We start from the raw sequence: 57,671 nt of genomic DNA, 5'->3' as shown, positions 1-57,671 counted from the left end.
TTTCCCGTTTCGCCAATCGCAATCAGCATGCCGATACGACGTAAGCGACGTAGAGAAGTACGCACTTTTTCAAACAGCTTTTCTTTGTCTAGGTCAGAACCAGACGCACGGTTGGTTGCTAGCTTCATGAGTTTTTTCTCATCCGCTAACGACATCAACTCATCAAACAGCTCTTGGTTGGTGAAGATACCTTCATGAGCAAGGCGTTCTGGGCTTAGGTATAAGAAACACAACACTTTACCAACCAACATGTCTAGCTCAGACAATACACTACGACCAATCAGAGACGTAGAACGCGGACGCAGGTAAAAGAAGCCTTCTGGCGCTTTCACAAGCTCGGTGTTGTAGCGTTGGTAGAAATGCTGAAGCTCAACTTCAAAATCAGACAGCAACGCGTGGTTATCTAGGTCTTCGGTTGAAACATGCTTGCCTGAACGCAGCATGCTGTCTAGCGCAGGGAACAGTGGGTTCGCTATCGCTTTTACCAGTTTCTCTGGCATGTAATCATCAGTACTTGTTAATGACATTTGCTTGTACCTTTGCACCGAAATCGTTGATTGCCTGCCAATCTGGCTGAATAGCCTGATAGTCAGACTCTGAGTAACCTAAGCGCACGGCTTGGTCGACAACAATTCTGGCTAAATCAAAATGGTGTGTGCGAGGGTGTGCTGCGAGGTAATCGCGTAACACAAGGCCAAGGTCAATTGGCGCGCCTTGCTGTTTGTGAGCTTTTAACATCTCTGCAATTCGTTCTGAAAGCAGATCATTCACTTGCTCAAATTCTTCGTACTCTACGTCGATCGGCGCTTGTCCCATCACTTCGTCATCACGAAGCACAAGCGCTTCATCACGAAGATCAGTCAGTTTATCAGCATCGGCGTAGGTCAATAACCATGGCGCATCAAAGTAGTCGGTAACCGACTGGCGCAAGCGTTGGCTAAAGGCACGGTTTTTATCCATATCAATCGCGGTACGGATAAACTTGTGAACGTGGCGGTCGTAGCCGATCCATAAGTCGATCGCTTGTTGGCCCCAACTTGTGATTCGGTCGAGCTTCATCTGCAAGCCAAACAGAGTTTCGCCAACGAACTCGAGTTCATCATCACCGTAAACAATTTCTTGAATATCGAGGATCTGTGTTTGCAGTTCATCACCCGCCGCTTGCAAGGTGTCTTGCAATTCTTTTAGCGTGGACGAGGTTTCTGATAGCAAGGTTTCACAGTTGTTAATCGCCTCTCGCCAATCTTTGTTTAAAAGGTCGGCAATTTGCTGCTTAACGGTTTGCTGCTGCTCATCCATAACACGTTGGTTAAGATCGATCTGATCGAAAATCTCACCAACAGAATACTTGAGCACACCGTAAACGTTCTTTCTCCAATGTCCTGGAGTTCCACCTTTTTGCGCTGCTTCAATAGCTTTTGCCATCTCATCTGCAACCATCGAAAGTTGAATCGACAGTTTTAACTTAGAGAATTGACGGTGACGTAAGTAATAATCTGAAATTCCGATCGCAAGTGGAGAAAGACGATAAATACTTGCACCGTCGGTGATCTCACTAGTAAACCGGCTAATCAACTTCTGTTTAACCAACTCATTGATGGCGTTGTTGGCACGAAACGCAGACGCTTCGCCAGTATCTTCAAACAGTCGAGTGACGATAGTAAATGCATCGTGCAATTCACCCTCGCCCAACTCTTCATCGAACCTTTCATTGCTTAGTACTGCGATAGCAATCAAAAATGCTAAGCGCTCTGGTGGCAAGTTTAATGAAAAATCATGCTGCTTGACCCAGCCCACCAACTCATCAATTGGCTGCTCTTCGGCAGTTTGAGTCATTTCACTCATTGTGGTTCCTGTTACTGTTCTTCGTCATATCGAACGTGTTAGATATGACGCCTATTTCTTTATGACGCGGGCTTGTTACGATTGCATAGCGCATGTTGTGGCTTCTTTTACCACATTCACCGCTGTTATTGCGCAGGTTTTTGAGCCCAAACGTGAATATAACGGCCTAGCGACAGATATGGCTCTTGGCGACATAGCTGTTTTTCTAGTTCCAATACATCTTCAAATTGGTAATCGCCCATGTATTCCATATTACCTATGTAGTCACTGAAAGAACGAATGCCTGATTTACCACAGATGTCTAGACCAGCGTCTTCTATCCATTGATAAACCTCTTCAGGCTTTAAGCCTTTCTGTGGTTGCAGCTTAAACCGTTTTCGATGTGGCATCCCATTCAATACATGAGGAATGTTGCCACAAATCACATTTTTCAGGACTAATCCGTGGTGGTTGTAAAACATTATCGAAGCAACACCACCCGGCTTTACTTGTTCAAGTAATAAATCAAGCGCCTCTCTCGGATTCGCTAACCACTCCATCACAGCATGAAACATCACAACATCGACTTTCCCATCGAGATGTTCTGCCACATTCTGAATGGGAGAGTGGATAAAACGATACCGCTCTAGCAAACCTGCTTCGCTGATACTTTCTTCTGCTAGTTTCAGCATTTCAGAAGAGAGGTCACACAGAGAAACATTATGCCCAAGCGACGCAATTTTTTGCGACATTTGTGCAAGCCCACCGCCAGCATCGAGTATATGCAACGGAGATATGGAACCATCAAATTTGCTCAAAGCTTGTTCTAAATCTTCCCATACGATGATCTGACGGATCTCTCCTTTGTCAGAGCCGTAAATATTTTTTGCAAATTTGTGGGCAATATCGTCGAAATTACGGTCTTCAGTCACGGCTACTTGAGTTATTATGTCCTATCGTGCCTGCTATTCTGTCACAGGAATTTCAGGAATAAAGAGGCGATGTCTCTTTTTACTACCAAGTGATGTTTTTTCGGACTATTCGGATATGTTTGAGCTGAAAAAAGTAGTGTCTTCATTATTGATGCCACTGCCAGCAATGTTAATTCTCGCTTTTCTGGGTTTAGCCCTAGTGATGTTTACTACCAAAAGGAAGACTGGTTGCCTAATTACCCTTTCAGCCCTCTGTGGTATTTTCCTCATCGCTTTCCAGCCAGTTTCTAGTCAACTTTTAATGCCAATGGAAAGGCAACACACCGCTTTTTTACCCGTCGATGACACCATCGATTACGTTATGGTTCTCGGCAGTGGTCACGTCGTAGACGACCAAATCCCACCTACATCTGAGCTTAGTCGCACAGGATTGATGCGTTTAAGTGAAGGCATTCGTATTTTACGCCTTTATCCTGGTGCCAAACTCATTTTGTCTGGCTATGGTGCGGGGACTGAAGTGAGTAATGCAAGAATGATGGCTAAAGTGGCTTTAGCGCTTGGGGTTTCAAAACCTGACATCATTTTGCTTGAAACAGCAAAAGACACGTGGGAAGAAGCCCGCCAAGCCGCCGCGTTTGTTAAAAATAAAAAGATGGTATTAGTTACATCGGCTAGCCATATGACTCGCGCCTTGAATGAATTCCATGCTGCGGGTATGAAACCATTAGCGGCACCAACCAACTACCTTGCACAAGAAGGCATTGTAGAGCCTTGGGATAAGTACATGCCTAAAGCGCTATACCTTGAGCAGACCGAACGTTATTGGCACGAAACCATGGGGTTAGTTTGGCAAAGCCTGCGCGATTGGCTAGACACGAGTAATGATAATGTTGAAGAGCCTATCGTTGTCCCTGAGCCTTCTATTTTAGAAGAAGATAATGGCGTCGTTTCTGCGGCCTAGTCTCAAATCGATATCTATTAATTTTCGGATGGTTAGCAATAACCAATAGTATGGCAAGAAATAAAAAGCCGAACCATCAATGATGTCTCGGCTTTTTTACGCTAGTTGTCTTTTTTTACTGATTAAAACGCCCGAAGGGTTTAGTCACCAGCGAACATGTAACCTTCACCGTGAACCGTCACAAAAATCTGTGGGTTCTTGGGATCAAACTCCATTTTTGCGCGCATACGACGAATTAACACATCGATAGTGCGATCATTAGGCGCATCCACTCGGTGGCTAATCATGTTCAAAATACGTTCGCGACTTAATACTTGGTTAGGGTAAGAAGAGAGTGCGACTAGCAACTCATACTCAGCCTTAGTCAGTTTAACCGGCTCACCATTTTTGCTTAGCGCTCGGCGAGGAATATCAAACGTCCACTCACCAAAACGAACAACAGACTCATCTTCTGCTTGTTCCACCACTCCCGTCGCTGTTCTACGAGCAGCAGCAATACGCCAAAGTAAGTTTTTAACTCGAACCAATAATTCGCGAAGTTCGAAGGGTTTAGTAACATAATCGTCTGCGCCCATTTCAAGGCCTACGATTTTGTCGATGCTATCCGTGCGTCCAGTAACTAAAATAATTCCAATGTCTGATTGACTGCGTAATTCGCGAGTTAGCATCAATCCATCTTCGCCTGGTAAGTTGATGTCCAGCATAATGAGATCAACGTTGTTTTCTTCCAACACGTTTCTCATCTGAGCGCCGCTCTCAGCTTCACTCACTGTGTAACCTTCGTTCTGGAAATATCCAACCAGTTTACTGCGGGTTACCACATCATCTTCTACGACCAATACGTGATAGCTCATCTACACCACTTTTCTTATTTAATAGTTTCAATGACTATTCTATTCATAACTAGTAACAATTCTAGTGGTACTGAAGATAAAAGCCAGAAACATGGATTTTTTTTGATACAAGACAATCTTAAACCTTGCTATTTATCGTCCATCGCAATTCAATATAGGCATTACTACGAACGAGTCACTTTGCGCTTAGCAAATAACCTTGTTATTCAGCCTTGGTGTGCTTGTACCCAAATGACTTAACGGCGCTGGGTATATAAACATCACAAGACTAAATCAGGATCTATGAAATGAAAGATACGAAAGCATTCAACGAGCAAAGAGCAGAAATTTACTGGTGGTTATCAAGCTTATTCGCCAAAGAGCTCACTCAAGAAGAACTCGATCACTACCACTCTGTTGAAATTCGTTCTTTCCTTTCTGGTTTAGGTTCGAATGAAGCTCTAAAGCCTTCGATTGATAAGCTTGTAGACGCATTGAACCGTCTACAAACACGTGAAGATGCCCAACTGGAACTGTCTGCTGACTTCTGCGACCTTTTCTTGAAGACAGACAAACATGGTGCTTTACCTTACGCTTCAATGTACATCGGCGAAACAGGTCTATTAAACGATAAGCCAGCTAAAGACATGGAAGACATCATGGCTAAGCACAACTTAATCGTGAACCAAGACTTAAAAGAACCTGCAGATCACATTGCTATCGAACTCGACTTCCTTGGCAATCTAATCATCCGTTCAAATGAAACTGAGCTTGAAGAAGAATTAGAGAAATCGTTCGTCATTCAACAGCAGTTTATCGATCAGCAACTACTTACTTGGTTGCCAAAGTTTAATGTGAAATGTCATGACGTTGACCAGTTTGGTTTCTACGCTTCGGTCTCGTCTTTGCTACTCGCATTTTGCAATTTAGACACTCAATATTTAGCTGGTGAATAAGTTCGCCCAACGACTAGGTAAATAAATTCAGTAGAATGTGACAATTCACCCGGATTTCTGGGTGAATTATATTGCGAGTAATTTCTAGTCAGTCTAAAATTGTGACCGCAAACGATAAAATATGAAACATTCACGAAATGCTAAGCTTATTTAAGTTCAAAGCATTTCGGTGTTAAGACAAGCCGCTCAATAGCGGTTTTTTGTTTTTTAGCACTTTAGTACCCAAAGAGCCCTACAAATTTAAGCTCTTAGTTAAGTAGCTTAACGGCTACTTTATTCCGTACTTTGGGAAAGTAGCTTCTAATAGGATAAAACCATGGCCACTATAAAAGATGTCGCTCGCTTAGCAGGCGTATCAACAACAACCGTTTCTCACGTAATCAACAAAACACGTTTTGTCGCAGAAGCGACTCAAGAAAAAGTAAACAAAGCCGTAGACGAACTAAACTATGCACCGAGTGCTGTTGCTCGTAGTTTGAAATGTAATACAACACGCACTATCGGCATGCTAGTAACTCAGTCAACCAACCTATTCTTCTCTGAGGTTATCGATGGCGTAGAGAGCTACTGCTACCGTCAAGGCTACACTTTGATTTTGTGTAACACAGGCGGTATTTATGAGAAGCAACGTGATTACATTCGAATGCTTGCAGAGAAGCGTGTAGATGGCATCTTGGTTATGTGTTCAGACCTAACTGAAGAACTAAGAGAAATGTTAGACCGTCACGCTGACATTCCTAAAGTAGTGATGGACTGGGGTCCTGAGAGCTCTCAAGCCGACAAGATCATTGATAACTCTGAAGAAGGTGGCTACCTAGCGACCAAGTACCTTATTGAACGCGGTCACTCTAAGATTGCTTGTTTAAGTGGCCACTTAGATAAAGCAGCCTGTGTTGAACGTATCGCAGGATACAAACGTGCATTTGACGAAGCTAATATTGCCACTGACGAACGCTTGATCATTGAAGGTAACTTTGAATGTGATACTGCTGTTATAGCAGCAGATAAGATTGTTGAGATGAAAGATCGCCCAACGGCAGTGTTCTGTTTCAACGACACCATGGCACTAGGTTTGATGAGTCGATTACAAGAAAAAGGAATTCGCATTCCTGAAGATATATCAGTTATTGGTTACGATAACATCGAACTCGCTGAATATTTCTCCCCACCATTGACCACGGTTCACCAACCGAAGCGTCGTGTTGGTAAAAATGCATTCGAAATTTTGTTAGAACGCATCAAAGATAAAGATCATGAAAAACGCGTTTTCGAAATGCACCCTGAAATTGTTGAACGAAGTACAGTTAAAACGTTAAATTAATTGATAAATTCAGTTTATTCTAATCAAGCGCACCTTTAGGTGCGCTTTTTTTATCAACAACATTAATGAACCTGGTATCATAACAGCAAGATCATTAATTGAAGCAATATCACATTTTGAAATAACAAGTGTGAGCTTCATTCAACAAAAACTTTATTCTATTTAATCAGTCACGCACAGGGCAAACCACTCTAAAGAGTGAGACGCAAAGCTTCCGGCCTAAACCACTCGTTGGTATGGTAGCGGGGTTACCGATGGCAAAATGCAGTGGTTACTAATAATTTAGTAATTTACGGCTTATTGACAATTTAGTTGCAACATTTTGCTAATCTCTCGGACCTGCTTATTTGGTGGCGTAGTTCAAATACACCGAGATAAATAACATGGATAAACCGATACTAAAGGACTCAATGAAGTTATTTGAGTCCCTAGGAAAAATAAAATCACGTTCAATGTTTGGTGGCTTCGGTCTTTTTGCCGATGACACGATGTTTGCTCTGGTTGTAAATGACCAGTTGCATATACGAGCGGACAAATGCACAACAAAACAATTTGAACAACAAGGGTTTCAACCTTACGTTTACAAAAAACGTGGCTTCCCTGTTGTTACTAAATATTTCGCTTTGCCTGAAGGCCTGTGGCAGGATCAAGAAAAAATCTTGCAGCTTGCGACTACGTCTTTGGGTTTTGCTAAAGATGAAAAAGCTGAACAGTCTTCTGCTAAACCAACTCGATTAAAAGACCTTCCTAACCTTCGACTTGCTACCGAGCGCATGTTGAAAAAGGCTGGGATAGATTCCGTAGAACGTTTATATGAATCTGGCTCTGTAAACGCGTTTAACGCCATCAAGGAATCTCACGCGTCCTCTGTCAGTATCGAGTTACTTTGGGCGCTAGAAGGTGCTATTAATGGTACACATTGGTCTGTTATACCGCAGCAGCGTCGCGAAGAGCTTATCAGTCGCGTAAATTAACATTATCAGTTAAAACTACACATAACTAAGCCGCATTTATGCGGCTTTTTTTTATATCTGTTGAAAGTTAATCTAAGCTTTACCTGTCTATCTATACTATCGGTATGCATTGAAAATTTAGAGGAAGTATCAATGAGTAAGAAAATGATATTGGGTATTGTGTTGGTAATAACGATTGTCTTACTAGGCGTCAACTTTGGCCAATACCTCACACTTGAGAATGCCAAGGCTCAGCAAGCCGTTTTGAATGAATACATTGACAGTAATTTTATCGCCGCGGCTGCTATTTATTTCGCAGCTTACGTCATGATTACCGCTTTCTCGATTCCAGGAGCTGCTGTTGTGACCCTATTGGGTGCTGCGCTCTTTGGTTTTTGGAATAGTTTGTTATTGGTGTCATTCGCCAGTGCAATCGGTGCAACTATCGCCTTTTTGAGTAGCCGCTATTTGTTACGTGACTGGATTCAAACCAAATTCGGCGACAAATTGGCGACCATGAATAAAGGTGTCGAAAAAGACGGGGCATTTTACTTATTTTCTCTACGCCTGATCCCTGTATTCCCATTTTTCCTTATCAACCTGTTGATGGGTCTAACGCCGATGTCGGTAAGTCGTTACTACATTACGAGTCAAATTGGGATGTTGCCAGGTACAGCTGTTTTCTTAAATGCTGGTACTCAACTCGCAGAAATAGATTCACTTTCGGGTATCGTGTCTCCTTCAGTGCTGTTGTCATTTGCATTACTAGGTATATTCCCAATTATTGCTAAATGGTTGATGGGTAAGTTTCGCTCAACACCTGTAGCTGAATAATGGATATAGATTAGATAACACACATAGCCAAATAAGGTTCTATTTCAATGAAAATCTTTAGCGCATCGAACCCTACTGAAGCTCACATCATATGTGGATTGCTAGAAAGTGAGAATATTGCGTGTGAGGTCCGTGGTGAGGGTTTGTTTGGTTTGAAAGGAGAAATCCCTTTTACAGAAGATACTGACCCGTATGTTTGGCTGTATGAACCAGAACAAGCCAATAAGGCACGTGTTATTGTCAATGAATACCAAAAACAGCAAGATTCTATAATCTATGAAGAGTGGCGTTGCAGACAGTGTCATGAAGTCAATGAAGCCCAATTTGGCTCTTGTTGGCAGTGCGGTGCTGCTTCTCCTGAATAGCAGGTTTTGAAAGGTAAAGTGGCTCCAACGGCCTTATATAACAACTCGGTCAGATACCTCCTCCAAACAAAAACGGGAAGCTAAAATTAGCTTCCCGTTTTTGTTTCAATTCTATTCGAGCGTCTGTTCTGATAAAGAATCGTGATAATCACTGAATTTGCTTTTGAATAAACGCAATCGAACGCTGATTAAACTCTTCAGGATTTTCCACATTACATACGTGTCCACAATTCGGAATTTCTACTAGCTCGCTCGACTCATGTGCTTCCACCATTTCTTTTACAGGCTTAATAAACATGTAATCACGTTCGCCCATCAAATAAAGAGTCGGTATTGGTAATTCCCTATCTTTAAAATACTTCATCAAAGGGTTTACATCTGCCGTTAAGATAAACCAGCGCTTAAACTCTTTTTGGCACAGTTTTTTAGCTTCACGGATAAAAAGGTGACGAGACTCTTTTTGGCTTTTCTGCGGCATTACTACATACGCAAAAAGACTGTATAACCACATGTAAGGAATGATGTGTTTACTTAAGTTACCTAATTTGATTAAAACTTGAGAGCGAGTGTTTAGCTTAGTAACAGCGCCGCCTAATACCATTGAACGCACACGCCCTGCTGCTAACTCAGCGACGTTACGTACTATGATAGTACCTAAAGACATGCCAACAAAATGGGCAGAACGAATTTTTAGGTGATCTAAAACTTTGAGAATATCGAGCGTTACCGATTTGAAGGTGTAACGATTCGAAATCAGCCCTTTAAGTATATTGTCTGATTTACCGTGCCCTCTCAGATCGATGAGAAGTAAGTTGAAATGCTGTTTATACGCTTTGATCTGTTTGAACCAGATAGAGGAACTTCCTCCTGCGCCATGCACAAACACAACCCACTCGTCGCTCGTAGGGTGAGTAAATGTTTTATGGAATAATAAACTCTCAGACATACCTATCGCTTTAATTATTAAAATGGAGCTGTGCCTCATCACAAGGCGATGACTAAGGATATCACGCAATTAAGAACTTTAAGTGATAATAGTGTCAAACCTACCATTAGTCATGTGAATACCTACTCCCTCTTTTCTACCTGACTGACATGAGTTTGCAAGCTCTGTCTTCTCAAACGTGATGTAGACAGACCAACAAATAAAAAGGCACTCTGTGAAAAGAGCGCCTTCCGTTGTTTAGTGCTAATGGTGTACATCAGCTACATCAAGAGATTAAATTAACGTTAAAATGCAGTATGGTACATTGCTAGATACTCTTTAGCAGCGTCTTCCCAACTAAAATCTTGCTGCATAGCATAAAGCTGAACCCGTTTAATTTCAGACGGCGTTTGCGCATAAAGTAACAACGATCGATGTAACACTGCCAATAGTGCTTGTGGGGTTGGCTCTTCAAAAGCAAACCCAGTCGCGACCTCAGAATCCTCATCGTAATCATTCACGCTGTCTTTTAAACCTCCCACAGAACGAACAATCGGCAAAGTACCGTAAGCCATGCTGTAGATTTGGTTTAAACCACACGGTTCAAATTCCGAAGGCATCAAAAAGAAATCAGAACCCGCTTCAACCAAGTGTGCCAATTCGTTATTGTACGCTTCGACAAAAGAGAACTTGTCTGAATGAAGTGCTGATAACTCTTTAAGTTGACTCGCCAAAACCGGATCACCAGTACCGACAATCACAATCTGAAGGTCGTTTTTCAAGAACTGTTCGATGATCGGCAGTAAGTAATGGACACCTTTTTGATTCGTCAAACGGCAAACCATGCCATAAACAGCGCAATCATTCAGGGGCAGGCCAACATCTTGTTGCAGTTTTTGCTTACAAGCTGATTTGCCACGAACCATGCTGTGTTTCGTCGCTTTATACTTACGAGGCAGGAACACATCTGTTTCCGGATTCCAAGCACCGTAATCACAGCCGTTAAGAATACCAAACAAGTCTGCCGAACGATGTTGAAACTCAGCCGACATACCGTGGCTTCCTAATTCCGTTTTCAGCTCTTCTGCATAAGTTGGGCTTACCGCGTTGACTTTATCTGCACACAACACGCCTGCTTTTAGCATAGTAACGTGAGTATCACTCACCGCTGCTTCTGGTACATTGTAGCTGTGCATTTCAGGTAGACACTGCAGCTCATCATATGAGAACACCCCTTTGAAAACCGCATTGTGAATTGAAATGACACTGCGTGTATTTTCAAAGAAATCGTGTTGTTGGTAACGAGACTTGAGCAAGAAAGGAACAAAACCAGTATGCCAATCATTCGCATGAACGATATCAGGCTGGAAACCAAGCTTTGGTAACATATCTAAACAAGCGGCACTAAAGAAGGAGAAACGTTCTCCATTATCAGCATAAGCTTGATTGTTCTCGGCATACATTTCAGGGCGGTCGAAATATTTAGCACATTCAATACCAAACACTTGAACGCCTTCAACGCTCAACTTCTTAACCTGATAAGCGGTATGAGGCCAATGATCGAGTTCAGTGGCTAAAATAACTTCTGCGGAGTCAATATTAGGTATATTTCGATAAGCGGGGATGGTCACTCGAACATCCTGTTCGAGTGTTTGTAACGCTTTAGGCAGTGCCTTGGCTACATCAGCCAAGCCACCACTTTTAATCAAGCCTTCAACTTCAGACGCTACAAAAAGTACCGAGAGAGTCTTAGTAACCAACTCGTGCTCCTTTAGAAATCACTACTACACCATCGTCAGAGACGTGGTAATGCTTTTTATCTTCTTTCAAGTTTACACCAATCTGTGTACCCGGTGCGATGTCTGCATCTTTATCGATGATAACGCGACGCAGGATACAACCCTCACCCACTTTTACATCACCGAGTAAGATACTCTCGCTAATATCACATGCTGATGCGATATTGCTGCGGAAGCCCAATACACTCTTTTCAATACGCGAACCACGTACATAACTACCGCTACACACAAGGCTATCAATGATCTGAATTCGACCATTTGCCGAATCAGTAAACGTAGCTGGTGGTAGTGGCGGGTAATAAGTGTGTAAAGGCCATTTGCGGTTGTATAGCGAGAATGGCGCATCTTTCTTAAGAAGATCCATGTGCGCTTGCCAGTACGCGTCAATCGTACCTACATCGCGCCAGTAAACTTCTTCTTTCTCACCGGTAATACGGTTGGTGCTGAAATCATAAACAAACACGTCACCACGTGGGAACATGTTGGGAATAATGTCTTTGCCGAAGTCGTGTGTCGACCCTTCTCTATCTGCATCTTCCGTTAGTTCAGCAAAAAGCTCTTTCGCTTCGAACACGTAGTTGCCCATTGAAACAAGCGCTGATTCAGGATCTCCCGGGATCGACTTGGGATTTGCAGGTTTCTCTTCAAAACCAATCATACGACCTTCAGCATCAACTTCAATAACACCAAACTCAGAAGCTTCGGAAAGTGGCATACGTAACGCTGAAACCGTTAAAGCCGCGTTCTTTTCTTTGTGGAAATCAAGCATCTGTTTGATATCCATTTTGTAGATATGATCAGAACCGAAAATACAGACTTGATCAGGTTCTTCCAATTCCATAAAACCCATGTTTTGGTAGATTGCATCTGCTGTGCCTTCATACCAACGCTTTCCTTTGCGCATTTGTGCCGGAATAGGGTCAATAAATCGGTCTGTTATACCACTGATATTCCAACCTTTTTTCATATGATGGAACAGTGATTGTGACTTAAATTGTGTTAAAACATAGATCTTCATCAGATCAGCATTAACAAAGTTGTTCAAAGCGAAATCAATTAAGCGGTAGCTACCACCGAAAGGAACCGAGGGTTTGCTGCGAGACTCAGTTAAAGGTCTCAAGCGAGAACCTTCACCACCAGCAAGAATCATTCCCAATACACCAGCCATTTTATTCTCCATATATTTATAGCTTGTCGATGTCAGTGCTCGTAGAGGTATCTTCCTCAGGGGGATGAGCACTAACATTCATTTCGGAACTTAACGAATATCCATTCACATACAGTGACAGTATCCTAAGCCAAACGTTGTTATGTGTGCACTATTCTTTGCACTTGGTTTGATATACGTTATCGACTTTTGTGCCGATTTCAATTTTTAATACGCCATTCTGCGTCATGGCAACCGATTGCTTTCTTAAGACTTAAAGCAGCTCACATAACACCATCCGAACGAAACATTACATTAACACCCGTCACACATCAGGTATACAACTAAACACTGTTCTTTCAGTTACAATATTTTAGTTAAGTTACAGTCTCGTTAAGCTTCCATAATAAGATGTAATTAATGGCTCTCATTTATTTTCCATCGTGAATTTAATAAATTATTTCAATTGAAGTAGAAAATCAATTAGTTGCATACTTAGTCATGTTTTGGACAAAAAAAAGCAGCCCAATGGCTGCTTCTCAATCAATGTGTTCTGTTACTTCTCTTTCGGCTTTTTACGCTTATCTGTAACTTCCCACTTTCCGTCGATATACAAAGCAGTCCAACCAGAAGGTTTTCCGTCTACTTCGGTACGAACGTAGTTCTCTTTTGTCTTACGACTAAAACGAATCACTGTCGGCTTACCATCAGGGTCAGCAACCGGCGCTGACGTTAGGTACTGGAACTTAGGTGAGATACGATCTTTAAAACGAACCAACTCTTCCACCAATGGTGCACGCGTTTCACGTGATTTAGGGAAGTTGCTCGCAGCCATAAATAGGCCAGAGGCACCATCACGAAGAACAAAGTACGCGTCTGAATTTTCACACGGAAGTTCAGGGAAATGTACAGGGTCTTCTTTCGGTGGCGCTACTTCGCCATTTTTCAGGATCTTACGAGTGTTCTTACAGTCTTCACTCGTACAGTCCATGTATTTACCAAAACGACCGTTCTTTAGAACCATGTCAGAACCACATTTGTCACACTCAACAAGTGGACCATCGTAGCCTTTCACTTTAAATTCGCCGTGCTCAACCACATAACCTTCACAGTTCGGGTTATTACCACATACGTGCATCTTACGCTTATCATCGATTAGATAAGCATCCATTGCCGTTTCACAAATAGGACAGCGCTTTTTAGCTCGAAGAGCTGCGGTTTCAACGTCTTCTTCAAGCACGTTGATAATGCCTTCTTCATCACCAAGGTTGATTGTTGTCTTACAACGCTCTTTTGGTGGGAGTGCGTAACCAGAACAACCTAGGAATACGCCTGTCGAGGCAGTTCGAATACCCATTTTACGGCCACAAGTCGGACACTCAATATCGGTTTCCACGATATGGTTTGGCTTCATGCCACCCGCGTCTTCGTCTAAATCTGCTTTTTCCAAATCGCCAGTAAAGTCTTCAAAGAAGTTATCTAACACGCCTTTCCAGCTTGCTTCACCTTCAGCGATTTGATCCAACTTCTGCTCCATACGAGCAGTGAAGTCATAGTTCATTAGGTCATTGAAGCTGCCATCTAGTCGGTCAGTAACAATTTCGCCCATCTTCTCAGCGTAGAAACGACGCTGTTCAACTTTTACATAACCACGGTCTTGAATCGTCGAGATGATTGATGCGTATGTTGAAGGACGACCAATACCACGCTTCTCAAGCTCTTTAACTAGTGCCGCTTCAGTGAAACGAGCTGGTGGCTTAGTGAAGTGCTGTTTCGGGTCTAACGCAATGAGATCAAGCTTATCGCCAATCTGAACTGCAGGAAGAATTGTATCTTCGTTCTTACCCATTGGACGCTGAACACGAGTCCAACCATCAAATTTAAGAATACGACCTTTCGCTTTTAACGTGTACTCGTCAGCTTTAACACTTACCGTCGTTGAATCGTATTGAGCGGGTGTCATTTGACACGCAACGAATTGATTCCAAATCAATGAATACAGCTTGTGTGCGTCTGCATCTACGCCGTTTAGGTCTTCCGACTTAACATCTACACTTGAAGGACGAATCGCTTCGTGGGCCTCTTGAGCGCCCTCTTTGCTACCGTATACCAGTGCTTTAGGCGGAAGATATTGCGCGCCGTACTCAGAACCAATGTATTCACGAGCGGCTTCTACAGCTTCTGAACTCAAGTTCGTTGAGTCAGTACGCATATAAGTGATGTAACCCGCTTCATACAGGCGTTGAGCCAGCATCATGGTTTTCTTCACGCCATAACCAAGACGCGTGCTCGCCGCTTGTTGCAGCGTAGACGTGATGTAAGGTGCAGACGGCTTACTCTTAGTTGGGCGGTCTTCACGTTTACAGACTTCGTATTGCGCTTTTTCTAAAACGCTAACTGCAGCTTGTGTTTGCGCTTCATTATCAGGTTTAAACGCAACGCCGTCTTTCTGAGCGACTTGCAGTCTGAAATCTGTTTTCTCTGCTGTTTTGGTATCAGCATGCACATCCCAAAACTCTTCAGGGATAAAAGCGTTGATCTCGCGCTCGCGCTCAACCAGTAGTTTTACAGCGACTGATTGAACACGGCCAGCGGATAGGCCTCGTGCTACTTTTTTCCAAAGCAAAGGTGACACCATAAAGCCAACAACACGGTCCATAAAACGTCGTGCTTGTTGTGCGTTTACGCCGTCAATGTTTAGCTCACCCGGAGTTTCGAAGGCTTGTTGAATAGCATTCTTAGTGATTTCGTTAAAAACCACTCGCTTGTATCGCGTTTCATCGCCGCCGATGATCTCACGAAGGTGCCATGCGATAGCTTCTCCTTCGCGGTCCAAATCGGTTGCGAGATAAACATGGTCTGCGTTTTCAGCCAGTTTTTGCAATTCAGCAACAACTTTTTCTTTACCCGGTAGAATTTGATAATTCGCTTCCCACTCTTTATATGGGTTGATACCCATCTTTTTGATAAGAGCTTTGCGATCTTTTTCTTTCTTGATACGAGCTTTATCTTCTGGGCTCATACCCTTGGTTGAAACTGCAGCAGCCTTTTGACCAGTACTTTGACCCGCCGTTGGTAAATCACGTACGTGACCTACACTCGACTTAACGACAAAGTCTTTGCCAAGATATTTATTGATAGTTTTAGCCTTGGCTGGCGACTCCACTATAACGAGCGATTTACCCATATTGACTCTAACGTCCTTAATCACGATGCTTCAGCACCAACAATTTAGCTTGTGGGCTTTTACGCATGATATTCTAAATTCATTGCTTCTTTTTTTACTATTGTGCGAGATTACTAGAAGATCAACCGCTTTTTTCAAAATTGGATCTGATTGCTCGACAATTCAGCGGCTCAGAAGAGAAAAGGGTCACAATATAAAGAAGCTATAAAGTACTCATTAAAAATACTTGCAAGAGCCTATTCATCAGGCATTACGTATAAACGCGGTCATACTAAGCTTGTCCACGAATCTAACGCGAGCCCCATTCAATTATTTTTGTCATAAATCACAAAATAAACGGTAGATATTCGAAAAGACACTCTTAATCGGTTGTGAAATCATTGAATTTCTAGTGTGACACCATAAACTCAACGTTATATTCAGTTATCAGAGATCGACTCATGACAAAGAAAGTAATAGCAGAATTTGATTTACTGCTTATCGCAAACCAAATTATCCAATCACATGATGACTACATTGAAGGCATGCGCGCAAACAGCGTAGTAGAAAAAGATGATGTACTCGTCTTCAAAGGTGAATACTTCTTAGACAGCAATGGATTACCAACAGAGAACACAACCGCTGTATTTAACATGTTTAAATACTTAGCGCACCATCTTTCAAAAGAATTTACGCTTGAGCTATAACGAAAAAGCTTGCCATTTAGGCAAGCTTTTTACTTTCTGAACTCTATTGACTCAGCATTTTCAGCTTGTCAAAGTAATCAGGGAAAGTCTTTGATGTACAACCTGGGTCATTGATAGTTACCGGGGTATCACTCAAAGCAACCAGCGAGAAGCACATCGCCATGCGATGGTCATCATAAGTATCAATCGCCGCGTGTGTTAGTTCAGCAACAGGGTTAACAATGATATAGTCTTCACCCTCTTCAACCTCAGCGCCAACTTTGCGCAGTTCTGTTGCCATAGCAGCAAGGCGATCAGTCTCTTTTACACGCCAGTTGTAGACATTACGGATAGCGGTTGTTCCTTTAGCAAACAACGCGGTTGTCGCGATAGTCATTGCTGCGTCAGGGATATGATTGTAATCCATATCAATGCCTTTAAGTTCACCACAGCGCGAGATAACATAGTCATCACCCCATTCGATCTCGGCACCCATTTTTTCAAGCGCATCAGCGAATTGGATATCACCTTGGATACTGTTTTTACCAATACCCGTCACTTTAATCTCGCCGCCTCTAATTGCAGCAGCAGCAAGGAAGTAAGATGCAGATGATGCGTCGCCCTCGACCAAAAAGTCACCTGGCGCTGAGTACGATTGCCCTGTAGGAATCACGAACTCTTGGTAATCGTTATTAATCACATCCACACCAAATTGTTTCATAATGTGTAGCGTAATGTCGATGTAAGGTTTAGATACTAAATCGCCATCAATTTTAATTGTCACTTCGCCTTCAGCCAAAGGTGCAGCCATCAAAAATGCCGTCAAAAATTGACTAGAAATAGAACCATCGATTGAAACTGTACCACTCTTAAGGCCAGTCCCTGTGATCTTCAACGGTGGATAGTTTTCGTTTTCTAAGTATTCAACGTCTGCGCCAGCTTCTCGCAACGCTGTCACTAAGTGCCCAATTGGGCGCTCCTTCATGCGGGGTTCGCCAGTCAATACATACTCACCGCGGCCTAAACAAAGTGCAGCAGCAAGCGGACGCATAGCCGTACCGGCGTTACCTAAGAAAAGTTCTAGGGCTTTATCGCTTGAAAACGCACCACCAACACCAGTTACTTCACAAACTGTCTTATCTGCGGACAACTGATAATTAACGCCTAACTGAGTCAGTGCGTTCAGCATATGACGAATGTCGTCACTGTCGAGTAAATTTGTTAAACGAGTGGTTCCAGTTGAAAGTGCTGCCAAAAGAAGGGCACGGTTAGAAACACTTTTTGAGCCAGGTAAGTTAACTTCCCCACTCACTTTTTGAATTGGTTGTAACGTAAGGCTTTCCATTAAATCTTATAGTCCTTGTACCACCCGAAGTCACTGGAGCGTATTTATTTTCGGGTGATGAATAATTCTTCGTACTTGCAGACTAACGAACTTTTCCAACGAACTCCAGAGCTAATACCCATGAAAAAGGTGATTAATCAGCCAAGTAAGTGTATTTATATACTAGTACGCGAGATCAACTCGAACACCATCAGAAAAATACAGAATTCGTACATCATCACCTCGGTTAAACAACATGGAGTTGTCTACGTCTTGGATGATGTTCACTAACTTGTTGTCTTTCGTTTTGACTAGCAGTTCAACTAACTTATATTCCACTCGATACTGCGTATTTCCTCGATTACGTGCGATTCCAGCACCCGCTACGGCTCCAACAGCGGTAGCCACTTCTTTACCGGTCCCTCCGCCAAATTGATTACCAATTAAACCACCGATTGCCGCACCTAATAAAGTTTCCCAACCATTCGCTTTTGACTCCACAATTTCTTGTTGCGTTATGTATCTAACCGTATCAATCTCACCATAAACGACCTCATTAACAGGTCGTGCTTGGTTGCGGTTGTAAGCGGCATTTACCAACATAGGCAAAACAAGTAAAATCCAAAGCAACTTCTTCATGGTAAAACTCCTAAAGACCTCTTGGTCAGTGATTAATCTGTAACGCGGTACTTATGACTATATACCTAACCGAACTTGATACTACTAGTATAGAGTTTCCTTCGCCCTTCGACGCGCTTGATGAGCCAAACGGCCTACTCGCCTTTGGTGGTGATTTGCAACCAATGCGAATTTTAAACGCTTACAACCAAGGTATATTTCCATGGTTTGGCCCAGGTGAACCTATACTTTGGTGGAGCCCGGCACCGAGAGCGGTATTTAATCCTAAGACATTCGAACCATCAAAAAGTCTTAAAAAATTTCAAAGAAAACACAACTATCGCATCAGTATCAACAAAGCAACCAACAAAGTGATTGGATACTGCTCATCGTTGAGGCCCGAAGAAGAAACTTGGCTAAACAGCGACATGCGGTCAGCATACTGTGAACTCGCTTCGCTAGGTTTCTGCCACTCAGTAGAGGTTTGGCAAAATGATGAATTGATTGGCGGGCTTTACGGCCTACAAAGAGGCCAAGTCTTTTGTGGTGAATCCATGTTTAGCTTAAAAACCAACGCCTCTAAAATCGCCCTGTGGTACTTCTGCGAACACTTTACCCGATTCGGAGGTAAGCTTATCGATTGCCAAGTCATGAACCCTCACCTGGAATCTCTGGGCGCTATTGAAGTCGACAGAGAGGCTTTTCTGAGTTCTCTACAATCGTTAAAAACAAACCAGGTTGACGATGCTTGCTTTAAAACACAATGGCTAGAGGAAACGCCTTAATGAATCCAGATTTACAACAAATCAGAATTGGATTAACAGATAATCACGCTTGCAGCTATTTACCACACCTTGAAGAAAGAGTGGCCGTCACTCTTGACGAACACATGCATACTTCCGACAATTATGAAGTTCTGTTAGCAAACGGGTTTCGTCGCAGTGGAGCTACCATTTATAAGCCGCATTGCGACAGTTGCTCTGCGTGCCAAGCGATTCGCCTTTCGATCCCCGAGGTTAAGTTTTCCAAAAGCCAGCGTCGAATCATCAACAAGGCTAAAACCTTTCGCTGGGAATTAAAAGATGCGATGGACGACAACTGGTTTGATTTATATAGCCGTTACATCACTGCTCGTCATCGTTCGGGAACCATGTACCCACCCAAAAAAGATGAATTCCTACAATTCTCAAAAAATGAATGGCTTGCTACAAAGTTCATGCACATCTATGATGACAGCCAATTGGTCGGCATCGCCGTCACTGATGTTATGTCAAACTGCACCAGCGCATTTTATACCTTCTTCGATCCTGATATCGACATCTCTATGGGAACACTTGGTGTTCTGTTTCAGATTCAGCATGCCCAGAAAGAACAAAAACAGTGGTTATATTTGGGTTATCAGATCGATGAATGCCCTGCGATGAACTATAAAGTACGATTTCAACGTCATCAAAGGCTAGTAAATCAGCGATGGCAAGGGTAGAATACGCGACAACTTTACATATTTTGATTTTAACGGCACAATCAAGCCGTTGAAAACCGCCAAATTTCGAAAGAGGATTAGATGGCTAAAGAAGACGTAATCGAGATGCAAGGCACTGTCCTTGATACTCTACCAAACACAATGTTCCGTGTTGAGCTTGAAAACGGTCACGTAGTGACAGCACACATCTCTGGTAAAATGCGTAAAAACTACATCCGTATTCTTACTGGTGATAAAGTAACTGTTGAGATGACTCCATACGACCTTTCTAAAGGCCGCATCGTCTTCCGTGCTCGTTAATTTTTAATTATCGAATACGATAAGAAGCGGAGCTTAATGCTCCGTTTTTTATCGCCTAGACATTCTTATTATTCAGCAACGTCAATCTCGCATCTCGCATCTCGCATCTCGCATCTCGCATCTCGCATCTCGCATCTCGCAAGCATAAAAAAACGCACAACCGAAGTCATGCGCTATATATTTAAGTCCTTGAGTTATCCGTCACTTCGTTAGTGCATAACCTCTTCTTTCGCACCCACATAAACAAAGTCTAGGTCGTCTTTCTTCAAAGATACCTTCACAGTACCGCCATCAACTAAACTACCAAACAATAATTCGTTTGCTAGTGGCTTCTTAAGTTTGTCTTGAATAACGCGCCCCATGGGACGAGCACCCATGGTCTTGTCATAGCCTTTGTCAGCTAACCAATGGCGAGCGTCCTCAGAAACCTCTAACGATACGCCACGAGCGTCTAGTTGAACCTGAAGCTCAACAATGAACTTATCGACAACTTGGCTAATCACACTTGGATCTAGACTGTTGAACCAAATAATATTATCAAGACGGTTACGGAACTCAGGTGTAAACACCTTCTTAATTTCGCCCATCGCATCAGGTGCGTGATCTTGTTGGATCAGGCCTATCGATTTCTTCTCAGTTTCAGCAACACCAGCGTTGGTCGTCATCACTAAGATCACGTTACGGAAATCGGCCTTACGACCGTTGTTGTCGGTTAACGTACCGTTATCCATCACTTGCAATAACAAGTTAAAGATATCTGGGTGAGCTTTTTCGATCTCATCCAGTAACACAACAGAGTGTGGATTCTTAATTACTGCATCAGTGAGTAAACCACCTTGGTCGTATCCTACATAACCTGGAGGAGCACCGATCAAACGGCTGACTGAGTGACGTTCACCGTATTCAGACATATCAAAACGTAGCAGCTCAATACCCATTAGTTTAGAAAGCTGAACCGTGACCTCGGTTTTACCCACACCAGTAGGACCAGCAAACAAGAATGAACCAACCGGCTTATTGTCTGCACCAAGCCCAGCACGAGTTAGCTTAATCGCTTCACTCAATACATCGATAGCTGGATCTTGTCCAAATACCAACATTTTCATGCGGTCGTCCAGTTTCTGCAACGTATCTTTGTCTGAAGATGAAACTGATTTTTCAGGGATACGTGCCATTTTCGCTACCATCGACTCAATATCAGCAACGCTTACCGTCTTCTTACGACGACTGGCTGGAGCTAAACGACTACGAGCGCCCGCTTCATCAATCACGTCAATCGCCTTATCTGGAAGGTGACGTTCGTTAATGTACTTGGCCGACAATTCCACAGCAGCACGCAACGCTTTATTGGTATAACGTACTTCGTGGTGAGCTTCATATTTTGGCTTCAAGCCAATCAGAATCTTAGTTGTGTCATCTAGTGATGGTTCAACAATATCAATTTTCTGGAAACGACGAGATAGAGCACGCTCCTTCTCAAAAATACTGCTGTACTCTTGGTATGTCGTCGAGCCGATGCAACGTAACTTACCGCTACTTAATAGTGGCTTGATTAGGTTTGCAGCATCAACCTGACCGCCCGATGCTGCACCCGCACCAATAATAGTATGGATCTCATCGATGAACAGAATCGCGTCTTCTTCTTTCTCTAGTTGCTTAAGAATCGCTTTGAAACGTTTCTCAAAGTCACCTCGATATTTAGTACCCGCTAGCAGCGAACCTATATCTAAAGAATAGATCACACTACTCTGGATTATTTCAGGTACTTGTCCTTCAACAATACGCCATGCAAGGCCTTCAGCAATTGCGGTCTTACCCACACCAGCCTCTCCCACTAACAGGGGGTTATTTTTACGACGACGGCACAGAACTTGAACAGTACGTTCTAGCTCTTTATCTCGCCCGATAAGCGGATCAATGTTGCCCTGTTTCGCAACTTCATTCAGATTAGTCGCAAAATTTTCTAGGCGATCTTCAGAGTTGGCTTCTTCAGCACTCTCTGCACCACCAAATGAATCCGAAGGTGATGAACTATCGCCTTCGTTACTGGCCTTGGTAATACCATGAGAAATGAAGTTAACGATATCTAAACGGCTAATGTCGTTCTTCTTAAGTAGATATGCCGCGTGAGATTCTTGCTCGCTGAAAATAGCCACAAGTACATTTGCACCTGTCACTTCACTGCGACCTGAAGATTGAACATGGAAAACAGCGCGCTGAAGCACTCGTTGGAAGCTCAGCGTAGGCTGTGTTTCACGAGTTTCGTCGCTTTCTGGGATAAGTGGGGTTGTTTGATCGATAAAAATATCGAGCTCATTGCGAAGAGCATCGAGATCAGCCTGACAAGCTTGGAGCGCTTCCTTGGCCGCATCATTTTCTAATAATGCTAGTAGGAGGTGTTCGACAGTCATGAATTCATGTCGCTTGTCTCGCGCGCGAGCAAATGCGCCATTAAAACTCGTCTCTAATTCTTTATTTAGCATAAGTACCTCCTAAGGGAACAACAGTGTTGTTCGAGCAATTTATACTTGCTCCATTGTACATAGTAGCGGATGCTCATTTTCCTTTGAGTACATCGTTACCTGCGCTACCTTTGTTTCGGCTATTTCAGCACTGTATGTGCCGCATATAGCTTTACCTTCATAATGAACCTTGAGCATCACTTCCGTTGCTTTTTCGATATCTAGTGAGAAAAACCGCTCTAGGATCTCGATTACAAAGTCCATGGGCGTGTAGTCATCGTTATTCAATATAACGTTATACATTGCCGGTGGCTTTACTTTAGTTTTTTCTTTCTCCAGTAGATCTGAGCCTGGAGATGCCCATTCAAAGTTTCTGCTCATATTAGCTTTGCTAAGGGTTATTTTTCGGAAGTCGTGAATGTTGAGTTAACTCAAATTTATCACATTCACGCATTACGGTGTACTAAGAAACTGCACCAAGAAACAGTACCAAAAAATATTCCTCTATACTGAGCCTAATCCACCATTTCCATCGCTGCAAATAAAAGATCTCGATTAACAGGATTAACATATGTGATTGATTAAAAAGACACCATAACTATTGATATTAACGATAAGATCGCCGTTAAGTTACTATTTGGTTAATAGTTTGCAGTTAATCTCGAATGTGATTTGTTATTAAAATTGATCAATTTTATACCAATTTCCTATTGACTGTGCCCAATCATTAGCTACATTGGTGCTAAAAGGTATTTCCAATACAACTTGGTAACACCATTTAAAATTTAACAATAAGGAATAATTACGCAAGGTAGCGTTAATTTCCGTAAGCAATGTATGAGACTCAAGCTATCAACTGAAATTCTTTAGTTGGTAGGAATGATATCAATCTGACTTACAACAATTGATATAACAACGTTAGTAACAAAATGCATGAGGGATGTATAGCATGGCTACAGGTACAGTGAAATGGTTTAACAATGCCAAAGGGTTTGGTTTTATTTGTCCAGAAGGTGAAGACGGCGACATTTTCGCGCACTACTCCACAATACAGATGGAAGGTTATCGAACCTTGAAGGCAGGTCAACAGGTCGACTATGAAGTAGAAAGTGGACCTAAAGGCTCGCACGCTAGCTCTGTTGTTCCTGTAGAAGGCAGTGTCGCTAAATAGGCGATTGCCGATATCATATTTACCTCCACTCGTCCTGTTTAGGGCCGCTCGGTAAACAAGAACATTAAAACCGCTCATTTACTGACTGTTATTCAGTTTTAAATGAGCGGTTTTTCGATCTTCGCTCCATAAACTCAATGTTATTTCCGCAAAAAAAAGACGCTCTAACGTTATCGTTAAAGCGTCTTCAATCTTTGTTTTAACAAGGCTATAAATGTATCGCTTAGCTAAGTCAAATAACTAGCTAGCCACAACAGTGTTTACCACTCAGTGCTATAGTTATGCATCAATCAGGGCATTTAACGTAGCACTTGGGCGCATTAGCTTGGATACGAGTGCGTCATCAAGCAGGTAATAGCCGCCTAAATCGCCTGCGACACCTTGTGCATTATTCAACTCAGCAACGATAGCCTCTTCGCTTTCAGCTAATTGGCTTGCAACAGTAGCAAACTCTGCCGCTAAATCTGCATCAACCGTTTGTTCTGCAAGTGCTTTCGCCCAATATGCAGCTAGGTAGTAGTGGCTACCACGGTTATCAAGCTCACCCACTTTTCGTGAAGGAGACTTGTTATTATCAAGGAATTCGCCCGTCGCTTTATCAAGAGCATCCGCCAGTACTTGTGCTTTAGCGTTACCTGTAACAACGCTTAGGTGCTCTAGAGATGCAGCCAATGCCAAGAATTCTCCTAGAGAATCCCAACGCAGGTGGTTTTCTTTCTCTACTTGTTGAACGTGCTTAGGAGCTGAACCACCAGCGCCAGTTTCAAATAAGCCACCACCGTTCATTAATGGAACAATCGATAGCATTTTAGCTGACGTACCAAGTTCTAGAATTGGGAACAAATCAGTGAGGTAGTCACGTAATACGTTACCTGTAACAGAGATTGTGTCTAGGCCTTCTTTAATACGAACTAGTGAGTATTGAGTTGCCTCTAGCGGTGCCAAAATCTTAATTTCTAAGCCTTCTGTATCGTACTCAGGAAGGTAAGCTTCTACTTTCTTGATAAGCTGCGCATCGTGAGCTCTAGACGCATCTAGCCAGAATACAGCGGGAACACCTGAAGCACGTGCGCGAGTAACAGCTAGCTTAACCCAATCTTGGATCGGAGCATCTTTTACTTGGCACATACGGAAGATATCGCCTTCCTCTACGTCTTGCTCAAGAAGAACAGAACCAGAAGCGTCAACCACTTGAACCTGACCAGCAGCTTCTAGAATAAAAGTCTTATCGTGAGAACCGTATTCTTCCGCTTTTTGAGCCATTAGGCCAACGTTTGGCACGCTACCCATTGTCGTCGGATCAAAAGCACCATTTTCTTTACAGAAATCAATAACCGCTTGGTAAATACTCGCGTAGCTACGATCTGGGATCATTGCTTTGGTGTCTTTTTGCTTACCTTCTGGATCCCACATCTGACCTGAAGAACGCAGCATTGCAGGCATAGATGCATCAACAATGATGTCACTTGGTACGTGTAGGTTAGTGATACCACGATCCGAATCAACCATTGCTAGTGGAGGCTGAGTCTCGTAGACCGCTTGTAGATCAGCTTCAATTGCTTCTTTCTGCTCTTGAGGAAGGGCTGCAATCTTCGCGTATACATCACCGATGCCATTATTTACATCAACACCGAGTTCATCGAACAATTGGCCGTGTTTAGCGAACACGTCTTTGTAGTAAACCTTAACCGCGTGGCCAAAAATCACTGGGTCAGAAACTTTCATCATCGTTGCTTTCATGTGAAGAGAAAGTAGAACACCTTGCTCTTTAGCTGATGCGATTTCTTTCTCGAAGAAGGCAACCAAAGCTGCTTTATTCATCACTGAAGCGTCGATGATCTCTTTATCTTGCAGAGCAAAAGCTGGCTTCAATGTTTTCTTAGTGCCATCTTTACCTACAAATTCGATGCTAACTTCAGTCGCGCCTTCAATCGTTACTGATTTTTCACTACCGAAGAAGTCTTTGTCTTCCATACTAGAAACATGAGACTTAGAATCTGATGACCAAGCGCCCATTGAATGTGGGTTTTTCTTAGCGTAGTTTTTAACTGAAAGTGGCGCACGACGATCTGAATTACCTTCACGTAGAACCGGGTTTACCGCACTACCTTTGATCTTGTCGTAAGTCGCTTTTATTGCTCTCTCTTCATCAGTCTTTGCTTCTTCCGGGTAATTAGGAAGTGCATAACCTTTTGACTGAAGTTCTTTGATCGTAGCTTGGAGCTGAGGTACAGATGCTGATACGTTTGGAAGCTTAATGATGTTTGCTTCTGGTGTTTTAGCCAATTCACCTAGTTCTGCTAGTGCATCACCAATACGTTGCTCTTCATTCAAATGCTCAGGGAAGTTGGCAATAATACGCCCTGCAAGTGAAATGTCGCGAGTATCAACGTCAATACCAGAAGAAGCTGTAAAAGATTGAATGATTGGCAGCAAAGAGTAAGTTGCTAGCGCCGGAGCTTCGTCTGTAATGGTATAGATGATAGTTGGTTTTTCAGTAGGCATGAAATTTCCCTATAGTTCTTACAAGCTCACCTAAAATGGTGAGAATGTTATAAATTGACCAGTAAGCGACTCGAAGAGTGAAAACTGCTTACTCGATAGTCGTACTCTATCTTATTTTTCATGCAATCTTGATGAGAGCATGAACCAAATCCGTGAGTGCGTTGTTATAATAAAACACGAAGGTATAATTAAACAAATCAGGCTTAAGAGTCCATCAACTTGTTCTATTTTGTGTCTTTTAGGCGCGCAAATGATAGCTCAATTCCGTTTCAGTGAAAACTTTTCAGCACACTTCGTTTACATTTTTGCAAGGTAGTTAACATGTCTACTCGCTCACGCAGCGCATCTCGCTCAGACAAACCAGCTCGTTCTGAAGCAATATTAAAACAAAGCGGTAATAGGCAGAACCGAGGCAGTGATAAAAATAGCACTGGTAATTCGCACAAGAAACCTCATTCAAGTAAACACCGTTACAAGGGTAAACCTACGAACACAAAACCTAAGATAGCGATCGAAGATCGCAAGGTTATTCTGTTCAACAAGCCATTTGATACGCTAAGTCAGTTTACTGATGGTGAAGGTAGAAAAACATTGGCGGATTTTATTCCTGTTAAAGATGTTTATGCAGCCGGACGACTTGACCGTGACAGTGAAGGGTTAATGGTCTTGACCAATGATGGAATATTTCAAGCCAAATTGACTCAGCCCAACTCAAAATCACCAAAAACTTACTGGGTACAGGTTGAAGGCGCACCTTCTGAGGAAGATTTAGATAAATTAAGAAAAGGTGTTGAACTAAAAGACGGCATGACATTGCCTGCCAAGGTGGAAATCATGCAAGAGCCTGTAGTCTGGGAGAGAACTCCCCCTGTGCGCTTCAGAGCCGCGATTCCTACAACATGGCTAGCTATTACTATCATTGAAGGGCGTAACCGTCAGGTAAGACGAATGACAGCGAATATTGGCTACCCTACCCTGCGACTTATTCGCTATTCAATGGGCAACATGAACGTGGGTGAGCTTCAGCCTGGTGAGTGGAAAGAGATTTAGGGCAACTGTTCTCGCAAGTAAATAAATGGCCACTAATTTAGTGGCCATTTTTATATGTGTTGATGGTATTAAAACACAAAAAAGCCAGTCATAAGACTGGCTTTTATCAACATTTAACAGTTACTGATTGAGTAACTATTAGAAGCTGTAGAATGCAGCAGCGAAGATGTAAGTTTCTTCGTCGTTGCCTTTACCAGCGTCGATGTCTTGTAGGATATCGATACCCATGTCTACGCGGTCGCTAAGTGTGTACATTGCTGCAACGTTCACGCGAGATACGTCTTTATCAGCTTTGCCATCTTCAGTAGTAGAGTTAGCGTTGTAACCAGCGGCAAGAGTTAGTTGCTCAGTTACTGGGTAACCGGCAGATAGGTAGTAGCCAACTGTTTCTAGGTTAGTAGTGTTCTTAGTAGCTGTCTTGTCGTCTGAACCATCGTTAATCCAGAAGTTAACACCTAGGTCTAGTTCACCGATCTTAGAGTTACCAGATACAGAGTAAACTTGGTAATCAGCTTCGTCACGAGTTTCGTAACCACCGTAAACATTTACTACTTCGCTTTCAAAACCAACGTAACCGTTCACGCCTTTATCAGCAGCAGAGTGGTCGTCATCAGTTTCGAAGTAAGAGATACCGTAAGCGAAACCAGAAGTAGCGCCTTGGAATTTAACTACGTTGAATGCATCAGAAGCATCACCAGCAGAAGAACCGAACTCGTAAGTCATGTCGCCAGCGCCATCTACTTTATCAAGAGCAGTGTCGTTTTCCCAACCGAAAGATGCAACACCAACACCAGTGTCAAAACCTAACCACGCTTTATCAACGTCAGTACCGAATTCGTTCTTAACGCCAAAACCGTTGTCTTTATCGTCAGTAGTCCAGTTGAATTCGAAATCAGTTTCGAAGTAACCAAGGATACGATTATTTTTGTAGCTAACTGCCAGAGTAAGCGCTGTAGCCCAGTCATCGTAGATAGCGTTAGTTTTAGTATCGTAGTAACCACCTACACCGATTGCACCAGAAACAGAGAACTGCTCTTTGTGCATAGGGTCAAATTCGAATGTTGGTTTTGAGTTTTCTAGACCTACGTTCGCGAAAGCTGAAGTTGAAGCTGCTGCGATAGTTAGTGCTAATAGAGTCTTTTTCATAATAAATCCACTGCCTTTTCTAAGAATGGGAGATCCTTGCCCGGTTCCCTATTATTTTTATGACTGGTCATTACCACTCTTTGTTGGTTAATCACCGTCACTAAATTTCGAGGTCTAGATTGCAAAAGATTATCCTGCGTGTCAAATAAACTAAAAATAGACCTAAAAAAAACACAAACAATTCAAAATCAATAACTTACATTTTTTTTCATCATTTTACGAGCAGCTTATCCTTAGTTTTATCAGGAAATATAATAACTATAAAAAACAACAAAACAGCATATAAACCCAACAATAACCATTAAAACAGCCTAAAAACAGAATTTAACACCTGCGGGCCAGTCTTTTTTAATATATATATTTCACAAGATAAATAAAATCGTTAAGTTCCTGATGGTTCAGTTTTTTTTTGTGAACGAGATCTACCTTTGATTCAAAAGCAAGCTATTTTGCCGTAAATGTACCGGCTAGTGATATGTGCTACTATCCTCGCTCCGTTACGTAGGTCACAGTATGCTAACTACTAAAATTCAAAATTCTATTCGCACCAGTTATCAAAACCTCCAAGATCAGTTGGACAACTTTGTACCTCGCCGTGCACAAAATTACCTTGTAGCTGAGATAGCGAAGACACTTTGCGGTCAATACCACAAGAGCAGCCGCATGATTGTTGCTGAGGCGGGAACAGGAATCGGTAAATCACTGGCTTATTTAATGGCAACTATTCCCGTTGCGGTTTTAAATAATCGGAAAATCATTATTTCGACCGCAACCGTCGCGCTACAAGAACAGCTCGTCAATAAAGATCTCCCTCTATATAGAAGACTCACCGACAGAGAGTTCTCTTTTATATTAGCGAAAGGCAGACAACGCTATTGTTGCTCAGAGAAATTGGCAGCGGCTTGCGGTGTTGATGGTGGACAAATGGCTATGTTCGAATCCAAACCAAAGAAAAAGGATATCGAGCAACTTCAAACCATGTATCGTAGTCTGGCTCAAGGCAAATGGGATGGCGATCGTGATTCATGGCCGAAACCAATCGACAATATCATTTGGCAAATGATCGTAAGTGATAAGCACAGCTGCAACAACAGTATGCCAACTCACAGAGATTGCCCTTTCCAGAAAGCGCGTTCAGAGCTAGATAAAGCAGATGTGATTATCGCTAATCACAGTTTGGTGATGGCCGACGCTGACCTAGGTGGCGGAGTTATTCTTCCAGAGCCAGAAAACAGCATCTATATATTCGACGAGGCACACCATTTACCTCATGTCGCTCGAGATCACTCCTCTGCAGCTGCCAGTTTAAAAGGTGCGGCTTCTTGGTTAGAGCGTTTAAATCAATCGATCACTAAGCTTTCTGGTTTAGCGGACGAAAAGCGTGTGCACCGATTTAGAAATGAATTGCAGGACTCCGTACAACAACTGATCCCTACTCTGACTCAAATGAGCAAACAGTTTGACGCAAGCCACTTTGAAGACGGCTTGTATCGCTTTGAGCATGGTGACTTGCCTGAATGGTTAGAAAGTGAGTCGAAAGATCTCAAACAGCTAACTCAAAAGACAAGCCAATCTGTAGCAAAAATCGCTGACCTCATTGCTGAGCGAGTCAAAGACGGAGAGCTTTCCGCAAAACTAGCCGAGCCAGCGCTCGCTGAAATAGGCTTCTATATACAAAGGACAGAGAATCTAGCTCAAGTCTGGCGCCTAATGGCGGAACCTAAGCGAGAAAAAGGCGCACCACTAGCACGTTGGCTTGAGTTAAACAAAGAGAACGAAGGCGATTTCGTTGTCAACGTTTCACCGCTAGAGGTTGGTTGGCAACTTGACCAGCAGATTTGGAGCCGCTGTGTTGGAGCCGTATTAGTTTCTGCGACAATGCGAGCACTTAACTCCTTTAACTTTTTCTGTCACCAAGCAGGTATCAGTCAAAAAGCTGAAGATGGTGTTCAATTCCTTGCTTTGGCATCACCATTTGATTATCAAAACCAAGCAGAGCTGATCGTCCCTGCAATGAAATACGAACCTCAAGCACCTCAGTTTACCGAATATCTTATTGAAATTTTGCCTAAGGTAATAGAAGACAACAAAGCCAATCTCGTTTTATTCTCTTCTTACTGGCAAATGAACAAAGTTGCAGAAGCTTTAGCAACAGGTTTCGTTAAAAAGTCATGGGCTTTACAAGTTCAGGGTGACAGTTCACGCACTGAAATTCTAAAAAAACATAAAAAGCTAATAGAACAAGGCAAAACAAGCGTCCTTTTTGGAACGGGCAGCTTTTCTGAAGGGCTTGATTTGCCTGGAGAGCTTCTTGAAAATCTCGTCATTACAAAGATTCCTTTTGGTGTGCCTACCTCTCCTGTAGAGCAAGCACACTCTGAATATATTGAATCACGAGGCGGTAACCCATTTATGCAAATTACGGTTCCAGAAGCGAGTAAAAAGCTTATTCAATCTGTCGGGCGGTTACTGCGTAAAGAAAGAGATTCTGGTAAAGTCACGATCCTTGATCGTCGCATAGTAACGAAACGATACGGTAAATCATTACTCGACTCGTTACCGCCTTTTAAAAGAACAATAGAATACTAGTTTCGCCATCGTGTTGATGGCTCTAACTCTATCATTGCTGACCTTCGTATTAACAACTATGCATGTCTAACTCAACGGTTACTCATGCTGCTGCCCTATCAGCACATAACGAGAACAATAGCTATTTATGGAAATGATTGAACCAACCATGTTGGTTGTACTTGCTTTGGTTGCCTTCGCCGCCGGCTTTATTGATGCAGTCGCAGGTGGCGGTGGGATGTTAACCGTCCCCGCTTTACTATCACTAGGCCTGCCACCACATATTGCGCTTGGTACCAATAAGCTAGCCGCAACGTTTGCCTCATCGACAGCGGCTTTTACGTATTATCGTAAGAAGTTATTTAAACCCGAATGCTGGATCAACGCATTCATAGCAACGCTGATAGGTGCGACCATTGGCACGTTAACTGTTGATGCAATCAGTACTGAATGGCTGGAGAAAGTTTTGCCGCTCATTATTTTAGCGGCGGCGGTCTATACCATTTTCCACAAGACTCCAGACGTGAGCCATGATGTGTCTCCTAAACCGTGCCCGGTACTTAAGAGAAAGCAAAAATTTCAAGGATTTATTCTGGGGTTTTATGATGGTGTCGCAGGCCCAGGAACGGGAGCCTTTTGGACAGTAAGCTCAATGGCATTGTACCGCCTCAACATCTTACTGGCTTCTGGTTTATCCAAAGCGATGAATTTCACTAGTAACTTCACCTCATTAGTGACATTTGCCATTCTTGGTCATATTGACTGGGTATTAGGTTTAACTATGGGGATTTGCTTAATGGCAGGTGCCTTTGTTGGTGCTCACTCTGCCATTCGGTTTGGCGCTACATTTATACGACCTGTATTTGTCACGGTTGTCAGCGTCCTTGCGATCAAACTGGCTTACGAGGCTTGGTTTGTTAGCTTATAGCATAAATTAATGGGAGTAATATGAGCCAGTTTTCAAAGCTTAAGAACGTCATCGATACCTTAATAGGTCATTGCTCTCAGGTGGACAAAAGTCGAGGTGCTTATCACCAAGCCTTATTCGACCGGACTTTATTCAAGTCTAGGGCATTTATTTTACTTCCTTATGCGCTCGAAGCTCAAACCACTTATCACACCGTATTGCGCGAACAAGCGACAAACCAGCTCACAGCATCAAGAGCGAATTACCTCACAGAAAAGTTAACCAATCAGATAGCGGCAATCCAAAGAGAGCTTGCCAACCATGATTTAAGGTTAGATCGAAAAAGTAAGTCAGGAAAAAACCTTAACGACTTATATAATGAACTCGCTCAGCATCAAGATTGGCAAAAGCGACTGGTCGATTTAGTACGAGTACGAAAATTAGCGTTTGATTCTGCGCCTCGCCATAGTAAGAAAAAAGCGGACGAGGCTTGGCAATTAGCAAAAGAACGATTAGAACGCTGTGAAGACTCAATGAAAAATATTGAGAGACTGATTAACTTAGAGAACCCTAAGCGAAATGAACACTGATAACACATCATCACCACTGGATAATGCGCCAGAAGAAGTTAAGTTAGCTGTCGACCTGATCTATCTGCTCGAAAGCAACGAAATCGACCCAAAAGTGGCGTTAGAAGCAATTAATATTGTCCAACAAGATTTACAAGCCAAACTAGCATCTAGCATCTAGCATCTAGCATCTAGCATCTAGCATCTAGCATCTAGCATAAAAACATACAGGATTCACATGTACCAACTTAGCTTTTCTATGCCCGAATTTCTTGAAAACTACTGGCATAAAAAACCAACCATCTTAAAAGGTGGCTTCCAAAACTTCGTCGACCCAATTTCGCCGGAAGAACTTGCTGGTTTATCGATGGAAGAAGAAGTTGATTCTCGCTTTGTCTCTAACCTCGACAACCAATGGACTGCAGAACATGGTCCATTCTCAGAAGAGAAATTTGCCGAGCTGACTGAAACACATTGGCAATTGATCGTTCAAGCAGCGAACCACTGGCACCAAGGTGCAAATCAGCTGACTGAAGCGTTCCAAGCCTTACCAAACTGGTTATTCGACGATCTAATGATCTGCTACTCAGCACCAGAAGGCGGCGTAGGCCCACATATTGATCAATACGACGTATTCATCATTCAAGGCCAAGGTAAACGTCAGTGGAAGGTTGGCGAGAAAGATGTTGGCCAATACAAAGAAACCGTCCAAGCTTCTGCACTTCGTCAAATAGAAGGCTTTGAGCCAATCATTGATGAAACCTTAGAGCCAGGCGATATCCTCTATATCCCACCGGGCTTCCCACATGAAGGCAACACGTTAGAGCCGTCGATGAGCTACTCTATTGGCTATCGCTCCCCTAAAGAACAAGAGCTGATCAGCAACTTCGCCGATTTTGTACTTGCTCATGATATGGGTGACGTTCATCTTCACGATCCAGAATTCAAAACGCAAGATGATTACGGCAAGGTTCGTTCATCGGATTTAAACAATCTAACTGACATGTTGAAATCTGCACTAGAGCAACCTGAAACCATCAGCGAATTCATGGGATGTTTGCTAAGCCAATCACGCCACCAGCTTGATATCGTCGCTCCTGAGCCTTTATGGACAGAAGAAGAGATCGCTCAACACTTAGAGTCAGAAGGGGAGATCTGTCGAGTATCGGGCTTAAAGGCGCTCTACCATGAGAATGAAAGCAACACGGCTTACATCAATGGGGAAGTCGTTAAAGTTAAACAGGCTGATTCATCGCTACTAAACGTACTGTGTGATGACTCGGTGATTAACTCAGCAACCAACCTTACTCCTTCAGGTGTTACTGTCGTGACTGAATTGGTAAACAAAGGTTACTGGTTTATCGAAGACTAACTTGGTTAATCGGTTTCGATGAATATCATCGCCCCCTAGAACCTAATAACCTTAGAAAAACAAAAAGGGACAAATGAAATCTTCATTTGTCCCTTTTTCGATTCAACCGTTAACTAAACTAAAATAGCTAAACCGTGACCATCTAGGCCTTGAACTACTAGACCTTGAACTGATTCACCAATTTCTGTTGCTGTTGAGATAGTTGCTCGATTTCACTACCCACTTGCTCAGAAGCTGCGGCTTGATCCAAGATCTTCGCGCTTAAGTCACGTATGTTAACCACACTTTGATTCACTTCACCTGAAACAGATTGCTGTTCTTCTGCTGCTCTCACGATCTGGCTATTCATATCGCTGATCTCTTCAATTGAAGTGAAAATCGAACCAAGATCTTCAACTGCATTTTGAACATGTAACGCAGTATCGTTGGCTAAGATATTACCTTCTTGTATCGCTTCGACAACATCTTGAGTTCCAGCATGAACTTTGTCGATCACCGCTCTAATTTCCCCAACCGATGATTGTGTACGACTTGCTAAGTTTCTTACCTCATCAGCTACAACAGCAAAACCTCGTCCTTGCTCACCCGCCCTCGCCGCTTCAATCGCCGCATTCAATGCTAATAAATTGGTTTGCTCAGAGATCCCTTCAATAACACTTAAGATTTCGGTGATGTTACCATTATTTTTAGCTAACTCTTCAACAATAGGAACAGCACTCGACATACGCTCCACCAGCTTTCTCATTTCTCCAGCTGAGAGTTCGATGACTTGTTGCCCTTGTCGAGCAGAACGATTCGCTTCACAAGCAGCATCAACTGCAACTTCTGCATTTTGTACCACTAAGCCAGCGGTCTGAGTCATCTCTTCTGCGGCTGTTGCCACTAGATCGACTTCTTTAAATTGAGATTCACTGCTTTCACGTGTACTCGATGCTGATGCCTTAGCTTGACTTGTCGTACTCGCTACTTGCTCAGTAGTTTGAATCACTTCTTTAATCGTGTGCTGAAGCTTATCTAAGAACAGGTTAAACCCTTGCGATAACTGACCAATTTCGTCTTGAGATTTCACTTCTAAACGCTGAGTCAAATCACCTTCACCAGAAGCAATATCATTGAGCCTGTCGACTACCTGTCGGATAGGCTTAACAATAGACAATGAAGCAAATGCGATAATAGCTAAACCAAAAAGAATAAAGATGACGCCAGCAATGACTTCCGTTTGGATACCTTCGCTTACTTTAGTACTAATGATTGAATCCAATTTGCTCGCATCAGCGACCACACTCTCACGCGGGATTTCAAACAACACACCCCAAGTTTGGTTGGCTGCGAAAACAGGCGCGAATGCGAGTAACCACTCACCACTCTCACTCCACTGAGTCGTCACTTCACCACCGAATATAAAGTCGGTCATCAAGTCTCCATTTGTGTTTTCACTTTGGAAGTTGGAACCAACAGCAATGCTTTGATCATCAGAAGCGATAACGGAACCATCTAGACTCACAACGTAAACCGCGCCTGCACCTTCAAACAAGCTTTGATCAGATTGAGTCACCACATTAACCAAACCATCAAGCCTTAAATCGATTCCTAAGAAACCAATAGCAACCTCATCAACCAAAATAGGCACTGAGATTGAAGAAGTAAGTAACGTTGTACCGCCACTGTTTACCACTCTTGGGGTGCTGATACATGTTTGACCCGATGACAATGGGCAATAAAAGCGTTCACTATTGCTACCATCACTCAATATAGATTCTGAAATTACGTTCGAAAGAACATTCTCACCATTGTCAGCTACCTTCCAGTACGGTGCAAAACGACCTTTTTCGTTAGATCCAACATAATCAGCATCGACATAATTAGCATCTTCACCATCAAGTAAATCAGGTTGGAAAACTAAATATGCACCTTGAATTGAGTCAAAATTAAGAACTGAACGACGCACCATTTCATCTAATGCCGTACGTAACTCTTCACTTGGCGTAAAGTTTTCGTCAGCATTGTTCTTTAAAAACTGAGCACTGGCAGCTAACATCTCAGCGCGATAGATAGCTTCGTCGATATAACGTTGTGTTTCTTGAGCATTGAGTTGAGAAACCGACGCCAAAAGCTGCTCGGTTTTGTTAATAACCGACTCTGAACTTTGAGATTTGATGACTTGTTGATTACTCGTTGCGTTATAGATCGAGAAACCAATAAGAGACAGTGAAGTAATGATTAAGCAGCAGCCTGCAAACAGAGTAATTTTCCACTGTACCGATAGAGAGCGCATTTAATATCCTTATTTAAGCCAAAAGACTTCCATAACCGTCACTATCACATTGAGATGAATTAACGAGCACAATGTAAATAAGTTTGACGAATAGCTTAGCAGATGATTACAGCACAAATTGCACACATATAAAACGAAAGTTTACATAAATGTTAATAGGCCGCATTTTTGATCTTTTGTTTCTGCGATCTCAAAATAATGTACTCAGATATTCATAGGTTATGTGGCTATTGATCTAACACCTTGAACATAGCCAGAGCATAAACATTTCAAGGAATCCAACGCCGCATTTTCATCTTGAAATCGCAACAACTTCGGATTAGTTTTAATAATCCAAACTATAGATTTTTATCTTGATCAACTTCACAATTTTTGATTGCTAACTCGGCATTCAAGATCTAATATCTCGCGCCTAGATTCCCTGAACACTTTATTCATTTGGCTCTCCTCAAAGGAGCGCTGAGGCTTTTTACGTCTTTAATTTTTAGAGAGATACGCAAATGTCTGCCTCGTTTCCATTAGCGAAACTTACCTTTTTAATCGCAATCCTGACTGCCGTAGGTCAAATGACTCAAACGATGTACGTGCCTTCTATCGGTCAGATGTCGGGTGAGTTCTTAGTTTCTGCGTCTTCACTCCAAGCCGTGATGGCGTGTTACCTCATCCCTTATGGTCTGTCACAATTTGTCTACGGCCCTCTTTCTGATCGCTTAGGCCGTAAGCCAATCATCGTGATTGGTTTGGTCATCTACATCATCGGTACTTTGGTGGCATTATTCGCTCACGAATATGAATGGTTCTTAGCGGGTAGCTTTATCCAAGGTTTGGGCATCGGTTGTGGCGGTGCGATGTCTCGAACATTGACTCGCGACTGTTTTGAAGGCGCAGAACTACACCGTGCAAACAGCTTAGTTAGCATGTGTGTGATTTTCTCACCATTGATGGCTCCTGTATTGGGTGGTTACCTAACAGAAGTTTTCGGCTGGCGTTCTAGCTACTTGTTCCTTGCGCTGTTTGGCATCGCTGTTGTGATCACCATGATGACGAGCATGATGGAAACACTGCCAAGAGAACGACGCAAGCATGAATCGGTTGCCAACAGCTACAAATTCGTTCTGTCTGACAAACGTTTCCAAGGTTTCTTACTGGTGCTAGTCGCAACATTCGCGGGCGTAGCCGTATTTGAAGCAGCGGCAGGCGTGCTGCTTGGCAGCGTACTTGGATTACCTGCAACTACAGTAAGCTTGTTGTTTGTCTTACCCATTCCGGGTTACTTAGTCGGTGCAGGCCTATCTAGTTACATCGCACAACGTCGTACTGAGCGCCGCGTACTGAATGTTGGTCTAGTTGCTATCTTGGTAGGCTCAACAGTGGTGTTGATACCGGGTCTATTCGGTCAAACAACAGCATTAACTTTGATTGGCGGTGCAACGATTTACTTCTTAGGCGCTGGTATCTTATTTCCAGCTGCAACAACGGGAGCGCTTTCGCCATTCCCATTCCACGCAGGTACAGGGGGCGCGATCCTCGGTGGTATGCAAAACCTAGGCGCTGGCATCGCAACACTATTGACATCGTTCTTCCCTACTCAAGACCAACTGCCACTCGGTTGCTTGATGATTGCAATGTCATTCATCGCCATGCTTGGTTTACATTGGGTTAACCGTAAACCTGACCATTCAAACGAAATGCCATTGGCTATCTAAAGTAAAACTCGAACCCTGCCCAAACAACGAAGAGGGATATACTGAAAAGTGTGTCCTTTTTTGTTTCACATCTATTCCTTCCACTCTCAATTATCAGCAATTTCATTTAACATTACTTTGATTTTTTGAAAGCAATAACAGACACTTACGCTGAAGGTACCTATCCAGAATCCAATTATAACTAACATCACTGGAAGAAAACTAACCACTAAAGGATGCTGGCATTAAAACGAGTAAGGTGCACACTAAGGATATACAGATGCGTTTCGCTTTAACCACATTAGCCGTATCGGTCGCACTTGTCGCCGGATGCAGCAATCAAGGAATACCAACCATGAACCATTACGCTCAATCACAACTCATCGTTCAGCAAACTCAAGCACCCGTTGCTAAAAAAGTCCCTCATGCAATGACGATTCATGGTGACACCCGAATCGATGATTACTACTGGATGCGTGATGACGAACGCCAAGATCCAGAGATCTTACAGCACCTAGAGCAAGAGAATCAGTACGCAAAGACCGTGTTGAAACACACGGAAATATTACAAGAACAATTATTCGAAGAGATCAAAGGCCGAATCGCGAAAGACGACAATTCGGTACCGGTTCGAAAAGGCAGCTACTACTACTCGAATGAAGTCACAGGTGACAACGAATACCCAGTTCACTTACGTGCAAAAGACTTTGTAGGCACAGACAAGCAAATCATCTTAGACGTTAACAAACTGGCAAAAGAGCATGAATTCTTCAGTATTGGCGGTTTAACGGTTAGTCCAAACGAAAATTTGTTGGCCTACGGCGAAGATACACTGAGTCGCCGCATTTACACCATCAAGATCAAAGACCTCACAACCAGTGAGTACCTAAAAGACGAAATTAAAGGTGCTTCAAGTGCTATCGCGTGGCAAAACGACAACCAAGCCTTTTACTACATCAAGAAAGATCCACAAACATTGCTAGGTTATCAAGTTTACCGCCACGTTTTAGGCACAGATCAGGCAAGCGATGAGTTAATCTACGAAGAAACCAATAGCGCTTACTACACCTCTTTGAGTAAAAGCAAAGATGGTGAACAGGTCTACATTTGGCACTCGAGCACAGAAACTAGCGGTGTTTCAGTCATAGATGCCAACAACCCAAAGGCTACAGCTGAGGCTTTCTACCCAAAAGAGATCGGCATTGAGTACAGCATCGCTAAGCTAGGTGATTGGTATTACATCTACACCAACTACCAAGCTGTCAACTTCCGTTTGATGAAAGTCACAACCAAAGACGTGCATGACCGCTCAAAATGGGTCGATGTCATCCCAGCAGACGATAATACTCAGCTTGTTGATTTCGAGTTGTTTGATGACCATCTTGTTTACGAGCAACGTGCGGGTGGCTTATCGACAGTGAAAGTTCGCCAACTCTCAACAGGCAACGAGTTCCCACTTGAATTCAACGACACCGCATTTGCCGCTTACCTAACGAGTAACTATGAATTAGATAACTCAAAAGTTCGTATCTATTACAGCAGCTTAACCACACCAGGTACTTATTATGATTTCGACCTAAGTACGGGTGAGTCTGAAATCAAGAAGCAAACACCAGTATTAGGTGATTTCGAAGCAGATAACTATCAATCAGAGCGAATCATGGTTACGGCTCGCGATGGTAAGCAAGTACCTGTCTCTTTGGTTTATCGCAAAGACTTGTTCAAGAAAGACGGCACTAATCCAATCTACCAATATGGTTACGGATCTTACGGATCTACTATGGAACCGACCTTCAGTTCAACTCGCCTAAGCCTACTGGATAGAGGTTTTGTTTATGCAATCGCACATATCCGCGGCTCAGAAATGCTTGGTCGCCCTTGGTATGAAGATGGCAAAAAACTGACCAAACAAAACACGTTCAACGACTTTATTGATGTAACCAAAGGGCTTGTTGAAGAAGGCTACGGCGCAAAAGATAAAGTGTTCGCTGTTGGTGGTTCTGCTGGCGGTCTATTGATGGGAGCAATCATCAACCAAGCACCAGAACTGTACCGTGGTATTGGTGCACATGTTCCGTTTGTAGACATTGTGACAACCATGCTTGATGAATCGATTCCTCTAACCACCAACGAGTATGATGAATGGGGCAACCCAAACGATAAAACCTACTATGACTACATGTTGGGTTACTCACCATACGACAATATAAAAGTGCAAAGCTACCCGAACATGTTGGTAACGACAGGCCTCCATGACTCACAAGTACAGTACTTTGAGCCAATGAAATGGGTCGCGAAGTTGCGTGAGATGAAAACAGACAACAATGTGTTGCTATTCAAAACCGATATGGAAGCCGGTCACGGTGGCGCTTCTGGTCGATTTAAGCGATTGAAAGAATACGCACTTGAATACGCTTTCTTTTTTGATTTACTAAAGACTCAATAGATTCTACGTAACTGTAAGTATTCACATCATTTTATGTCGCCACTTTGTCTCTACAAAGTGGCGACATAAATTATTAAGCATGGTTAAATACGATGAACCATGAAATCCACCAAATCAAAAAACCTTTAAAGACAAGCAGTGACAAAGGTTTACGAGAGGTATAAAAACAAATGAAAGTAATTAGCTTCAACATCAACGGCCTTAGAGCCCGCCTTCACCAACTGCAAGCTATTATCGACAAACACCAACCCGACGTGATTGGCCTGCAAGAGATAAAAGTACACGATGAAGCCTTCCCAATTGCTGATGTTGAAGCAATGGGCTACAAGGTTTACTTCCACGGTCAAAAAGCCCACTACGGTGTGGCAATGTTGTGTAAGCAAGAGCCTATCTCTGTGCAGAAAGGGTTTCCTACTGACAATGAAGACCATCAAAAGCGTATGATCATGGCGACGTTTGAAGATGAAAATGGTGAGAAGGTGACCGTGCTAAATGGTTACTTCCCTCAAGGGGACAACATCAAGCACGAGACCAAATACCCGTACAAACGCCAGTTCTACAAAGACTTGATGACTTACCTAAATGACTACCACAACAAAGACGAACAAGTCATTGTGATGGGCGACATTAATATCAGCCCTATCGACGCAGACATCGGCATCGGTGAACCTAATGCGAAACGTTGGTTGAAAACAGGTAAGTGCTCTTTCCAACCAGAAGAGCGAGAATGGTTGAAAACACTGATGGATTGGGGTTTTGTGGATAGCTTCCGCTTACTGCACCCTGAAGTAAACGACCAATACTCGTGGTTTGACTACCGCTCGAAAGGTTTCGTGGACAACCGCGGCCTACGAATTGATGTAGTACTTGCGACTCAGAAGCTTGCTGATAAGTGTACTGAAGCAGGCATCGATTACGAACTGCGTGGCATCGAAAAGCCGTCTGACCACGCGCCAATTTGGTCGACGTTTAAGTAATCAACAGCAACAGAATCTGCTCATAAAAAACGGCGCTATAGAAGCGCCGTTTTGTTAATTATGATGTGTAATTAGCTAAGTGGTCTTAAGTAAGCTAAGAAACGTTTCTCTGCGAATTTGAAAATCGCAATGATGATAAACGTCAACCCCATGTAAAACAGACCTGCTGTTAGGAAAGATTCAAACGGAGCATAGTAGCGAGAGTTAACCAAACGAGCTGCACCCGTTAGATCCATAATCGTCACAATACCTGCAACGGCTGAGCCGTGAAGCATAAAGATAACTTCGTTACTGTAAGCCGGTAATGCACGACGTAATGCACTTGGCAGTATGATACGTCGGTATGTCTTAGGTGTGCTCATGCCATACGCTTTTGCTGCTTCAACTTCACCTTTTGGTAAGCCGTTAATCGCACCGCGAATGATTTCAGCTGTGTATGCCGATGTGTTAAGGATGAATGCCACCAAAGCACAAAACCATGCATTTTCCCATAGTGTATCTTTTACAGGGAAGAACTGATCCATTCCGTAGTAAATCAGGTACAACTGCACCAATAATGGCGTACCACGGAAGAAATAGATGAACGACCAAGCAGGAGCGTTAATCAGCATATTTGGGCTGTTACGAGCGATAGCTAATGGTATGGCTACACATAAGCCAATGATCAAAGCTACGCAAACCATCCAAGCCGTTGTCCATAAACCACTAAGGTAAATCGGCAGGCTTTCAATTATCAATGAAAAGTCCATAACTACCTCGCGTGGATGCTGAATTTACGTTCAACCAACTTAAGTAAGCCCGTCGAAACACTGGTGAAGAATAGGAAGATAAGTGCCACTGTCATATAGAAGGTAAATGGCATTTTGGTTGAACCCGCCGCCAATGCGCTAACACGCACCATATCTTCTAAACCGATAATGGAAACCAACGCGGTAGTCTTGAGTAGAACCAACCAGTTGTTACCGAAACCTGGCAATGCGTGACGAATCATTTGCGGTAATAGGATACGGCGGAATGCTAAGACAGGGCCCATGCCATAAGCTTTTGCTGCTTCCATTTCACCGCTATCAACCGCCATGATTGCTCCACGGAAAGTTTCAGCCATGTAAGCGCCAAAGATAAAGCCAATGGTTAAGACACCAGCAATGAATGGGCTGACATCGATATAATCAGGTAAGTAAGCGGTCCATTCGTGGTTAGGATCACTTGATGTGAACCACTCATTGAGCCATTCATTGATGGAATACAAACTGTTGTTTAGAAGGATTTGTCCACCAAAGAAAATCAGCATCATCAAGACTAGATCGGGAATGCCTCGAATGACGGTTGTATAGAGGGTTGCGATAGCGCGAGCCCAACGATAAGGCGCGAGTTTTGCTAAGGCACCTAGCATACCAAGAACCATAGCTAAAATTAGCGACAGCAAGGCAACTTCGATTGTAAGCACCGCCCCTTTCAGGATCGAAGCTTCATATCCTTGTAAATCAAACATAATGAATTCCAACAGAACTGCGAAAAGTTGGTAAGACAGGGAGAGGAGAGCCTCTCCCTTAAGAATTGGCGCTAGAGATTACTGACCGTATACGTCGTAGTTGAAGTATTTAGCAGCGATATCTTGGTAGATGCCTTTTTCACGAAGTGAAAGGATTGCCGCATCTAATTGCTTAGTCAGATCTTTGTCTTGCTTACGTAGAGCAATACCAAAACCTTCACCGAACCACTTAGGATCCGTTAGTGATGGGCCTACAAACTCGTAGTCTTCACCACCAGCTTTGTTTAGGACACCTTCTTCTAGAGCAGATGCATCACCTAGTACAGCAGCAACACGGCCGTTTGCTAGATCAAGGTAAGCTTCATCGAATGAACCGTAACGAACGATTTCTACTGTGTCACCGTAGTTATCTGTCAGGTATTTATCGTGGGTTGTTGCACGTTGAACCGCAATTTTTTGACCACTTAGATCGTCAAAGTTAAGGCCTGCGCCTTTCTTAGCGATGAACTTATTTGGGATAAGTGCGTATTTACCAGTGAAATCGATTTTTTTCTTACGCTCTTCCGTGATAGACATTGCCGCGATGATCGCATCATATTTACGAGCAAGTAGAGAAGGAATAATACCATCCCAATCTTGTGCAACGATCTTACACTGCACCTGCATTTCAGTACAAAGTGCGTTAGCCATATCAACATCGAAGCCTTTCAGTGAACCATCAGCTTCTGTCCAGCTAAATGGAGGATAAGCACCTTCAATACCGAAGCGTACTGTTTTCCATTCTTTTGCTTGAGCTACGCCCGTTGCAGCAGTTGCAGCAAGTGCCGCGACTAATAACCACTTTTTCATATCCCTACTCCTGTGATTTAGGTTTTTATGTTTTGCTAGTTTTTAATATTGTGTTTGTTATTACTGTACTTGTTGTGTTTCATTGTTCACACCGCCGCTGTTTACCTTGGCGACGGCATTTCAATTCTGATTAGTAAATCGAAGAGATAAATTGTTGTAATCGTTCAGATTCAGGTTCCGTAAACAGTTTAGCTGGATCGCCCTGTTCCTCCACTAAACCTTGATGGAGAAACATCACATGGTTTGATACATCACGAGCAAAAGCCATTTCATGTGTTACCACAAGCATGGTTCTTCCTTCTTCTGCTAAGTCACGCATTACGCCAAGAACTTCACCTACTAACTCTGGGTCAAGCGCCGATGTTGGCTCATCGAATAACATCACTTCAGGATCAACGGCTAACGCTCTTGCAATCGCAGCACGTTGTTGTTGCCCGCCAGACAAATGGCCTGGGTAGTAATCTTTGCGCTCATACAAACCTACTTTTTTAAGCAGTAGCTCTGCATTTTCAATCGCTTGAGCTTTAGGTACACCTAAGACATGAACAGGTGCTTCAATAACATTTTCGAGGACAGTCAGGTGAGACCATAGGTTAAAACCCTGAAAAACCATGGCTAGGCGAGAACGGATTCGCTGTACTTGTTTTTCGTTAGCAGGCACAGAAACACCTTGGCGGTTGTTTTTCATCTGAATTAATTCGCCGTTAACCCAAATCTCGCCAGCAGTAGGTGTCTCTAAAAGATTGATACATCTAAGGAAAGTACTTTTACCCGACCCTGAAGATCCGATAATCGATACTACATCGCCTTTATGCGCAGAAAGTGAAATTCCCTTTAAAACTTCATTTTGACCAAACGTCTTGTGTAAATCCTTTATGTCCAGCGCTGGTACATCTTTCATGCGCTTTCTCTCCCAAGTTTGTGAAAATGCAAGGTACTCCGACCTTTTCATGCGATACAAACTAGCACCACACGGATTAACATGCAACAAATTATTAACCTAAGAATTTGGAATAAATAGCGATTCACTCTGACTTATTATGCAAAAGGTAGCGTTTTCCCCTCAATTTAATGAATGAGTTCTATCAATAAGTCGTAATTACCACTCTTACATTGTTTACATAAAGTTAATCAAAATGAGATTTACGTAGCTCGATGTCTTACTAGCAAAACAAATTTTGTGTGCTAGAAAATGTCGCTGACAAAAAATATAACGCTCATAGAGCCATACACAACACACTATAAGGCACAGTAATTTTAAGGTTATTACATTGTAAGTATTTCTCTAGCGCTCGAAGGTAATCCAATAATAGTGAAATAACTCAATAAGATTTAGGTTTGCAGCATATGCTTTAACCACCAAGGCTCGAGTAATAGAGGTTAACGTCAGTTTGTGAAAACAAATTACACTTTTTATCAATGGTACGTTAATGAATCGCTGCGTTTTGTAGCTTTCTTTCACATACACTCATAAAGTGATCAAGATCAATCACCCTAAAGGGTAAGCTTGTTAGACTCCTCAACACAAAATAAGGCATTAAAAATGCCAAACATTTCTTTTAACTTAACTGCATAAAGCACAGCAAAACCGTGCAACATAATGTTAATGAGTTATAACTAAGAAATAACGCAATTACGCGAACTTATAGAATTCAATTTTAGAATTACTAACATAAAAATATGAGGAATCTATGTCAGACGTTGTCAATAATGCGAACTCTGAAGTAGAAGAGAAAAGCTATAAAGAGCTACACCGTCCTGCTTCTGAATTTGAGAGCCGCTCAGATTATCTAGATCACGAACTTCAAATCATGAAGCCTCGCCGCTTCGGTTTAAACCTTCCAGGTCGTGACTTCCGCTTTGAACTTGAAGATCTTGTTCCTGCACTTGCTGGTACTATTGGTATCATTGCGATGTACTCTGCAGTAATGATGTCGTGGGCTGATGGCCTAACTCAAGCTTGGGATCACGTAAACCTAGGTAAAGACTTCGCAATTGAAGTCGCTCGTGTAGAAATGCTTATTCCTGCACTACTGTTTTGTATCCTTGCTTCTGGTTTCTTTAACCCTAAAGCAAACCTTGCCGGCAACCACGGCCCAATGATCCCTCTTATCGGTACCATCGCTCTCGCTGGTGCTCACCCTCTTGCATTGGCCATCCTGATCGGTGTGTTCGGTCTCATCCTAAGTTTCCTAAAAGGCGGATCTAAACTTGTTAACCTAACTTCTGAAGGTACAGCAGGTGGCTTGCTCATATTCTTAGGCTTAACCGGTACCATGAGCCAAATCAACTCAATTCAAGCATGGGCGGTTGGTCTTCAATCTTCTACTGTTGAAGCGGGTAGCATGGGTTACGTGGGTCTTATCGTTCTTGCTATTACTATTGCTATCTACGCTTTCTTAGCAAAAGTGAACAAGCGTTGGTTAGCTATTCCAGTTTGTGCGTTTACAGGCCTTGCTATTGCATTAGCATTAGGCGCTGGTTTCGATATCGTGTTCGAAACTGAAATGGGCATTCCAAACCTAAACCCAGTTTACTGGTGGGGTTCGACTTCTGAAGGTTGGATGCTTGGCTTGCCAAATGTTGAGCACTTCATCGCTTCGCTACCGTTCGCTATTCTTGCAGTAGCAATGTGGTCACCAGACTTCCTAGGTCACCGTATCTTCCAAGAGCTGAACTACCCTAAACGTTCTGAAAAAGTTCTGATGGACGTAGATGACACAATGACGATGTGTTCTGTTCGTCAAATGGTCGGTACTGCAGTAGGTGGTGGTAACATCACATCTTCTTGGGGTACTTACATGATCCCAGCAGCAATCGCGAAACGTCCAATCCCTGGCGGCGCTATCTTGCTTGGTTCTCTGTGTATTATTGTTGCAATCCTTGGTTTCCCAATGGACGTTGCAGTATGGCCACCAGTAATGCGTGTAGCACTACTTGTAGGTGTATCACTACCTCTACTTGAAGCGGGTATGCAAATGGTCAAGGATTCAAAAGATTCTCAAGCAGCGGGTATCTGTATCTTCGGTTCAGCGGTTGTTAACCCAGTATTAGCATGGGCATTAACGATGCTTCTTGATAACAACGGTCTAATTGGTGATAAAGAACGTGCGAAGCGTCTATCATTTGTAGACAAGATTGTTATCCCTGTCGGCGTTTTGGTTATCTGTCTGGTAGCAATGCTTGCGGTTGGTATGCTAGAAAGTCAATATGGCCTGAAAGCTTGGCTATAATAGTCCTTACTACACATAAGTAGTATTCGGATTAAAAAAAAGTTTGGGTGGCAACCCTTGTCACTCAAATTTTTTCAACTTTTTTTGGTATTTATTGATTTAGTTTAAGGTTTGCAGGAATTTTTTAGCGTAGTCTTAAATGCATAGAGTAAAGACAACATATAAAAGGTAGTGACAATATATATAACCATATGACGCTTATATGCTCATATATATTGTTATTAATAAGAGTGTACTACCCTTACGAGGGGCGCTGGCTCAACAGTGTTAATGTACGTATTTTTTCTACTAAAAAGGTAGGTATGTCATGGCAGAGCAATTTGCTAAAGCTTGGGAAGATTTTGCTGCAGGTGAGTGGCAAAGCGAAGTAAACGTTCGTGATTTCATTCAAAAGAACTACACGCCGTATGAAGGCGACGAGTCTTTCCTAGTTTCTGAGGGTACTGAAGCGACTAACAAGCTTTGGTCTTCGGTAATGGAAGGTATCAAACAGGAAAACGCAACTAAAGCACCTGTAGATTTCGATACTTCTGTTATCTCTACCATTACTGCTCACGATGCAGGTTACATTGAGAAAGATCTTGAGACTATCGTTGGTCTACAAACTGAGAAGCCACTAAAACGTGCAATCATCCCTAACGGTGGTGTACGTATGGTTGAAGGTTCTTGTAAAGCATACGGTGAAACTCTTGACCCAATGGTTTCAAAAATCTACTCAGAATACCGCAAAACACACAATGCTGGCGTTTTCGATATCTACACTCCTGATATCCTAAAATGTCGTAAGTCTGGTGTTCTGACTGGTCTTCCTGATGCTTACGGCCGTGGTCGTATCATTGGTGACTACCGTCGTGTTGCACTTTACGGTATTGATTTCCTAATGAAAGACAAAGCTGCTCAATTCGCTTCTCTACAAGAGCGTTTCGAGAACGGCGAAGATCTTACTGCAACAATGCAATTGCGTGAAGAGATCTCTGAGCAACATCGTGCTCTAGGTCAAATCAAGCAAATGGCTGAGAAGTACGGTTTCGATATCTCTGAGCCAGCTCAAACTGCTCAAGAAGCTATCCAGTGGACTTACTTCGGCTACCTAGCTGCTGTTAAATCTCAAAACGGTGCTGCAATGTCTCTAGGTCGTACTTCGACTTTCCTAGACATCTACATCGAGCGCGATATCGCTGCTGGTAAGATTACAGAAGACCAAGCTCAAGAAATGATCGACCACTTCGTAATGAAGCTACGTATGGTTCGTTTCCTACGTACTCCTGAGTACGATGAGCTATTCTCTGGCGACCCAATCTGGGCAACAGAGTCTATGGGTGGTATGGGTATCGACGGTCGTACGCTAGTAACGCGTTCGAACTTCCGTTTCCTAAACTCTCTATACACAATGGGTCCTTCTCCAGAGCCAAACATCACTGTTCTTTGGTCTGAGCAACTACCTGACGGCTTCAAACGTTTCTGTGCGAAGGTATCTATCGATACTTCTTCTATCCAGTACGAAAATGATGACCTAATGCGTCCTGACCTTGATTCTGATGATTACGCTATCGCTTGTTGTGTATCTCCAATGATCGTTGGTAAGCAAATGCAGTTCTTCGGTGCTCGTGCTAACCTTGCGAAAACAATGCTTTACGCAATCAACGGCGGTATGGACGAAAAACTTAAGATGCAAGTTGGTCCTAAAGAAGCTCCAATGACTGACGCTGTTCTTGATTACGATAAAGTAATGGACCGTCTAGATCACTTCATGGACTGGTTAGCGAAGCAATACGTGACTGCACTAAACAGCATCCACTACATGCACGATAAGTACAGCTACGAAGCGTCTCTAATGGCTCTTCATGACCGTGACGTTCGTCGTACTATGGCTTGTGGTATTGCTGGTCTATCTGTTGCAGCTGACTCACTGTCTGCAATAAAATTCGCGACTGTTAAACCAATCCGCGACGAAGATGGCATTGCAACTGACTTCGAAATCGAAGGTGATTACCCTAAATACGGTAACAACGACTCTCGTGTAGATGACATTGCTTGTGAACTAGTTTCTACGTTCATGAACAAGATCCGTAAGCTTAAGACTTACCGTAACTCTATCCCTACACAGTCAGTTCTTACTATCACATCTAACGTGGTATACGGTAAGAAAACAGGTAACACTCCAGACGGTCGTCGTGCTGGTGCTCCTTTCGCTCCTGGTGCTAACCCAATGCACGGTCGTGATGAGAAAGGCGCTGTAGCTTCACTAACGTCTGTAGGTAAACTACCGTTTGCTGACGCACAAGATGGTATCTCTTACACGTTCTCTATCGTGCCAAACGCACTAGGTAAAGAACAAGACAGCCAACGTGCTAACCTTGCAGGCCTAATGGATGGTTACTTCCACCACGAAGCTGGCATTGAAGGTGGTCAACACCTTAACGTTAACGTTCTTAACCGCGAAACTCTTGAAGACGCAGTTAAGCACCCTGAGAAGTACCCTCAGCTAACGATTCGTGTTTCTGGTTACGCTGTACGCTTCAACTCTCTGACTTCAGAGCAGCAAGCTGACGTAATCGCACGTACATTTACTGAGTCTCTATAAGCTTAAACGCTTAAACTGACCATTCAGTAATATTAATTAGCCTCGCCAATGTGCGGGGCTTTTTTATATCTGACATAAATCGTACTGATTTAACCAACCTCTCAAAGTGTTAGATTGAGCAAAAAAGCCCCCTTCCATTCACTTTTTTTCCACAAATTCATGCAAACTACGATACTATCTCGGTTCATAATTTTAGAGTAACTGCTACATGAAATACCTTCGTTGTTTACCACTGATCCTTCTCTCTTTTTCATCATTGGCATCTGAACGTTCTACGTTAACTTTTGCGTTAGACAACGATGGCATCTTTGGCGTCGACCAAGACTATACCAACGGTTTATTTCTGGCTTACACATCATCAAGTATTACTCCTTACAATTGGGCCAAACCACTAAGTCTTTCCTATTGGGGCGCAAGTTCTTTAGATAAGTGGGAAATCACCATTGGCCACAAAATGTATACGCCTTCGGATATTGAACTAGAAACACCTTCAGCCAATGATCGTCCATATGCAGGTTACCTGCATACCGAGTTCAATTACATCAGCCTGCATCCACAGCAAGCCCAACGCTTTAACATCACCTTTGGTACAACGGGTGAGCGTGCACTTTCCGAAGACGCTCAAAAACTGGTTCACTCGATCACGAAATCGGACGAGCCTATGGGCTGGGAATATCAAATAGATGACGAGTACGCTGGCAGCGTCGGTTACTTAAGCCATTTCAATCTTATGCGTAACCAATCTATTGCGAACACAGACTTTGAAATATCAAACATCTCAGAAATCAATGTAGGTAACTTTAGAAGTGATATCCAAACAGGCTTTATGTTCCGTTGGGGTACCGATTTAGGCGGCAACTTTGGCGCGGCCAATATCACTACTGAAAACCCATTCCGACCGGGTATGATTGGTGCATCAAACAATGGTTGGTTTACTTACGCAGGCCTTGAGGGTCGTTACCGATTCAATGACCTGACTATCGAAGGTGATCGTTCAGGTGTTGACGAGTACGCTAATAAAAATAACCAAGACCCAGCTATTTACGATGTTACTTTAGAGAACATTCAAGCAACGGCTGTATTGGGTGTTGCTTGGTATAATCAATACGTTGGTGCATCTTTCGCACTAACAGCAAAAACACCAGATTACAAAGAAGCAAAAGAGTCAGTGTACACCACTGGTGGTATCACCATGTTTGCTTTTTTCTAGCCACTAGTAAGGGCTTTCATCCTTTACTTTCCAAGTTTATTAAAGGCAATCACCTTGACCGGTGATTGCCTTTATTTTTAAGGGCCTCGTTACCATTTGACCCTATTTTATGTACCGTTTTTGTAATAAAATAAACGGTATAAATTCCTCTACGAGAATAGCTCATGTCTACAACTGGTCGCATTCACTCATTCGAATCTTGTGGTACTGTCGATGGCCCTGGTATCCGCTTTATTGTGTTTCTTCAAGGCTGCTTAATGCGTTGTATGTACTGCCATAACCGCGATACATGGGATCTTCATGATGGAAAAGAAGTAACAGTTGAAGAGATCATCAACGAAGCAAAATCATACCGTCACTTTATGAAAGCTTCCGGTGGTGGTATCACATGTTCTGGCGGTGAAGCCATGCTACAACCAGAGTTTGTTCGTGATTTTTTCCGTGCAGCTCAAGCTGAAGGCATTCATACTTGTCTCGACACTAACGGCTACATTCGTAAGCACACAGAAGTGGTTGACGAAGTTCTAGAAGCTTCTGATCTCGTAATGTTAGATCTAAAGCACATGCGAGATGAGATTCACCACGATTTCATTGGTGTATCCAATAGACGTACACTGGATTTTGCACGCTACCTACACAAGATTGGCAAGAAAACTTGGATTCGTTATGTGATTGTTCCGGGCTACACCGACACACCAGAAGATGCTCATCTTCTAGGTGAATTCATTAAAGACATGGATAACATCGAGAAAGTCGAGCTTCTTCCGTACCACAAGCTTGGTGCTCATAAATGGGAAGCGCTTGGCTTTGACTACCCTCTTGAAGGTACAAATCCGCCAAGTAAAGAGAAAATGGACGAGATTGTTGCAGTACTTAGCCAGTATCATTCAAACGTAAAATACTAATACTGCAGACGATGCTCAACCTCTATTTTAAACGCCTCAATTTCGATTGGGGCGTTTTCTTTTCTAGCGCTAACTATCCTTTCACTTTTCTTTACAACTTTTGTTTATCAATTAAAAAAATCATATTAAATCCGTGTTGAGATCATGTTTCCACGCGTAGGAATGCTGTTACTCTTACTGCAACAAAAGAATATAACATTTAGTTTTTTAGTGAGGCTCATCCCATGGAAATGACCAATGCTCAGCGTCTAATTCTATCAAATCAATACTACCTAATGTCTCAAATGAACCCTGAGAACTCGGCGAAATACCAGCGTCTACAAACGATTGTAGAACGTGGTTACGAGCTCCAAATGCGTGAACTTAACAAAGAATTCGGTTGTTTGACTGAAGCTGAATGTCGTGAAATTATCGACATCATGGAAATGTACCATGCTATGCAAGAGTCGAACAAAATGCTTGCAGAGCAAGAGCGTGCTGAAGTTGACCAGCGTCGTCTTCAGTTCCTAGGTTTTGATATAGCATCTGAAGCTCAAATCGTGCATTACGTGCGTTTCCTTGTAGATTCTGAAGGTCTTTACCCTCAATTCGACAAAGCTGATCACCATTTCAACAGCCAAATGCCAATGTTAGAGAAATACCGCCGCATGTTAACAACATGGCGCAACTGTCCTCGTCAGTACCACCTATGTTCGACAGAACTATCTCAGATCTTTAGCGCTTAATACGTTAATAGATCAGCGATAACTTTTAAAAAGTTTCAAGAAAAGGGTTAATCATCATGAGTAACCCTTTTTTAATGTCAGCATTTAGAAAGAAAAACCAAAGCAACGAGAAGACGTAAGCAACACCGACGTTCACGGCCATGTTGATACCACTTTCAAGTATTGGGCTATGCTCTATATCTCCTTCAAGATTGATATTACGAACGCCACCAGTGATTCGGATATTTGGCGTCAAATGTAAGTAACCACCTAAACCAATAAAGTACTGACTATCGCCGTCTGCACATAGGGATCACAACTCGGTTTGACAGTGTATTTTTATAGACCGTTGATGAATAAGAAGCTGTAACGCCAAACGACCACTATGAGACTCTCGCGTATACATTTGTCGTTACTAATATTGCGGCGCCGATGACGACCGTTTCTAATCCATTATTCTTCGCTACATCTACCTATTTATTGAACAATTTTTGATAACGCCACGCCTTATATGGTTTTCAATCCCATAGAATTAATAGAGCTCAGTTATACGTCGAATAGGTATAAATACAGTATGGGAATTGGAAAGCTTCTTAAAATCACAAAACAAACGCTTAGCCACCTCGAATACAAAATAATTTCATTCTACTCACCTCAAGTTGCCCATTGCTTTCACAACACTTTCCACACGCAAAATTGTAAATAAATACATAATTGTTAAGCAAAATTGTGGAAGCGGGTCTAACCTTAAATTGTAGGGAGAGCCTATTTTTCAATCGCTCGTCAGTTTTGACTGGTTAACAAGGGGAATGTGACTATGAGTATTTTTGACCACTATCAATCACGTTATGAAGCAGCCAAGGAAGAAGAGCTGACACTGCAAGAATTCTTGGGGCTGTGTAAAGACGATAAGAGTGCTTATGCTAATGCTGCTGAGCGCTTACTACTGGCCATTGGTGAACCAGAGGTCATTGACACCGCTCAAGACCCTCACCTCAGCCGTATTTTCTCGAACCGAGTCATCTCACGCTACAGCGAATTTAAAGATTTCTACGGCATGGAAGATGCGATTGAACAGATTGTTTCTTACCTAAAACATGCTGCGCAAGGTCTAGAGGAACGTAAACAAATCCTTTACCTCCTTGGCCCTGTGGGCGGTGGTAAATCTTCTCTTGCTGAAAAGCTTAAAGCACTGATGCAAAAACTGCCAATCTATGTATTGTCTGCTGACGGTGAACGAAGCCCAGTTAACGATCATCCTTTCTGCCTGTTCGATGTAAACGAAGATGGCGACTTATTGAAGAACGAATACGGCATTGAGAAACGCTACCTTCGCTCAATTATGTCTCCGTGGGCAGCAAAACGCCTGCACGATTTTGGCGGTGATATTTCCAAATTCAAAGTCATCAAGTTACGTCCTTCTATCCTCGATCAAGTTGCGATCGCGAAAACTGAGCCAGGTGATGAAAACAACCAAGATATTTCTTCTTTGGTTGGTAAAGTGGATATTCGTAAACTTGAGCACTTCTCCCAAGATGATCCTGATGCCTACAGCTACTCGGGGGCTCTATGTAAAGCAAATCAAGGTGTTATGGAATTCGTAGAGATGTTCAAGGCGCCAATCAAGGTACTGCACCCTCTACTAACGGCAACACAAGAAGGCAACTTCAACGGTACCGAAGGGCTTTCTGCACTGCCATTTGACGGTATGATTTTAGCTCACTCGAACGAATCTGAGTGGCAGACCTTCCGTAACAACAAAAACAACGAAGCCTTCCTCGACCGTGTGTACATTGTAAAAGTCCCTTACTGTCTGCGCGTCTCTGAAGAAGTTAAGATCTACAAGAAACTGCTTGAACACAGTGAGCTATCCAAAGCCCCTTGTTCGCCAAGCACACTCGATCTGCTATCGCAATTCAGCATCCTGTCCAGACTGAAAGAGCCGGAAAACTCTTCTCTGTTCTCAAAAATGCGTGTTTACGATGGTGAAACTCTAAAAGACACCGATCCAAAAGCGAAAAGCTACCAAGAATATCGAGACTATGCTGGTGTTGACGAAGGCATGTCTGGGCTATCAACACGTTTCGCCTTTAAGATCCTCTCTCGTGTGTTTAACTTCGACCAAGCCGAAGTCGCTGCTAACCCAGTTCATCTGTTCTACGTAATTGAACAGCAAATCGAACGTGAGCAATTCCCTCAAGAAACCGCAGAGAAGTACCTTGAGTTCTTGAAAGGATACCTAGTACCTCGTTACGTCGAGTTCATCGGCAAAGAGATTCAAACCGCATATCTAGAGTCTTACTCTGAGTATGGTCAAAACATCTTCGACCGCTATGTGACTTATGCTGATTTCTGGATTCAAGATCAAGAGTACCGCGATCCAGAAACAGGCCAGCTATTTGATCGAGCTTCACTGAATGGTGAACTGGAGAAAATCGAAAAAACAGCCGGTATCAGCAACCCGAAAGACTTCCGAAACGAGATAGTGAACTTTGTGCTTCGTGCCAAAGCCAACAACAACGGTCAAAACCCAGTCTGGACCAGTTACGAGAAGCTTCGCACTGTGATTGAGAAGAAAATGTTCTCCAACACAGAAGAGCTGCTTCCTGTTATTTCGTTCAATGCTAAAACCTCAACGGATGACCAGAAAAAACATGACGACTTCGTTGCTCGTATGATGGAAAAAGGCTACACCGAAAAACAAGTCAGACTGCTATCCGAGTGGTACCTAAGAGTTCGCAAATCCTCATAATGAAACGGTTTTGAGCTGTTCAGGTGAGCAGCTCGTACTAATCAATAACTTTATACGTTAATAAACCAATAACTCTTATACCCGAATAAAAAGTAGGATCGCGACATCAGCTGAGAGGGAGTTCTTATGGCACAATTTATCGATCGGAGGCTCAATGGCAAAAATAAGAGTGCTGTAAACAGACAGCGCTTCTTAAGACGCCATAAAGAGCAAATCAAAGAATCTGTGGCCGATGCAGTCAACCGACGCTCAATCACCAATACTGAAACGGGTGAGGATGTTACGATTCCTCATAAAGACATAAAAGAACCTAGTTTTCATCAAGGCCAAGGAGGTCGAAGAGAACGCGTTCATCCAGGTAACGATCAGTTCATTACCGGCGATAAAATCGAGCGCCCTAAAGGTGGTGGACAAGGTGGTGGCTCTGGCGAAGGTGACGCCAGCCCTGATGGCGAAGGTCAAGACGAGTTTACCTTCCAAATTTCCAAAGATGAGTATCTTGATATTCTCTTTGAAGACTTGGCACTCCCTAACCTTGAAAAAAATCAGGTCAATAAAATCACTGAATGGAAAACCCATCGCTCTGGGTATCAGAGTGCAGGGATTCCGTCCAACATTGCGATTGTACGTTCTCTACAGCAATCTCTCGCGCGTAGAACTGCCATGACAGCAGGGAAAAGACGCGAGCTGAATCTACTGATGGAACAACTTGACCAAGTTAAGATGACAGAACCCGCTCAACCATTTGAAGAGAGTCGATTAAAAGAAGAAATTGCCGAGTTACGTAAGAAAATCGAAAGCGTACCGTTCATTGACACCTTTGACTTACGTTATAAAAACTACGAGAAGCGCCCTATCCCATCTAGCCAAGCCGTGATGTTCTGTTTAATGGATGTATCTGGCTCAATGGACCAAGCGACTAAAGATATCGCTAAGCGTTTTTATGTTCTACTTTACCTATTCCTCAACCGAACCTACGAAAACGTCGATGTCGTGTTTATTCGTCACCATACACAAGCCAAAGAAGTCGATGAGCATGAGTTCTTCTACTCTCAAGAGACCGGGGGTACCATCGTTTCCAGCGCTCTCAAATTAATGAATGAAATCGTTGCTGACCGCTATCCTGCCGGTGAATGGAACATCTATGCCGCACAGGCCTCTGATGGTGATAACTGGGCCGACGATTCGCCTCGCTGTAAAGAACTGCTGGTTAAGAAACTTTTACCAACCTGTCAATATTACTCTTATATCGAAATCACACGCCGCTCTCACCAAACGCTTTGGCATGAATACGAAAAACTAGAAAGTAGCTTTGATAACTTCGCAATGAAAAACATCAAGACCGTAGAAGATATCTTTCCAGTATTTAGAGAGTTGTTCCAGAAAGAGACAGCATAAGGGGGCTTGCCATGACAGCGAAATCAAACATTGCAGATAGAGACAAGGCTACGCAGAAGAAAAACGACAAGATGCTGCCTGACGGCCCTGACTGGACCTTTAACCTGTTAGAACAATACCACGTTGAAATTAAGCGTGTGGCCCAGCATTACCGTTTAGATACTTACCAGAACCAGATTGAAGTGATTACCTCTGAACAGATGATGGATGCCTACTCAAGTATTGGTATGCCTATCAACTATAACCATTGGTCATTTGGTAAGAAGTTCATTCAAACCGAACAAAACTATAAACATGGCCAAATGGGGTTAGCGTACGAGATCGTGATCAACTCGGATCCATGTATCGCTTACTTGATGGAAGAGAACACCGTCACTATGCAGGCGCTCGTTATGGCTCACGCTTGTTACGGCCACAACTCATTCTTTAAAGGTAACTATCTGTTCCAAACTTGGACAGACGCAAGTTCGATTATTGATTATCTATTGTTCGCTAAAAAATACATCGCGGATTGTGAGGAAAAATACGGTGTTTCAGAAGTAGAACAACTTCTCGACTCTTGTCATGCGCTGATGAATTACGGCGTAGACAGGTACAAACGCCCAGAAAAGATCTCGATTGCTGAAGAGACGGCGAGACAAGAAGAGCGTGAAGCTTATCTGCAATCTCAAGTGAATGAGCTATGGAGAACCGTTCCTCAAAATAAAAGTAAGGAAGAAACAACAAAAGTTCGTTTCCCGAGTGAGCCTCAAGAAAACATCCTCTACTTTATTGAAAAGAACGCGCCACTGCTTGAACCTTGGCAACGTGAATGTGTTCGTATCGTTCGTAAGGTAAGCCAGTATTTCTATCCTCAAAAACAAACACAGGTAATGAATGAGGGTTGGGCTACCTTCTGGCATTACACCATTCTGAACCACCTTTACGACGAAGGTTTGGTGAGTGATAAGTTCATCTTAGAGTTCCTACACAGTCACACCAGTG

47 protein-coding genes, 1 pseudogene and 1 riboswitch (2 of these 49 only partly in view) are annotated in these 57,671 nt (G+C 42.9%); of the genes and pseudogenes, 28 read left to right on the top strand and 20 right to left on the bottom strand.

Translation table 11 applies throughout. The features are described 5' to 3' along the window. From mukE to cmoM, 3 genes are all read right to left on the bottom strand, one after another. Positions 1-527 carry the 5' portion of a chromosome partition protein MukE gene (gene mukE, locus SJY39_RS06910; RefSeq protein WP_016783843.1) on the bottom strand. It extends 280 nt beyond the left edge of the window, so 527 of the gene's 807 nt are visible here — the first part of the coding sequence; its start codon is at positions 525-527; its stop codon lies off the left edge, out of view. Then, on the bottom strand, positions 508-1,845 hold the full coding sequence (gene mukF, locus SJY39_RS06905; RefSeq protein WP_016783842.1) for a chromosome partition protein MukF: 1,338 nt from the start codon (positions 1,843-1,845) through the stop codon (positions 508-510). Before mukF ends, mukE begins: the two co-directional genes overlap by 20 nt. Positions 1,846-1,970: 125 nt before the next feature. Next, complete coding sequence (cmoM, locus tag SJY39_RS06900; protein ID WP_016768412.1) at positions 1,971-2,756, bottom strand: tRNA uridine 5-oxyacetic acid(34) methyltransferase CmoM; 786 nt, start codon at positions 2,754-2,756, stop codon at positions 1,971-1,973. A gap of 115 nt (positions 2,757-2,871) precedes the next feature. On the opposite strand from cmoM, the gene elyC reads away from it, so the two are divergent. Further along, positions 2,872-3,717, top strand: a complete 846-nt coding sequence (gene elyC, locus SJY39_RS06895; protein WP_010437790.1) for an envelope biogenesis factor ElyC — start codon at positions 2,872-2,874, stop codon at positions 3,715-3,717. A gap of 140 nt (positions 3,718-3,857) precedes the next feature. Here elyC and torR read toward each other — a convergent pair whose 3' ends face one another. After that, positions 3,858-4,571: a two-component system response regulator TorR gene (torR, locus tag SJY39_RS06890; protein WP_010437789.1), complete on the bottom strand. Its 714-nt coding sequence runs from the start codon at positions 4,569-4,571 to the stop codon at positions 3,858-3,860. A gap of 287 nt (positions 4,572-4,858) precedes the next feature. Here torR and torD point away from each other — a divergent pair, with 287 nt between their 5' ends. The 5 genes from torD (at position 4,859) to SJY39_RS06865 (ending at position 8,979) form a co-directional block, all read left to right on the top strand. Continuing rightward, the gene (gene torD, locus SJY39_RS06885; RefSeq protein WP_010437787.1) at positions 4,859-5,506 is read left to right on the top strand and encodes a molecular chaperone TorD; all 648 of its coding nucleotides are present in this window, start codon (positions 4,859-4,861) and stop codon (positions 5,504-5,506) included. Between the two features lie 316 nt (positions 5,507-5,822). Further along, positions 5,823-6,827 carry an HTH-type transcriptional repressor PurR gene (gene purR, locus SJY39_RS06880; protein WP_010437785.1) on the top strand — a complete coding sequence of 335 codons (1,005 nt, stop codon included), beginning with the start codon at positions 5,823-5,825 and terminating at the stop codon, positions 6,825-6,827. A gap of 170 nt (positions 6,828-6,997) precedes the next feature. Next, a riboswitch (cyclic di-GMP riboswitch) is annotated at positions 6,998-7,083 on the top strand. Between the two features lie 127 nt (positions 7,084-7,210). Beyond that, a complete protein-coding gene (locus SJY39_RS06875; protein WP_010437783.1) occupies positions 7,211-7,801 on the top strand; it encodes a TfoX/Sxy family DNA transformation protein in 591 nt (196 codons plus the stop codon). A 132-nt stretch (positions 7,802-7,933) separates the two neighbouring features. Next, positions 7,934-8,614: a TVP38/TMEM64 family protein gene (locus SJY39_RS06870; protein WP_010437782.1), complete on the top strand. Its 681-nt coding sequence runs from the start codon at positions 7,934-7,936 to the stop codon at positions 8,612-8,614. Between the two features lie 47 nt (positions 8,615-8,661). Further along, positions 8,662-8,979, top strand: a complete 318-nt coding sequence (locus tag SJY39_RS06865; RefSeq protein ID WP_016783840.1) for a DUF2007 domain-containing protein — start codon at positions 8,662-8,664, stop codon at positions 8,977-8,979. A 148-nt stretch (positions 8,980-9,127) separates the two neighbouring features. Here the strand turns inward: SJY39_RS06865 and SJY39_RS06860 are convergent, their stop codons facing one another. The 4 genes from SJY39_RS06860 to topA form a co-directional block, all read right to left on the bottom strand. Next, entirely contained in the window at positions 9,128-9,925 is a 798-nt protein-coding gene (locus SJY39_RS06860; protein WP_010437777.1) for an alpha/beta fold hydrolase, read from the bottom strand. Positions 9,926-10,209: 284 nt separating this feature from the next. Further along, positions 10,210-11,664: a glycogen synthase GlgA gene (glgA, locus tag SJY39_RS06855; protein WP_016783839.1), complete on the bottom strand. Its 1,455-nt coding sequence runs from the start codon at positions 11,662-11,664 to the stop codon at positions 10,210-10,212. Then, entirely contained in the window at positions 11,654-12,883 is a 1,230-nt protein-coding gene (gene glgC, locus SJY39_RS06850; RefSeq protein ID WP_080572727.1) for a glucose-1-phosphate adenylyltransferase, read from the bottom strand. The genes glgA and glgC overlap by 11 nt, the downstream gene beginning before the upstream one ends. Positions 12,884-13,406: 523 nt before the next feature. Continuing rightward, on the bottom strand, positions 13,407-16,037 hold the full coding sequence (gene topA / locus SJY39_RS06845; RefSeq protein WP_010437771.1) for a type I DNA topoisomerase: 2,631 nt from the start codon (positions 16,035-16,037) through the stop codon (positions 13,407-13,409). 440 nt (positions 16,038-16,477) lie between these two features. On the opposite strand from topA, the gene SJY39_RS06840 reads away from it, so the two are divergent. Next, a complete protein-coding gene (locus SJY39_RS06840) occupies positions 16,478-16,723 on the top strand; it encodes a YciN family protein (protein ID WP_010437770.1) in 246 nt (81 codons plus the stop codon). 43 nt (positions 16,724-16,766) lie between these two features. On the opposite strand, the gene aroA is transcribed toward SJY39_RS06840, so the two are convergent. Then, positions 16,767-18,047: a 3-phosphoshikimate 1-carboxyvinyltransferase gene (aroA, locus tag SJY39_RS06835; protein WP_016787155.1), complete on the bottom strand. Its 1,281-nt coding sequence runs from the start codon at positions 18,045-18,047 to the stop codon at positions 16,767-16,769. A gap of 162 nt (positions 18,048-18,209) precedes the next feature. Further along, positions 18,210-18,665 (bottom strand): glycine zipper 2TM domain-containing protein, encoded by a 456-nt coding sequence (locus SJY39_RS06830; RefSeq protein ID WP_016792967.1) that lies wholly within the window; start codon positions 18,663-18,665, stop codon positions 18,210-18,212. A 53-nt stretch (positions 18,666-18,718) separates the two neighbouring features. On the opposite strand from SJY39_RS06830, the gene aat reads away from it, so the two are divergent. The 3 genes from aat (at position 18,719) to infA (ending at position 20,427) form a co-directional block, all read left to right on the top strand. After that, positions 18,719-19,429 (top strand): leucyl/phenylalanyl-tRNA--protein transferase, encoded by a 711-nt coding sequence (gene aat, locus SJY39_RS06825; RefSeq protein ID WP_016792968.1) that lies wholly within the window; start codon positions 18,719-18,721, stop codon positions 19,427-19,429. Next, positions 19,429-20,127: an arginyltransferase gene (locus SJY39_RS06820; RefSeq protein ID WP_010437756.1), complete on the top strand. Its 699-nt coding sequence runs from the start codon at positions 19,429-19,431 to the stop codon at positions 20,125-20,127. Before aat ends, SJY39_RS06820 begins: the two co-directional genes overlap by 1 nt. A gap of 81 nt (positions 20,128-20,208) precedes the next feature. Continuing rightward, positions 20,209-20,427, top strand: coding sequence for a translation initiation factor IF-1 (gene infA / locus SJY39_RS06815; protein WP_001040192.1), 219 nt, complete (start codon positions 20,209-20,211; stop codon positions 20,425-20,427). A gap of 209 nt (positions 20,428-20,636) precedes the next feature. Here the strand turns inward: infA and clpA are convergent, their stop codons facing one another. Beyond that, positions 20,637-22,910, bottom strand: coding sequence for an ATP-dependent Clp protease ATP-binding subunit ClpA (gene clpA / locus SJY39_RS06810; protein WP_372275714.1), 2,274 nt, complete (start codon positions 22,908-22,910; stop codon positions 20,637-20,639). 39 nt (positions 22,911-22,949) lie between these two features. Further along, entirely contained in the window at positions 22,950-23,270 is a 321-nt protein-coding gene (gene clpS, locus SJY39_RS06805; protein WP_010437413.1) for an ATP-dependent Clp protease adapter ClpS, read from the bottom strand. 568 nt (positions 23,271-23,838) lie between these two features. Between clpS and cspD the strand changes: the two genes are divergently transcribed. Continuing rightward, a complete protein-coding gene (gene cspD, locus SJY39_RS06800; RefSeq protein WP_010437410.1) occupies positions 23,839-24,060 on the top strand; it encodes a cold shock domain-containing protein CspD in 222 nt (73 codons plus the stop codon). A gap of 279 nt (positions 24,061-24,339) precedes the next feature. Here cspD and SJY39_RS06795 read toward each other — a convergent pair whose 3' ends face one another. Continuing rightward, positions 24,340-26,565, bottom strand: a complete 2,226-nt coding sequence (locus tag SJY39_RS06795; RefSeq protein ID WP_016783835.1) for an NADP-dependent isocitrate dehydrogenase — start codon at positions 26,563-26,565, stop codon at positions 24,340-24,342. 321 nt (positions 26,566-26,886) lie between these two features. Here SJY39_RS06795 and SJY39_RS06790 point away from each other — a divergent pair, with 321 nt between their 5' ends. Beyond that, positions 26,887-27,615: a pseudouridine synthase gene (locus tag SJY39_RS06790; protein WP_016788840.1), complete on the top strand. Its 729-nt coding sequence runs from the start codon at positions 26,887-26,889 to the stop codon at positions 27,613-27,615. 138 nt (positions 27,616-27,753) lie between these two features. Here SJY39_RS06790 and SJY39_RS06785 read toward each other — a convergent pair whose 3' ends face one another. Continuing rightward, positions 27,754-28,761, bottom strand: coding sequence for a porin (locus SJY39_RS06785; RefSeq protein WP_010437403.1), 1,008 nt, complete (start codon positions 28,759-28,761; stop codon positions 27,754-27,756). Positions 28,762-29,274: 513 nt separating this feature from the next. Here SJY39_RS06785 and dinG point away from each other — a divergent pair. The 5 genes from dinG to SJY39_RS06760 all read left to right on the top strand — a co-directional run bounded on the left by dinG (position 29,275) and on the right by SJY39_RS06760 (position 34,177). After that, positions 29,275-31,350, top strand: coding sequence for an ATP-dependent DNA helicase DinG (gene dinG, locus SJY39_RS06780; RefSeq protein ID WP_010437400.1), 2,076 nt, complete (start codon positions 29,275-29,277; stop codon positions 31,348-31,350). Positions 31,351-31,477: 127 nt separating this feature from the next. Next, positions 31,478-32,257: a TSUP family transporter gene (locus SJY39_RS06775; RefSeq protein WP_010437397.1), complete on the top strand. Its 780-nt coding sequence runs from the start codon at positions 31,478-31,480 to the stop codon at positions 32,255-32,257. A 20-nt stretch (positions 32,258-32,277) separates the two neighbouring features. Beyond that, a complete protein-coding gene (locus SJY39_RS06770) occupies positions 32,278-32,826 on the top strand; it encodes a primosomal replication protein (protein ID WP_010437396.1) in 549 nt (182 codons plus the stop codon). Then, on the top strand, positions 32,816-32,986 hold the full coding sequence (gene rsmS / locus SJY39_RS06765) for a pleiotropic regulatory protein RsmS (RefSeq protein ID WP_016768427.1): 171 nt from the start codon (positions 32,816-32,818) through the stop codon (positions 32,984-32,986). Before SJY39_RS06770 ends, rsmS begins: the two co-directional genes overlap by 11 nt. A gap of 57 nt (positions 32,987-33,043) precedes the next feature. Further along, positions 33,044-34,177, top strand: coding sequence for a cupin domain-containing protein (locus SJY39_RS06760; RefSeq protein WP_010437394.1), 1,134 nt, complete (start codon positions 33,044-33,046; stop codon positions 34,175-34,177). A gap of 157 nt (positions 34,178-34,334) precedes the next feature. Here the strand turns inward: SJY39_RS06760 and SJY39_RS06755 are convergent, their stop codons facing one another. Continuing rightward, a complete protein-coding gene (locus SJY39_RS06755) occupies positions 34,335-36,452 on the bottom strand; it encodes a methyl-accepting chemotaxis protein (protein ID WP_016792969.1) in 2,118 nt (705 codons plus the stop codon). A gap of 500 nt (positions 36,453-36,952) precedes the next feature. Here SJY39_RS06755 and emrD point away from each other — a divergent pair, with 500 nt between their 5' ends. From emrD to xthA, 3 genes are all read left to right on the top strand, one after another. Further along, entirely contained in the window at positions 36,953-38,158 is a 1,206-nt protein-coding gene (gene emrD, locus SJY39_RS06750) for a multidrug efflux MFS transporter EmrD (protein ID WP_016796903.1), read from the top strand. Positions 38,159-38,417: 259 nt separating this feature from the next. Further along, positions 38,418-40,583, top strand: coding sequence for a S9 family peptidase (locus SJY39_RS06745; protein ID WP_081275285.1), 2,166 nt, complete (start codon positions 38,418-38,420; stop codon positions 40,581-40,583). Between the two features lie 170 nt (positions 40,584-40,753). Beyond that, positions 40,754-41,560 (top strand): exodeoxyribonuclease III, encoded by an 807-nt coding sequence (gene xthA, locus SJY39_RS06740; RefSeq protein ID WP_010437369.1) that lies wholly within the window; start codon positions 40,754-40,756, stop codon positions 41,558-41,560. Positions 41,561-41,631: 71 nt separating this feature from the next. Here the strand turns inward: xthA and SJY39_RS06735 are convergent, their stop codons facing one another. From SJY39_RS06735 to SJY39_RS06720, 4 genes are all read right to left on the bottom strand, one after another. Next, entirely contained in the window at positions 41,632-42,309 is a 678-nt protein-coding gene (locus SJY39_RS06735) for an ABC transporter permease (protein WP_004736535.1), read from the bottom strand. Positions 42,310-42,311: 2 nt separating this feature from the next. After that, complete coding sequence (locus SJY39_RS06730) at positions 42,312-43,052, bottom strand: ABC transporter permease (RefSeq protein ID WP_004736534.1); 741 nt, start codon at positions 43,050-43,052, stop codon at positions 42,312-42,314. A 78-nt stretch (positions 43,053-43,130) separates the two neighbouring features. Beyond that, entirely contained in the window at positions 43,131-43,901 is a 771-nt protein-coding gene (locus SJY39_RS06725) for an ABC transporter substrate-binding protein (protein WP_010437364.1), read from the bottom strand. Between the two features lie 130 nt (positions 43,902-44,031). Beyond that, positions 44,032-44,802, bottom strand: a complete 771-nt coding sequence (locus SJY39_RS06720; RefSeq protein WP_004736532.1) for an ABC transporter ATP-binding protein — start codon at positions 44,800-44,802, stop codon at positions 44,032-44,034. Positions 44,803-45,592: 790 nt separating this feature from the next. On the opposite strand from SJY39_RS06720, the gene SJY39_RS06715 reads away from it, so the two are divergent. From SJY39_RS06715 to SJY39_RS06695, 5 genes are all read left to right on the top strand, one after another. After that, complete coding sequence (locus SJY39_RS06715; protein ID WP_016767646.1) at positions 45,593-47,134, top strand: DUF3360 family protein; 1,542 nt, start codon at positions 45,593-45,595, stop codon at positions 47,132-47,134. A 307-nt stretch (positions 47,135-47,441) separates the two neighbouring features. Then, a complete protein-coding gene (gene pflB / locus SJY39_RS06710; protein ID WP_010437357.1) occupies positions 47,442-49,718 on the top strand; it encodes a formate C-acetyltransferase in 2,277 nt (758 codons plus the stop codon). A 208-nt stretch (positions 49,719-49,926) separates the two neighbouring features. Then, positions 49,927-50,928: a lipid A deacylase LpxR family protein gene (locus SJY39_RS06705; RefSeq protein ID WP_010437355.1), complete on the top strand. Its 1,002-nt coding sequence runs from the start codon at positions 49,927-49,929 to the stop codon at positions 50,926-50,928. Between the two features lie 164 nt (positions 50,929-51,092). Next, entirely contained in the window at positions 51,093-51,833 is a 741-nt protein-coding gene (gene pflA / locus SJY39_RS06700; RefSeq protein WP_010437353.1) for a pyruvate formate lyase 1-activating protein, read from the top strand. A gap of 224 nt (positions 51,834-52,057) precedes the next feature. Next, positions 52,058-52,558: a YfbU family protein gene (locus SJY39_RS06695; protein ID WP_010437350.1), complete on the top strand. Its 501-nt coding sequence runs from the start codon at positions 52,058-52,060 to the stop codon at positions 52,556-52,558. A gap of 109 nt (positions 52,559-52,667) precedes the next feature. Here SJY39_RS06695 and SJY39_RS06690 read toward each other — a convergent pair. Then, a pseudogene (locus SJY39_RS06690) lies at positions 52,668-52,841 on the bottom strand (MipA/OmpV family protein); the annotation flags it as partial. A 513-nt stretch (positions 52,842-53,354) separates the two neighbouring features. On the opposite strand from SJY39_RS06690, the gene SJY39_RS06685 reads away from it, so the two are divergent. The 3 genes from SJY39_RS06685 to SJY39_RS06675 form a co-directional block, all read left to right on the top strand. Beyond that, the gene (locus tag SJY39_RS06685) at positions 53,355-55,289 is read left to right on the top strand and encodes a PrkA family serine protein kinase (protein ID WP_010437346.1); all 1,935 of its coding nucleotides are present in this window, start codon (positions 53,355-53,357) and stop codon (positions 55,287-55,289) included. Positions 55,290-55,415: 126 nt separating this feature from the next. After that, positions 55,416-56,687, top strand: coding sequence for a YeaH/YhbH family protein (locus SJY39_RS06680; protein ID WP_010437344.1), 1,272 nt, complete (start codon positions 55,416-55,418; stop codon positions 56,685-56,687). An 11-nt stretch (positions 56,688-56,698) separates the two neighbouring features. Further along, positions 56,699-57,671, top strand: partial view of a SpoVR family protein gene (locus SJY39_RS06675; protein ID WP_010437342.1) — the 5' portion only. Its footprint extends 590 nt past the window's final position; 973 of the gene's 1,563 nt are visible here — the first part of the coding sequence; the start codon lies at positions 56,699-56,701; its stop codon lies off the right edge, out of view.

This window comes from Vibrio sp. R78045, from assembly GCF_042466085.1.
Taxonomy (GTDB): domain Bacteria; phylum Pseudomonadota; class Gammaproteobacteria; order Enterobacterales; family Vibrionaceae; genus Vibrio; species Vibrio cyclitrophicus.
This window is presented reverse-complemented; position numbering and strand designations above follow the sequence as displayed.

Excerpts from the sequence above, each read along its gene's own strand:
- SJY39_RS06755 (WP_016792969.1), bottom strand. The coding sequence starts at position 36,452 with ATGCGCTCTCTATCGGTACAGTGGAAAATTACTCTGTTTGCAGGCTGC.
- SJY39_RS06795 (WP_016783835.1), bottom strand. The coding sequence starts at position 26,565 with ATGCCTACTGAAAAACCAACTATCATCTATACCATTACAGACGAAGCT.
- dinG (WP_010437400.1), top strand. The coding sequence starts at position 29,275 with ATGCTAACTACTAAAATTCAAAATTCTATTCGCACCAGTTATCAAAAC.
- SJY39_RS06875 (WP_010437783.1), top strand. The coding sequence starts at position 7,211 with ATGGATAAACCGATACTAAAGGACTCAATGAAGTTATTTGAGTCCCTA.
- aroA (WP_016787155.1), bottom strand. The coding sequence starts at position 18,047 with ATGGAAAGCCTTACGTTACAACCAATTCAAAAAGTGAGTGGGGAAGTT.
- SJY39_RS06715 (WP_016767646.1), top strand. The coding sequence starts at position 45,593 with ATGTCAGACGTTGTCAATAATGCGAACTCTGAAGTAGAAGAGAAAAGC.
- clpA (WP_372275714.1), bottom strand. The coding sequence starts at position 22,910 with ATGCTAAATAAAGAATTAGAGACGAGTTTTAATGGCGCATTTGCTCGC.
- SJY39_RS06705 (WP_010437355.1), top strand. The coding sequence starts at position 49,927 with ATGAAATACCTTCGTTGTTTACCACTGATCCTTCTCTCTTTTTCATCA.
- SJY39_RS06830 (WP_016792967.1), bottom strand. The coding sequence starts at position 18,665 with ATGAAGAAGTTGCTTTGGATTTTACTTGTTTTGCCTATGTTGGTAAAT.
- aat (WP_016792968.1), top strand. The coding sequence starts at position 18,719 with ATGACTATATACCTAACCGAACTTGATACTACTAGTATAGAGTTTCCT.
- SJY39_RS06840 (WP_010437770.1), top strand. The coding sequence starts at position 16,478 with ATGACAAAGAAAGTAATAGCAGAATTTGATTTACTGCTTATCGCAAAC.
- SJY39_RS06695 (WP_010437350.1), top strand. The coding sequence starts at position 52,058 with ATGGAAATGACCAATGCTCAGCGTCTAATTCTATCAAATCAATACTAC.
- emrD (WP_016796903.1), top strand. The coding sequence starts at position 36,953 with ATGTCTGCCTCGTTTCCATTAGCGAAACTTACCTTTTTAATCGCAATC.
- clpS (WP_010437413.1), bottom strand. The coding sequence starts at position 23,270 with ATGAGCAGAAACTTTGAATGGGCATCTCCAGGCTCAGATCTACTGGAG.
- SJY39_RS06730 (WP_004736534.1), bottom strand. The coding sequence starts at position 43,052 with ATGTTTGATTTACAAGGATATGAAGCTTCGATCCTGAAAGGGGCGGTG.
- pflB (WP_010437357.1), top strand. The coding sequence starts at position 47,442 with ATGGCAGAGCAATTTGCTAAAGCTTGGGAAGATTTTGCTGCAGGTGAG.
- SJY39_RS06745 (WP_081275285.1), top strand. The coding sequence starts at position 38,418 with ATGCGTTTCGCTTTAACCACATTAGCCGTATCGGTCGCACTTGTCGCC.
- SJY39_RS06760 (WP_010437394.1), top strand. The coding sequence starts at position 33,044 with ATGTACCAACTTAGCTTTTCTATGCCCGAATTTCTTGAAAACTACTGG.
- glgC (WP_080572727.1), bottom strand. The coding sequence starts at position 12,883 with ATGGAGAATAAAATGGCTGGTGTATTGGGAATGATTCTTGCTGGTGGT.
- SJY39_RS06775 (WP_010437397.1), top strand. The coding sequence starts at position 31,478 with ATGGAAATGATTGAACCAACCATGTTGGTTGTACTTGCTTTGGTTGCC.
- purR (WP_010437785.1), top strand. The coding sequence starts at position 5,823 with ATGGCCACTATAAAAGATGTCGCTCGCTTAGCAGGCGTATCAACAACA.
- SJY39_RS06860 (WP_010437777.1), bottom strand. The coding sequence starts at position 9,925 with ATGTCTGAGAGTTTATTATTCCATAAAACATTTACTCACCCTACGAGC.
- SJY39_RS06785 (WP_010437403.1), bottom strand. The coding sequence starts at position 28,761 with ATGAAAAAGACTCTATTAGCACTAACTATCGCAGCAGCTTCAACTTCA.
- xthA (WP_010437369.1), top strand. The coding sequence starts at position 40,754 with ATGAAAGTAATTAGCTTCAACATCAACGGCCTTAGAGCCCGCCTTCAC.
- cspD (WP_010437410.1), top strand. The coding sequence starts at position 23,839 with ATGGCTACAGGTACAGTGAAATGGTTTAACAATGCCAAAGGGTTTGGT.
- SJY39_RS06685 (WP_010437346.1), top strand. The coding sequence starts at position 53,355 with ATGAGTATTTTTGACCACTATCAATCACGTTATGAAGCAGCCAAGGAA.
- mukF (WP_016783842.1), bottom strand. The coding sequence starts at position 1,845 with ATGAGTGAAATGACTCAAACTGCCGAAGAGCAGCCAATTGATGAGTTG.
- pflA (WP_010437353.1), top strand. The coding sequence starts at position 51,093 with ATGTCTACAACTGGTCGCATTCACTCATTCGAATCTTGTGGTACTGTC.
- topA (WP_010437771.1), bottom strand. The coding sequence starts at position 16,037 with ATGGGTAAATCGCTCGTTATAGTGGAGTCGCCAGCCAAGGCTAAAACT.
- SJY39_RS06870 (WP_010437782.1), top strand. The coding sequence starts at position 7,934 with ATGAGTAAGAAAATGATATTGGGTATTGTGTTGGTAATAACGATTGTC.
- SJY39_RS06735 (WP_004736535.1), bottom strand. The coding sequence starts at position 42,309 with ATGGACTTTTCATTGATAATTGAAAGCCTGCCGATTTACCTTAGTGGT.
- SJY39_RS06770 (WP_010437396.1), top strand. The coding sequence starts at position 32,278 with ATGAGCCAGTTTTCAAAGCTTAAGAACGTCATCGATACCTTAATAGGT.
- torD (WP_010437787.1), top strand. The coding sequence starts at position 4,859 with ATGAAAGATACGAAAGCATTCAACGAGCAAAGAGCAGAAATTTACTGG.
- SJY39_RS06820 (WP_010437756.1), top strand. The coding sequence starts at position 19,429 with ATGAATCCAGATTTACAACAAATCAGAATTGGATTAACAGATAATCAC.
- torR (WP_010437789.1), bottom strand. The coding sequence starts at position 4,571 with ATGAGCTATCACGTATTGGTCGTAGAAGATGATGTGGTAACCCGCAGT.
- elyC (WP_010437790.1), top strand. The coding sequence starts at position 2,872 with ATGTTTGAGCTGAAAAAAGTAGTGTCTTCATTATTGATGCCACTGCCA.
- SJY39_RS06865 (WP_016783840.1), top strand. The coding sequence starts at position 8,662 with ATGAAAATCTTTAGCGCATCGAACCCTACTGAAGCTCACATCATATGT.
- SJY39_RS06725 (WP_010437364.1), bottom strand. The coding sequence starts at position 43,901 with ATGAAAAAGTGGTTATTAGTCGCGGCACTTGCTGCAACTGCTGCAACG.
- infA (WP_001040192.1), top strand. The coding sequence starts at position 20,209 with ATGGCTAAAGAAGACGTAATCGAGATGCAAGGCACTGTCCTTGATACT.
- SJY39_RS06720 (WP_004736532.1), bottom strand. The coding sequence starts at position 44,802 with ATGAAAGATGTACCAGCGCTGGACATAAAGGATTTACACAAGACGTTT.
- SJY39_RS06790 (WP_016788840.1), top strand. The coding sequence starts at position 26,887 with ATGTCTACTCGCTCACGCAGCGCATCTCGCTCAGACAAACCAGCTCGT.
- rsmS (WP_016768427.1), top strand. The coding sequence starts at position 32,816 with ATGAACACTGATAACACATCATCACCACTGGATAATGCGCCAGAAGAA.
- SJY39_RS06680 (WP_010437344.1), top strand. The coding sequence starts at position 55,416 with ATGGCACAATTTATCGATCGGAGGCTCAATGGCAAAAATAAGAGTGCT.